We start from the raw sequence: 53,214 nt of genomic DNA on the forward strand, positions 1-53,214 counted from the left end.
TTTCACCATGAGCAACCTTTCTTCTTTAGCTTTTTCTAAGGCTATAAGCTGAGATTCTGTCAGAATATAACCTTCCTGGGCGACTTTAGCCTCTAATGCTTTTAAACGTAGTTGGAACGTTTGTAAGTTATGCCTGAGCCAAATACTACGAACTCCACCTGCTGATACAGAGAATCCCTTTTTCTTTAACTCATTGCTAACTCTTACTTGACCTAAAGCAGGGTTATCAATAGCTAAGGCTACTACCTGGTCTTCAATAGCTGTATCAATACGATTTTTAAGAATAGGTTTACGCCGAGATATTTCCTGTAAAGCTAACTCTCCACCTTGCTCATATAGCTCCTTAAAACGATAGAAACTATCCCGGCTATAGCCCATAATCTTACAGGCTTTTGAAACATTACCTAATTGTTGGGCTAATCCTAAAACTCCTAATTTGTTCTTAATGATTTTCTGCGATGTAGTCATAATTTAATCTTTTTATAATGTTACTGTTTTTATTAGTAACTGTCAGATTAAATCGTGACTATTTCAAATTAAGTCTCTCTTTTTAAGAATCGATTTGATTAGTAAAATATAAGTGAGTTATTCTTTTATTTTTAGGCTAAAAAGGATATCGAACAATAACATGGTCCAAATATTTCGTTTTTTTAATCTCGTACTTTTTAAGTTAGTGTTGAAAAACTATTTTTGATCATTTGCTGAATAAGTATGATATTTCATCCTTTCTTTTTTCAACCCATTGCTTTAATACCTCAATCCCCTTTACCATTTCTTGCAAATCTTGATGTGATGGAGTACGATATCCGAAGCCTTCAATGGAACAGATTGCTTCAAACTTACCCACAAAAATTGCTGTTTGTTTTATTGATTCAGGAAGTTCGGAATCAAAGTCTAATGCCTCTTTATACATGGCTAATGGCATGTGATGAGAAGCATTCCAATCATAACGAGCTAGAAGCGCAACAAAATATTTTTCGGTGCTCATTATAGCCAGATTATACAAAAAGTCATTATCAAAACGGGGCTTTGGGGTATTGATGCTTTTTGCCAACATTGAATAATAAGAGTTTGCATATTCTAAACTTGTACATAATACAGCGTACAAATCTTTTTCCGGAATTATTAAATCTGTACTCATTTATTTTCTTTAAATTGATTGATGATGATTCTATCTAGAGTAAATTTTTTCGCCAATAATACATTGACGGTTCTGTCTCCACAAATCCCATTTTCTTATATAAGCTCTGAGCGACTAAATTATCAGTTCGAACTTCCAACGTAATTCTACTGCATTTCTTGCCGTATGCTATTTCTATTATCTCTTTCATCAATAGACTCCCTATATCTTTACCTCTGTATGTGGGCAAAACTATCAGGTCATGGATATTAATCATAGGACTAACCGTAAATGTGGAAAAATTCTCAAATGCGACTAATAATCCACAAAATACATCTTCCCACATGGCTAATAATACAATTGAGGTTGGGTGTTGATTTAATCCATCAACTAACTTCAATTGTTTTAATTTACTCAGAGTTTCCCCTCCACCCATATTATCTGCTATATATGCGTTCATTAAGTCACCTAATGCATTCAGATGATCCGTATTTGTATAGTCACATCTAATTATATTTATGTTAACTGGCTTCATTCGTAAGATTTTTATAGTCCTGTATCTGAATGTTATACTTATTAATCCTTAGTCCCATTATGCGCTCTGTTACACCTAATTGACCAGAAGCTTTGACAATGCTTCCGTGTGCGGCTATTAATGTATCTATAATTAGTTGCTTTTCGACTCGCTCCAATATGCTGTTTAACGTTCCTTTATCTACAGTATCAGAGGAGACTCCGGTTTGTAATGTGGGTGGTAAATTATACGAGTGTATAACTCCGTCAGTAGTTAATATCATAGCCCGCTCTATAACATTTTCCAGTTCCCGGATATTACCCGGCCACGAGTACATCATTAACATATCCAATGCACCTCCGGTTATACGTTTTACATTTGTTTTATTGATCTTATTTAATTTTGCAATGAAATGATCGGTCAATATTGGTATGTCAGCTCGTCTTTCTCTCAATGAGGGTACATAGATCGGAAACACATTTATCCGGTAATAAAAATCTTCCCGAAAAGTATCCTGCTTGATCATTTCTTCCAGATTTCTATTTGTTGCTGTTATTATCCGGACATTTATATTTATTGTTTTAGTTCCTCCAACTCTTTCAATTTGCCGTTGCTGTATTACTCTTAATAACTTTACTTGTATTGAAAGCGGAACATCTCCTATTTCATCTAAAAATATCGTACCTCCGTCAGCCATTTCAAAGCGTCCCATATGTGACGCATTGGCCCCTGTGAAAGAACCTTTTTCGTGTCCGAATAATTCGCTTTCTATCAGGTTTTCCGGAAGGGCCGAACAATTTACTTTGATAAAAGGCTTCGAAGCTCTTTTACTGGCATTATGTATAGCTTCGGCTATTAGTTCTTTACCAACTCCACTCTCTCCTCTAATCATAACTGTACTATTGGTGGGAGCAACTCTATTTATAAGGTTATACAAATCATTCATCAAAGATGAATTACCAATAATATTATCGGGCTTTGGAGAGTTTTCTCTTCTGAGTTTTATATTTTCTTTTCGTAATTCTTCTAATTCTTCTATATGTTTACGTCTTATTGAAACATTTTTTCCTATTAACATACCCACAATATTCAGAAACTTTATTTCTGCTGAAAAATCTACAATACCTTGGTGAGACTTATGAATACTCAATGTTCCGGTTATTTCATTCTTCAGAATAATAGGAACACAAAGAAATGCCATCATTTGATTGTTATTTCTTTTTATTCCTGTTTTATTTAAAAATTTAGAGTTTTTAGAAATATCTTTTATAACAATAGGTGTTTCAGTCTGAACGACCTCTCCGATAATACCTTCTCCTATTTTGTATACACCTCTGCTTTTCTCCTCTTTAGTTAAGCCATGAGCTGCACTAATCATAATTTTATCATAATTTCGGTCCACAATTGTTATCATGCTGTATTGTGCACCTAAAAAGTCGCATAAATCATTTAGCACCAATTCCATATCTTTATATATATCCTGACTATGACCAATCGCGTTGCTTATATTAACCAAAAACGTTAAATCAGTTTCAGCATAGCAGCTACGTTTCATTTTATCGCAATACATATTTTTTCCATTTTAACATAGCACACACAAAAACAACTTTATGAAACAAAAATAATCATTTTCACATCAATAAGTTGTTAAATTTAATTATATATATCTTAATGGCATATATTTATTGGCTTTTAAATCATATTGACAAGCAAGAGCTATTCCAGGTCCCAATATGCTTCTATAATCTCTGTGCCATATATGCTCCGTTGATAAGTCTGTGCCATTTGATGAATTATTGCCATTAGTCTATCTATTTTAGCATTATCTATTACAACATGCTGCTTGTTTAAAAAATCTATGACAGCACCTTTACCTGAATGTTTTCCAAAAAGATTCCTCGAACTTTCTCTACCAATGAGTTTTCCATCGAATGCCTGAAAAGCATTTATATCAATCAAAGAGCTTTTAGCGTGAATACCTGATTCATGGCTGAAAACCATATTTCCGGAAATAGCCTTTCCTACAGATATTGGACGCTTTGCTGCTATTGACACATACTGACATAACGAGTATAATGTTGAAATTGAATATTTATTTTGTTTTTCTATTAATAACATAGTCATAATAACCTCTTCCAGAGCCGAGTTACCAGCCCTTTCACCCAATCCATTGACCGTTACACTCAATGTTGACGCGCCGGACTGCCATGCAGTAATAGCATTCGCTGTTGCCATACCTAAATCATTATGCCCATGGAAGTCTATATCCAGATGAGGATATCGGTTCAATATTTTTTTTATCAAATCTATAATTCCCAAAGGAGTGAAAATTCCCACTGTATCGGCAAGCCGTATCCGACTGACACTTAATTCTTCGGCTATACCTATAAACTCAAACAATCTTTCTATTCCACATCGGCTTGCATCCTGAGCTCCTACGCTCACATAGTCGAAATAAGATTTTGCTATTTCAACCATCTCTGGAAGGCTGTCTCTCATCATTGCCCATTCTTTATTCATACTTGCTAACTGAATGTCTGATAATGGGAATGCGATATGGATACCTTGAGCTCCTGTCTTGGCTGCAATCAATATATCTTGCTTTACGGCACGGCTCCAGACCGAAATACGAGCACTTAAATTCATTGCTGAAATTTTGCGGATTATGCGGCATTCATCCTCACCCATAGCAGGTGTACCGGCTTCTATTTCATCAACACCAACCCCATCCAGCATTTGAGCTATATGGATCTTTTCTTGTTCTGAAAATACAACACCTGGGGCTTGTTCTCCATCTCGAAGTGTAGAATCTATAATATGAATATTTTTCATCGCTTCCATAGAGTGTATTTTATCTAATCTTAAAAATTAATCTGTAATCAAATATTCACTCACTGCTTTGCCTTCCTCTAATGCATCTAATATTTCATCCAATTTATCCTCTGTCACACCTCCATACCAAAAATTATTGGGCTGAATCACCACTACCGGCCCCTGACTACAAACACTCAGACAAGCTGTGGTGGTAACAACTGCATTAATAGCCCTATCTGAGCACTCTTCGGAGATATATTGGACAAAAGATGTTGCACCTTGCTTATTGCAGAATCCTTGTGCATCACCGGCAACTCTATAAGAATTACATACCATTATCATGTAATCAGGCTTTTTCATATATTTTTCTATTTTAGTTTTTTGTTATAATTGATGTTTTGTTTAATAAAGGTTATCCGCAGCCGCTACCAGTGCCCCGGCATGTTTCTCCACATTTTGTATATTCGCTTCTACATAGCGTCTTTATTGGTAGATTTAGGTAAATAGCATCTAAACCTGCATCTATCAAACCATTCATTTGGATTACTTTCACTCCGTTTTCCTGCATTACTCTCATTGGTGTTTCACCTATCCCGGCAACGAGTATTGCCTGGCAATCTATCAATGTCTTTTCTGCCAGTTCTTTCCAGCGGTTCATTCCGGTTCCTTCAGGTGGAGTATTTCGAGTTTCTACGAAATGATATCCGTTTTTAGATTGTTCGAATATGTATACCTTACGGGCTTCCCCCAAATGCATATTTACTAATAATCCTTCATTACTGGCAACGGCTACTCGCTCACGACCCTTTCCCTTATTGACGACCAAGGACGAAAACTGACCTATCATATTCATTGCCTCAGCATTATCGTGTCCCAACAATCCGGCTGCATCTGCTCTGCAACGGGCACAATGTGCCATTGGCTTAATATATTTAGAAATTCGAGCTTTTATATCCTTCATCATCTCTTTCGAGGGTTCCTTTAAAATTTCGAATTCAGTATTTTCTGTTGGATACATTGGTATGCAATTCATGGTATCGGCACCTAATTCAGCAACCTTTTTAGCCAAGTCCTCTATTTCGTGATCATTAATACCCGGGCATATAACAGTATTTATCTTTACTGTTATATTTTTTTCTTTCAACTTTTGTATACAATAAAGTTGTTGTTCCAACAATACTTTAGCTCCTTCTTCACCTCTGTATACCCTTCTTTTGTAGCGTACCCAACGATATATTTTAGCCAGTGTTTCAGGGTTCAGCGAGTTTACGGTTATCGTTACATGAGACACTCCTATTTCGGCTATTTCATCTATGTATGGAGCCAAGTCTAATCCATTGGATGATAGACAAAATATAAGATCCGGAAACTCTTTTTGAGCCAACCTCATTGTTTGCAAAGTTTCTTCGGCATTAGCGAATGGATCACCAGGCCCTGCAATACCTACGACACTTATGTTCGGTATTTTTTCGGACAATGCTTTCATATAATGAACCGACTGTAATGGAGACAGGATGGTACTTGTCACTCCTGGACGGCTCTCGTTACAACAATCGTACTTTCGATTGCAATAATTACACTGTATATTACACTTAGGAGCTACCGGCAAGTGTACTCTTGCATATTTATGTTTTGCTTCAGCATTAAAACATGGATGTTGGGATAAATCTTTCATAATATTTTCTCCTTTTTAGTTATTTATTACATATACTTATACCCAACGGGCGATTTTCGTTGTTTATCTTCCAATAATGTATTCACAATTTGCTCGAACAAAGCTGTTGTACCTTCGTATCCTAAAGTTTTAGTATGTTGAGCACCAATGCGGTCATGGATTGGAAAACCTACTCTAACAATAGGGATATCCATTTTGCGGGCAATATAGTATCCTTTACTGTTTCCTAACATTAAATCAGGATGTAGATCTTTCATTACCTCTTCCATTCTTTCGAAGCTTATACCCTGAGCTACAATAATATCTTCATTGTACAGGTCCCCTAGTGTTTGTTTGAGTGTTTCACGCAGTTTTCCACTTTCTCCACCTGTAGCACACAATACCGGTTTTATCCCGATTTCTGAGGCAAAGGCGGCAAGAGCTACAACCAGATCTTCTTCGCCATAAATGACCGCTTTTTTGCCTGAAACATATTTATGTCCATCGATATATAAATCGACCAAACGTCCTCGTTGTTTTTGATACTTCTCAGGAATAGGGTTGCCGGATATAGTGGCTAAGAGATTGAAAAACTTATCAGACTCAATTATTCCTATTGGTAAACCCGTTTTACGGCAAACGACATCGAATTCTGTCTGTAAATAATCTCCTGCCGATTGAGCTATTGCATTATTTTTTATTTTACCATTCTTGCCTCCGGAATTCAGGATGTAGCCCAATTCAATAGAAACCGAGGCAAGGGCACTGTTTCTCAAAGCAGCTATCGGGGTTCCTCCTTGTGCTATACGGTGATATATATCCCATGAAGTACTATCCAGTGTGTCGGAATAATCAGGAAATAGCATCGTATCAAGGTGGAAATCCTGCACTATTTCTTTCAGATGCCGTATATCTTCCGGTGAAATGAAATTGCTGAACAAATTGATGTGAGATCCTACGGTTCCCCGTCCATCAGCCAGAGCTTTTACAGTTGCATATACAGCTTCGTGAAATCCTTCATAATGTGTTCCCTGATAACTGGGGGTAGAGGCAAAAATCATTTCCGGAAGATTTTCTGTATTGTGATGAATACTTTTATATTCATTTATCAAACGCTGAACATCTTCTCCTATCGTTTCACTTAAACAAGTACTAGCAATGGCTATTACTTCCGGATGATATTGACTGATGATATTATCAATGCCTGTATTAAAGTTCTTATTTCCTCCAAAAATGGTTGTTTCCTCGCTAAAATTGGAAGATGCAATATCCATCGGTTCACGAAAATGGCTTATCAAATAGCGTCTTATATAAGTCGCACAACCTTGCGAACCGTGAAGCATAGGCAATACTCCCTCAATTCCTTTAAAAGCAACACATGCCCCCAGTGGGGTACATTGTTTGCAGGCATTACAGGAGGAAGAAAAGTTATCGCCGGAAGGCATATCTTTCGTTCTATTTGATTCTGCAAGATTCATATTCTTATATTTTGAGTTGATCAATAATTTGAGCTGTAATTTTTTAGAATGATCGTTTTACAAACTGCCATACAGGACTGCTTACTGTTTCATATACCTCTTTGGCAAAGTTGAGCATACCTTCATATCCTGCTAAGGCTAATTTTCGTTCATGGTTATGATCGCAAAAGCCTATGCCCAATTTATATGCTATTGGCCGCTCCTTCACACCTCCGATAAATAGGTCAGCACCTGTTTGTTTCACAAACTCGGATAACTCTACGGGATTAGAGTCATCAACCAATATACAGCCATCATCGCAGATAGCTTCTAATAACTTGTAATCCTCTGTATTTCCGGTTTGTGTACCGGCTATTACAGTTTTCACACCTATAAGACGCAATGCCTTAACTAAAGATATAGCTTTGAATGCACCTCCCACGTAGATGGCCGCTTTCTTGCCTTGTAAAGCTACACGATAGGGTTCCAGTGCAGGAAGAAGTTTAGATAATTCTTCTTTTACCAAATCTCGAGCTTTATCCATTGTTTCTTCGCTTTTAAAGAATTTGGCAACCTCATAAAGTGCGTCAGACATATCTTCAATACCGAAATAAGAAACCTTCATAAATGGAATCCCATATTCTTCCTTCATCGTCTTCGCTAAATGCATCATTGACCCGGAGCATTGAACCACATTTAAGGATGCCCTGTGAGCATTCTGAATATCTTTCACCCTGCCATCACCTGTTATAGAGGCTAGTATCTGAATATCCATTCTTTTATAATACTCTGTTAGCATCCAAAGCTCTCCGGCCAGATTAAAATCTCCAAGTATATTTATACTCATCGTCGATATTTCTTTCGAATTGTCAGTTCCGATAAGGCTAGCCATAGCATCACAGGCTATTTTGTAACCATCCTTTTTTGACCCTTGAAAACCTTCAGCCATCACAGCTATTACTGGGATATTTTTTTCTTTGGCTACCCGCTTGCACACAGATTGTACGTCGTCACCTATAACCCCGACAATACATGTCGAATATACAAATGCGGCTTTAGGGTGGTGCTTATCGATAAGCTCATGAAGGGCTTGATATAATTGCTTTTCTCCGCCAAAGATTACATGCTTTTCACGTAAATCTGTAGAAAAACTGCTGCGATGGAGTTCTGGTCCTGAAGACATAGCGCCTCTTATGTCCCATGTGTATGATGCACAACCGATAGGGCCATGTACCAAATGCAGGGCATCGGCTATTGGATATAACACGACACGAGAACCACAAAAGACGCAGGCTCTTTGGCTGACAGATCCGGCCAAGCTGGGCTTACCGCCAATCAAACTCTGTGAATTTCCACCTTTGGTAAAAATCTGTTTTTCTCTATCTTTTAAAAAGCCTGCCATTTCTTGTTATCTCTATTTGTTACATTTGGAATTCCACCTTTTCTTCGGAACAAGTTCTATCCTGATAGTCCAAGAATTTCTCAAGAATATTTATTGCAATATTAGTAGCCCCAATATACCCTGTGTGAGGAAAGAAGTTGTGACCAGGACGGTCTACGACTGGAAAACCCATACGTATGAATGGAATATTCTCATCACGAGCAATGTATTTTCCATATGAGTTGCCTATAAGCAGATCCACCGGTTCTTGTTTGATCCATTGATGTAATTGGAACATATCAGCTCGTTCACCACTTTTGAATTTGGCTTCCGGTATATCTTTCAATATATTCGTCATTTCTTCATCGAAGTGCTTGCCGGGAGTTCCTGTAACAATATAGACAGGCTTCATATCCAATGTTACCAAAAACTCAGTAAGAGGAATCAATGTGTCAGGGTCACCAAAAAGAGCAACCCGCTTACCCCAGAAATATTTAGAATTATCTGCGATGAGATCGACTAGCCGTCCTCGCTCCTCTGTCAAAGAATCGGGCACAGGAAGATTTGCATGACGACTAAGGGAAGTGATGAATCGGTCAGTGGCCTTCAATCCAATAGGAATTTCCAATACATCAAATTTGACCTTACATTTGTTCTCCAATTTAATACAGGCATCTTCTGTCGAATAAGCTCCCAGACCAATAGAAAATTTACTATCACCGGTCGCTATCATATCCGATTGAGTCGTACCTCCGCTAGGATACATCTCATATTTTCCTGTTAGAGGCGCATCCAAAACACCTGACATATCCGGAAACATTATTGTACGGGCTTCCATAACTGCTGCTATCCGTTTTATTTCGCGCATATCAGAAGGTTCCATCCATCCGGCAATAAGATTTACTACATTTTTCTTCTTGGGGGTGGCGGTTGAATAGAATTTGACAAATGCAGCCAATTGATTGGAATATCCTGTAACATGTGTTCCAACATAACTGGGAGTATTACAATAAATAACTTTTTTCCCATCTGGTATTTTCCCGTCCTCATTCGCTTTCGATATAATCTGAGTCATATCATCTCCAATAGTTTCAGATAAACAGGTTGTATGTACAGCAATAACATCGGGTTCATATACTGTAAATATTGTTTCGATTGCAGCCACAAGATTGGATGATCCCCCAAATACCGAAGAACCTTCTGAAAAAGAACTTGTAGCAGCCATAATCGGCTCTTTGAAATGTCGGGTCAAAGCACTTCTGTGATAAGAGCAACATCCTTGCGAACCATGGCTATGAGGCAGGCATCCATGTAATCCTAATGCAGCATACATCGCACCAACCGGCTGGCATGTTTTTGCCGGATTAATGGTCAAGGCCTTCCGATCTATTTCTTTTGCTGTAGTATGACGTAGTAACATAATTTTTATTTTTTAGTTGTTCATAATAGTTTAGCAAGCATACTGAGCTTCAACATATGCATCGCTCTCCCAAGGTGCTTTTATTTCCTTCCAGATATTTGCACCTACCATCATTTCGATGTCTTTATAAAAGTTAATAGCACCTTTAAATCCGGCATATGGTCCACCTACATCATAATTGTGAAGTTGCTTCAAAGGAATACCCATTTTCTGAACACAGAATTTTTCTTTTATACCAGCACAGAATACATCCGGATGATACATTTCAATCAGTTTCTCCATCTCATAATGGCTAAGGTCATCTATAACAAGAGTCCCTTTTTCCATCTGATCCATGATCCCTTTGTACTCAGTGAATTCAAGTTCTTTGTTTAATTCTTGTAATTCGCTTTCTGTCTTGCGCGGATTGTAACGTGTAGCATCTTTAGTTACGGTTATCTCTTCGATATTGCGACTATCAGCATCGATCTGTATCGTTGGTATTACACGGCGTCCTTCATAATCATCACGGTGTCCGAATTCATATCCGGCTGCAATTGTAGTCATTCCCAGTTCTTCAAACAAGTCTTGATAGTGGTGTGCTCGTGATCCTCCGACAAAAAGCATTGAAAGCTTGCCTTTGGTTTTCGAATATATCTTCTCCCTTACAGCTTCTACTTCAGCCATTTCTTCAGCTACAACCTCTTCGACCTTATCTATTAATTCCTGATCACCAAAATATTGTGCAATTTTGCGTAACATTTTAGCTGTTGATCGTGCTCCTATCGGCTGAACTTTGATCCAAGGAATACCGAATGCTGTTTCCATCATTTCTGCAACATAGTTGATAGAACGATGACACATAACCATATTCAGGTCGGCTGTATGTGCATTTTCGAAACTCTCGATAGTCGAGTTTCCACTAAATGTAGATACAAGATTGATTCCGCATTTTTCGAATACTCTTTCCAATTCGAAAGCATCGCCACCGATGTTATATTCACCCAACAAATTGACGCGATATTTAAGACTTCCTCTTACTTCGTCATCACGACCTATCAGGTTTTTAAATAATCCATTGTTTGCAATGTGGTGACCGGCAGACTGAGATACACCACGATAACCCTCACAAGAGAATCCGAATATATTGATGTCGCCACCTATTTCCTCCATCATATGTCGTGCTACCCGATGTACATCATCACCAATCAGTCCTACGGGACATGTTGAGAATATAGCAATCGCTTTCGGATGAAATAATTCGTAAGCTTCACGAATAGCCTGCTTTAACTTATCTTCTCCTCCGAATACAATATTTTTATCTTGCATATCGGTTGAAAAACAATAGGGTATAAAGTTTGCTTCTTCATCCGTTGTCGGTTTTGTCTGATTACGTCTTGTTAGCCATGAGTAAAATCCACATCCGATAGGGCCGTGTGTAATATTTACGATATCACGGGTTGGTCCCAATACTACGCCCTTACATCCGGCATATGTACATCCCCGTTGAGTTATGATACCGGGTATAGTACGTACGTTTGCTTGGATTTCGGGTGTTTGTTCAATATCACTGAGTATAATTGACTTGGCTCTTTTTTTACCGACCTTTTTGGGATATTTGGTTATCACCTCATCTTTAAAAATTTGTAAATCGGCAATTATACCATCTTTGATTTTATCTTTATCGTCTACCATAATTTCTTTTGATTATAGATCTTTCCTTCGATCCTATTTATTGTTTAATCCAATGTTGCATCACCAGCTTCACCTGTATGTACACTGTATGAACCCAATGCATTTAAAACAAAGACTTTTCCATCGCCCGATTTTCCTGTTTGGTTTGCTTTCAGAATGGTTTCTATAGCCAACTCTTTTTTTTCATCGGTAACTACAAGTGTTATCATTCGTTTTGACTTCAAACGAGGTACTTCAGGGATAAATTCCAAGGCATCTTTCAGATCTTCCGGTGCGGCTTCGTTGTGCTGAGATATTGCTTTTATCTTTTCCAAATCGCCATGTCCTTGCCCTCTTCCTAAAACATGCATTGCAGTAAAGGACGGAAGCCCCGCAGCGGCTAAAGCCTCTTTAGTCTCACTCATTTTTGCGATTCTTATAATTGCTAAGATTAATTTCATGCTTTTAACGATTTAATTTTATTCTTTCTTACGGCTTGATATGGTGTAAGTTTCCTCTATTGGAGTAATGAATATTTTTCCGTCACCGGCCTGTCCTTTTTCTCCGGAACGGGCAGATGCTATAATCGTTTCTACGACAAATTCTTTGTCCTTTTCGTTGATTGCAATTATTAGTAAATCTTTGGGTAATTCATCGTATGTTACGTTGCCGACTTTTAGTCCGCGTTGTTTCCCGCGACCGAAAACCGACAACTTCGTAACAGCCGGAAAGCCGGCATTAAATAAATCTTTCATAACCACTGGCGATTTCTCCGGACGTACTATGGCTCTTATTAATAACATAAAAATCCTCCTGATATTTAATGATTGTAAATTGAATAATTTTAAGAAAATAGGACTATATTGAATGTCTGATTAGTTCATAATACCAAATCCGACAAGCAATTCTTCCAGTTCTTCCATCTCAAGAGGTTTGGGTATTACATGCATCTTGTTTCCGTCTATTTTTCTGGCAAGGGTACGGTATTCATCTGCCTGAGGATGCTCCGGTGCATGATCTATAACTGTTTTACGATTAATTTCGGCATGTTGAACCATATTGTCCCGAGGAACAAAATGAATCATTTGTGTTCCAAGTTTTTTAGCAAACTCTTCAATCATATTTACTTCATTGTCTACTTTACGCGAATTACAAATAAGGCCTCCTAGGCGTACATCGCCTACTTTACCGAATTTTGATATAGATTTGCATATATTATTAGCAGCATACATCGCCATCATTTCACCAGAACAAACAATGTACACTTCCTGTGCTTTTCCATCGCGGATAGGCATCGCAAAACCTCCGCATACAACGTCTCCCAATACATCATAAAATACATAATCCAGATGTTTATCGTCATCGTAAGCACCAAGTTGCTCTAACAAGTTTATGGATGTTATGATACCTCGACCTGCGCAACCTACACCCGGTTCAGGCCCCCCAGACTCTACACAACTTGTTTCTTTAAAACCTTCTTTTAACACATCGTCAAGTTCGACATCTTCGCCTTCATCCCTTAATGTATCCAAAACTGTTTTTTGAGCTAGTCCATGAAGCAGCAGACGAGTAGAATCTGCTTTGGGATCGCAGCCAACAACCATTACCTTTTTTCCCATTTCGGCTAAACCGGCTACAGTATTTTGTGTGGTTGTTGATTTGCCAATTCCACCTTTACCATAAATCGCAATCTTTCTCATAACTTTGAATATTATTATATTTATAATAGAAATTTTAGTTTCACGAAAACATATATTCAAAGCATGTGCCATAACATGTTAAACCGTTATACCTTGAATAATATAACGGTTTAATATCCTGATCGATAGATTGATAATCTTTGATCGTTTTGAAATAAAAAATAGCTGATTTTATAAAATGTTCTAAAATGTAAGATTTAAAAGTGAATCCTACAAAAATGTAGGATTCAGTAGCTCGCTGATTCTCTCTGTTCCTATGCAAAGGACATGTGTCGCTAGTCTTTTGACTTCTTCTTTATCATGACTTACAATAAGTGTTGTTGAAGCAAATAATTCATGAGCTTTTAGTATTTCAGATTGAAGAGATAATCTCATCGATTCATCTAAAGAAGACAACGGTTCATCAAGAAGGAGTACATCTGGTTTTCTTGCAATGGAGCGAGCCAAAGCTACTCGTTGTTTTTGTCCTCCTGATAATTTTGATGGCTTGCGCTTGCGCAGCATATCTAGTCCAAAAGTTTCTATTAATTGGTCTGTATACTGTTTATTTTGTCCTTTATCTTGTCCAAAACGTATATTTTCTTCCACCGTCATATTAGGAAAAAGGGCATAATCTTGAAACATAAAGCCAATATTCCTTTTTTGTGGAGAGAGATTGATCTTCTTTGCCGAGTCGAATACTACGTTATCTCCTATAGCGATAACGCCTTTATCAGGCTTTTGCAACCCGGCAATCATTCGTAATAAAGTTGTCTTTCCTGCACCTGAATGACCAAAAACAGCAACAAGATGTTTATCTTCTATATTAATATCTATATTTAATGAGCGCTCACCTTCGGATGTCAACATTTTCCGTTCTACATTTATATAAATCATACCTTTCGCTTATATATGGAGGTTTATTCACCTCCGGTTTTCATCCTGAATCCTTTATTAATACTATAAATGATTGTCAACAACACAAAAGAAGTAACAAACAAGATAAGAGAATACTTATTAGCTACACTATAATTCAAAGTTTGTACCTCATCATAGATCGCGATTGATGCTATTCTTGTTTGTCCCGGAATATTACCCCCAACCATAAGTACAATCCCAAACTCACCTATGCAATGGGCAAATGTGAGAGAAATACCTGTTATTATAGAAGGTTTTATATTAGGCAATAAAACACGGAAGAATGTTCTTATTTTTGATTTACCTAAGATATACGATGCTTCTCTAAAACTTGCGGGCAAACTCGTAAGCCCGCTTTGAAGAGGCTGTATCATAAAAGGTAATCCGGCTATTACGCTTGCAATCAATATTCCCTCAAAAGAAAAAGCTAATCGGACATCGAAGTATTGCTCAATGAATCGCCCGAATCCATTTTGCGGGCTAAACGCTACTAGCAGATAATATCCTAATACTGTCGGAGGTAATACCATTGGCATGCAAATCAAAGCTTCAAAGATCACTTTTATCCGATATTGGGTATAAGCCAATATATATGCAACAGGTAATCCCAAAAGGAAAAGTATACCTGTTGTTGCTGTCGCTAATTTAGCCGTCAGTAAGAGGGTATCTATAAAATCTGTTTCCATATCTCTATATAATAAGTTCCCTATTGTTCTTAGTGTAACAATAGGAAATTGATCTGTTACTATTTCTTTAATAAGCCGTATCCATAGCTACTCCAAAGCTTATCGCACTTTCGACTCATCGCATAGTTTATAAACTTCGCTGCTTCCGGATTTTTCTCCGAACCTTTTACTAATACATAAGCTTGTTCAATAGGAGGGCAATCCTTTTCGGAGAATACATAATATTTACCTTTGCTTCTCATTTCTGGAGCCATAGCCAATGATAGCGCAACAAAACCCAGTTCGGCATTTCCGGAGAAAGCAAATTGTGCTGCCTGACCAATATTGTCGCCCCACACAATCTGACTGCTTATCTTATCGTATAGTTTCTTTGATTTGAGCAAGTTAGCAGCGGCTTCTCCATATGGCGCACCCTTGGGATTGGCTATTGCTATTTTCTTTACTGATGACTGAAGTACAGTATTAATCCCTTTAGATACGTCGAGAGTAAGACTCCAAAGAGCTAATTTTCCATATATGTATGTTTTCACTTCACCATTTGCAAAGCCACTCTCTTGCACTTTTTTAGGGAAATCAACATCCGCAGCCATAAAAAGATCAAATGCAGCTCCATTAACTATTTGTTGAGTTAACGTACCAGATGAGCCAAATGTGATATCTATTTTAGCTTTTGGATTTTCTTTTTCATATAGTTTTTTTATGTCTTCAAGTACATATCTGAGATTTGCTGCAGCAGCAACTTTAACATTCTGTGCATTTGTATATATAAAGACGGAAAGTAGCAATAGTGCTGTAAATAATAATCGCTTCATAGTTCTTGTTATTTAATTATTAGTATTTTATTTTTTAGATAAAAAGGTAGGCTTAAATGAAATCATCACATATGCCCAAGTTGGAAATTTAGTATCAATGTTCACTTGTTTTTTTACTGTATTGGTCTGATCCGTTTTGAAATAAGCACTCCAACCTCCTTGCAAAGTTATTTCGGGTGAAATGGTATAGTTCGCCGTGATATCTACTTCAGAACCAATATTCTTTTTATCTGTTGAACTTAATTCTTTAGTCAGAGAGAATGTGTGAAATGTTGCATCAATATTAAATTTTGAATTGGGCTTAAATGTAATGCCTGCATATAAATCAGATAACCCCTGTGTTGGTAAAGTAGCCCAATATTCCATTGATCCGTTAAATGAGTGGTTTACACCATATAACTTGTTGAAAGTACGGTCTTTTCCTGATTCCATATCTGATTTCGATCCCGAAAAATAGTCTCCTCCTAGTGTTATGCTCCACTTATTTGTTATCGAATATTGATTTTTTAGAGCCAATAGATAGCCTCTTAAACTTTTATCTTTAGGGTTGTGTCCAAATTGATAATAGGCTGTTGCATAGAATGAATATGGTATTGTCTTATCTTTAAAACCTAAGTTTCCGCCTACTGTATTTCGATAACTCAACTTGTTTATCAAATCATTTGTTGTTCCTCGTTGAAAACCATCGTTAACCCATAAAGCTGTGGCATCGAATTTTCCAAAAGATTTAGCCAGCCATATATAAGTCAGCATTTTATATGATTTACTTACGTCGTAAGCAGATTCATAAAGGACATCACTGCCATTGTTCCATTCACTTCCAAGATGTGCCTTAATACCTGTTTTAGTTTCATACTTCAGCAACAACAGATCGTGCGAATTGCCTGTATTGCTCCAATTTGCAGCAGAGAAAAGGCGTTTATCGTCATATTCGAGAGACTGACGTCCTAAGGTCGCCGAAAGTTCAGGAGTAAACATATATGCTCCCCATGCTTCGTACAATCCAAGAGAATTATTCGTACTATTAATACCTGTCTGACCATAGGTTCTTGAATCTTGCAATGTTATCTTAGCTTTGATTTTATCATCGCTGTAAATAACATTTAGTCTCGTTCGAAGAGAACCTATAGTTGCACTATGCAATGTATCTGCTAATGGGCTCTGAAATCCATTTCGATACTCTGCTCGTGTCCGTATTTCTCCGTCAATCTTTACTGATTGTGAATAAACGGGTCCTTGAAGAAAAATTAAGAATAAACCAAAACAAATTACTGAATAAAACTTTTTTTTGTCCATAACCTAAATAAATTAAGATGAAATAGATCGATATAAATTGAAAAGAATAACGATTCGTAAAAAAAATCAAATAAAGCATGCCAGTATATCATCTTCCATTTCAGAGATATACCTGTTCTGTTCCGAAACCATTCTCTCGAAACTTTCTATTAATTTGAATCCGAAATTTGTAATTAATGCACCACCTCCATTTGTTCCACCGCGTTGACGTGTGACAACAGGTAATGGCGAGATACTATTAAGTTCTTTGATTATAACCCATGCTTGCTGATAAGACATTTTCATATCTTTGGAAGCTCCCAAAATAGATCCACGACTATTAATCCGCTTCAATAGCTCAATACGTTTCGCATTGAGAAAACAACTTCCATTTTTTTCTATTTCTAGCTTAGATATAATTCGAAAGGGTTGATGCATGTTCTATTTCTTTTCAGTATTATATCAGAAATCATGCCATTGGATGTAAGTTTTAGATATACAGCGATATATGATTATATGTATAATGAATCGCTCTCGTAAATCTACATATATGTAGTCTAATGAGATCGTTTTCACCAAAATGTAGATGGATTAAATCTTACGAATAAGGATATTCAGACATTTGATAAACTTAGAGAAGCTACTTTGGTGAGTTCAATGAAAAAGCATTCGATATAAAATAACAAAGACAACGGGTTTACTGTTATGCTATTATAATCAATTAAAACTGTAAAATATGAAACTAAGTGCTCGCAATGATTTAAAGGGAACTATTACAGACATCAAGAGAGGAGCTGTAATGGCTAAGGTAACTATTGATTTGGGGAATGGACAAACTATAGTATCAGTTATAACGGTAGATAGTGTGGATGAACTGGAGTTAAAAGTCGGAGATGTTGCTCATGCCATAATAAAGTCAACAGAAGTGCTTATCGGGAAATAAACATTTTTGTAAATAAAATGTCTATTTATAAAATGTGAGGGAGAAGGTTTGTTCTCCCTTATCTTGCTTCATATCGAATTTCCCCTTATTAAGGAGAGTCATTCCATTTAGTTGAGATGAAATCATTAACTTCTCGAGTATTATCAAACTATTATGTACATCACAATCTAGATTAAAGAAGCATTCTAAGAGGTTTTGATTATTGTCACAAACTTTGATTAGAAAAACACCGTGTTCTGCAAAAAACAAATCTTCATAGGCATACATAACGTCTAAGCCGATGGCATCTTTAATTATAAAACGAATTTTTTCTATATTGGGTATGATAATGTTTTTGTTTTCTATTGTATCCATAATAAGTCATTTTTCGGGATATAAATTATATAGCCATTCTATTTGCTTAATTTTTAAAGCTTCATTCTCCGTTTGGCATTTAAATAATGATGCACTAATTGCTTCACGAAACTCTTCTTCTGTAAATGCAATCTCATAACATGCTAGTATAGTTATCAAATCAGTCTTTGATTTGCAATTATAACAAGATTTTCTAAAATCATTACTTAATTGAATATACTTTATAAAAGCAAAAGCATTACTAAGAGCCATTTGTTCTTTTGTTTTAGTAATAACAAATATTGAGCCAACATTTATATATATGATAATGAGTGCTGATGTTATTTATTGAAGATTAAAACATACAAGAATGTGGGAAATTCTTCAGTAGGGTGGATATTAAAAATGAATTTACAGATTATGAAAGAAACAATTCTTGATTTGTAAAATCACCCATTTTTTGGTACCGCTAGAAAATCATTTGATTAAAACCGTATAGAGATAATACAAATCATTTTTATAAATATAATTGAAGTTTAATCTTATTTTATATATTTGCAAATATTGAGTCGCTCTTTAGTATAGTTAGAAAATTAAGCATATCTAAGAACCAAGCTGGTTTCTAAATCGTTACCTATTAAAAAACGAACAGTTCGTAATATGCTGGGTAGTAGTCGATAAGATGTTTTATTGTGTCTTGCAAGATGGAAGCTCAACTGCTTATCAATTCCACATAAAGAGCCAATTTCCTTCAAATATGCATTTACCTTTTGATTACTTGGAACCGGAAGTACACGATCATCAGATAATGCTCCTTCATATTTATTCAGGATTTTTTGAGGAATATCAAGCAAAGGAATAGTAAAAGACACCCCTGTCTTTTCTCTTTTACCTATTAACCAGAGTTTGTCATCAAATGATATACGAATATTTTCTTTTCTCAGATTTTTTACATCGATATAAGCCAATCCGCAAAAACAGGAAAAAATAAAAATATCCCGAATCTGATCCAAGCGCTTTATCGTTATCTTCTTGTTAATGATAGATTCTATTTCATTCTGTGTTAAATAGCCTCGATCGACTTTCTTAATCCTGATCTTATAATTTATAAACGGATCACTCTTTAACCATCCGTTATTCTTGGCTAGAATAACAATCCGTTTAAAAAACTGCATAAATTTGGCTGTTGTATTCGGATTACATCCGGCTGTGGTCAAGAGGTAAACCTCAAAATCAGTTATAAAAATAAAGTCGATTTCTTTTAATGCAATATCTGACCGATTGTATTTTTCTTTAATAAAAGAGGTTAGATGTTTTCTTGTAACTTCATACTTTTGATAAGTAGCCTTGCTTTTATTTATTCCAATCAGTTTCTCTACATCTTCATTATGCTTTCTGAAAAGATCAAGCAGCATCTGTTGCTGGATCTCAACACCAAAAAAGATATTTTTAATACGTTCAGGGGTAACAGAAACTTCTCTTTCGAGTAATTCTCTATAAATCTTAGTCATCGTTGCTTTGATACTATCAAGCACTGAGTTTGTGTTAATGACTTCCTGGGTTTTCCCGACAAGCTTACTTGCCGTTACATTCCATAATTTAGGATCAACATCAACCTTTGTTCCAAACTGGATCGATTTTCCATTCACGGTAATTCGTCCCATAACCGGCATCTTACCGTTTGCCTTTAATCCATTCTTTTTTCCATAAAAAAGGATACTGAATGTGGTCTTTTTCATAACTCAAAATTTAATTTCAAAAATACATTCAACAATCAAATAATGAGATAAATACAGAGTTCCAAAAATGGACTTCAAACTGCCTAAGTAAGACAAATCGTAACCTATTTTGATTTTCTGACAATAGGTTACGAATAGGTTACGCAGCTATGTCAAAAAATGGCTTTTTTATGGCTTCTATATGAAATGGGGATAAACGAAAAAGTCCCACAAATCACTGATTTGTAGGACTTTTCTTGTTTTTGGCTTCTTTTGTCTTAGCCTTTCCGCGGAGAGAGAGGGATTCGAACCCCCGGAACCTCGCAGTTCAACGGTTTTCAAGACCGCCGCAATCGACCACTCTGCCATCTCTCCAGTGTTCATCTTAACACTGTGCTTTTCCTCAAAAGCGATGCAAAGATATGTACTTTTTTCTAATTCCAAAATAAATATCAGCCTTTTTTGCGATAAATCTGCTTCATTAGAAGAAATGCTTGTTGAGGAAATCCATAAATTTCGCCTTATATGATTCTGACACAGGAATATATTCCTTTCCGAATACAATACAGTTTCTTTCTATCGTTTTTATCTTATCCAGATTAACGATGAAAGAGCGATGTACACGCATAAATTGCTTTTCGGGGAGTTTCTCCTCCAGTGACTGCATACTCATCAGCGAACTTACAGACTCCTTCTGATTTTCCAGATGAAACTTTACATAATCCTTTTGATTTTCGATATAGAGAATATTGTCAAACTCTATTTTCTCCATCCTGTAGCCCGATTTCACGAATATACTCGTCGCAGGGGATGTAGAACTATCATTTGACGAGGCGGCTGTCAGCTTAAACCATTCAAGAGCTTTATTCGCTGCTTGCAAAAACTCTGTATAATTAATTGGTTTCAATAGATAGTCCAGAGCATTTAACCGAAAACCATCCACAGCATAGTGGTCATACGCTGTCGTAAATATAATCTTTGTAGAGGGAGGGATGGTCTTGGAAAATTCCAGGCCTGTTATCTGAGGCATATTTATATCCAGAAACAATACATCTGTTTTTCCGTTGCTTATTGTGTCCATAGCAGACAAAGCATTATTAAAAGTCCCAGTCAATTCTAAAAAGGGAGTTTTAGCAACATATGTCTTCAACAAATCTATCGCTAAAGGCTCATCATCTATTATTACACATTTCAGCTTCATAATATATTATTTTCTTTCCCAAAATCGATTCTTAATAATGTAAAGAAACTGTTTGTCCGTTTCTCTGCGATAAATTCATGCCTGTTAGGATATAGAAGGTCAAGTCTTTTAGACAGGTTGGTTAAACCAATGCCGGAATTATGCTCTTCCATGTTCATATTTTCTTCTCTTTCCAGAAGGCTGTTCTCTACTGTACAAAGTACTCCTTTACCCGGATCTACCAAAATACTAACATCAATAAAACTTTCTTCACCATTATTTATCCCATGTTTAAAAGCATTCTCTATCAGGGTGATAAACATTAATGACGCAATCATATCATGGCTGCTTTTGCCGTCTATCAGCACATTTAGTTTCACGTTAGCGCTAAGACGGAGTTTCATTAAATCAATATAGTTCTGAGTAAACGTCAATTCCTTATCCAAAGGAACAAATTTCTCATCATTATCGTACATCACATAGCGTAAAAGATTACTGAGCCTATGGACGGCGTCCTGCGCCCTGTTCTGATCGATAGCAATCAGTGAATATATATTATTCAGTGTATTAAAAAGAAAGTGAGGATTAAGCTGACTTCTCAAATTACGCAAATCGGCCTCTAGCTGAACACTTTTCGCCTTCTCAAAATTAATTGAATCCCTATACCAGCGAATAGTTGTTTTTATTGCCACAGCGAGTCCTATCACAAAAATAATAGATACATAATCGAATATGAAACGCATCAGAAGTGGTGGTCCACCATGCTTGCCTTCCGGAAACCGGCCCATATGAGGCGGTTTCTTCCGCATACCTTGTTCTATACTCTGTACCACCTCCGGATCAGGACGCATACATTCTGATACAAAAGTCTGAAGGATTACCAGAACAGCTATAAGCGCTATATTTGTAACAACATAAAGAGCAAACTTCCTGTTGAATAAATATTTTTCTATCAAATAGGAATAATTTGCATAAAACAATATGGCAAATATTCCCATGCGAATAATATAATTATAATAAGGTTTATAATCAAATGTTCCTTCACGCGAGATCAAGTATATCGGAACCAATAATGCAATTGTCCATATAATGATGTGTGGAAATATTTTTATAAAGTTTTTCATGCTCATATCATTTTAAAATACAGTAAGTTAAGTTTAAATGACTTAAGTATACATTTACGTTTGTTAACTATATTTCGTTAAAAGGTAACAAACGTAACGTTTTTTTAGTTATCAGTGAACAGTCATCAGTTAACAACTTATATCTCGTATCTCATATAACTTTCAACCTACTGCTTGTTAAAAAGGTAACAAAGGTAACACATTATTCACATTTTATTACTGTTACTTTTTCCGAAAACCAATAACGAAGTCAAATATCTCTGTACTTATAGCACAACCGTATAGATAAACAATTCTAGAGATAATTCAACCTTATTCATATCTCAGCGCTTCGATCGGATCAAGGTATGATGCTTTTTTTGCAGGATACCAGCCGAAGAAAATTCCTGTTGCAGTACATACAATAAAAGACAATACAATAGTATATACCTGGATGCTGATGGGCCACGCCAGCAGATAATTTACCATAAAAGCGCTGCTGACACCGAGTATCACACCTATAACCCCTCCTGTTACGCTCAGCAGGATAGCTTCGATCAGGAACTGCATCAATATATCCACACCTTTGGCTCCGATAGACATACGCAGCCCGATTTCACGGGTACGTTCAGTTACAGATACATACATGATATTCATAATGCCTATACCACCGACCAACAGCGATATACCGGCAATACATGCCAAAAGGATTGTCATCATATCCGTTGTGGAACTCATCATGGAAATCAGCTCTTTCTGTGAACGTACATTGAAATCATCCTCATCATTCGCCCCTATTTTGTGACGCTGCCGCAAGATGTTTTCTATACTTGTTATAGCATCTTCGGTAGCATCCTCTGTTACGGCAGAGGCCGATATAGACTGAATGTAAGTAATGGCCAGAATACGCTTCTGAACTGTAGTATAAGGAGCGATTATCAAATCGTCCTGATCCATCCCCATTGTATTGTCACCTTTCGAGGTAAGTACACCTATTACTTTAAACGGTATTTTGTTGAAACGGATAGTCTGGCCAACCGGGTCTTCACCGTTTGTAAACAAATTGTCTACAACTGTTTGCCCTATTACACAAACTTTTGCAGAAGTCTTAACATCTCCTTCACTAAACATTTCGCCCTGAGCAATAGTATATTTGCGGATATCGAGGTAGGAGGGATTCACACCATAAATGGAAGTAGGAGAGTTGTTTGCGCCATAAATCACCTGTCCTGATGATTGCACTTCGGGTGATGCTGCCGAGATATATTCAGCCTGCTCCACAATAGCCTCATAATCTTCGAGTTTCAGTGTCTGCATACTCGATGCACTTTGACGTACTCCGCCAAACTGACCTGTTCCGGGACGGATATTTATCATATTCGAACCCATCGTGGATATCTGGTCCTGTATACTCTTTTTCGAGCCTTGTCCTATTGCAAGCATGGTAATAACGGCCGCTACACCGATTATAATACCAAGCATGGTAAGGAAGCCTCTGAACTTGTTACCGCTCAGTGCCCGGAGAGCTATTTTGAATAGATTTACTAGATTCACGTTCCTAATTTATTAATTCGAGAATTCGGATATTAGCAAATAAAAACACATTTACTAATCTGCTAATTTTCACATTTACTAATTATCTTCTTTCGGCAGTTTTGCTAAAAATTCTCTTGCCGACTGTATATTATCATTATACTTATCTTCCTTGATACTACCGTCGCGAATAACAATATTGCGACTGCTGAATGCCGAAATTTCAGGATTGTGGGTTACAAATATAATTGTACGCCCTTCCTCATCATGCATACGTTGCAATACGGAAAGAATTTCGAAAGATGTACGGGTATCGAGGTTTCCGGTAGCTTCATCAGCCAGTATTATCACGGGTTCATTCACCAGTGCCCGGGCAATAGCCACACGTTGCATCTGACCTCCCGACATCTGATTGGACTTATGGTTCAGCCTGTCACCCAATCCGACTTCTTCCAAAGCCTTTATAGCACGCTGGTGGCGTTCTTTGGCCGAAACATCGGGGTTGTACATAAGAGGTAATTCCACATTTTCCACAGCTGTAGTCTTCGCCAGCAGATTATAAGACTGGAATATAAATCCGATCTTACGGTTGCGTAGAGTAGCCCTGTCATTCTTGCCCATTTTGCGGACAGAAATCCCATCCAGATAATATTCTCCCTCTGTAGGCGTATCCAGACACCCCAATATATTCAATAAAGTAGATTTTCCGGAACCGCTGGTACCCATGATGGTCACAAATTCGCCCTCCTGTATGCTGAAGCTGATACCCCGTAGGGCATGAACCGTTTCATCGCCTACAATATAGTCGCGTTTCAGATTTTCTACTCTTATAATTTCCTTATTCTGATTCATTACATTATCTCCTCCTGTTACCGCCCGGACGCTGAGGCATAAACGGGCTCGATTCGCCATTTGCTTTTTCAGGCTCGGACATACTGCTATTTGTCTCTTGCGAAATACCTGTGACAACTACTTCTCCCTGATTAAGTCCTTCCTTTACAGATACATGTACGCCATCGGTGGTTCCTACTGTAACCTGTTTAGGTGAAAGTGTATTTCCCGATTTTACCCAAACTACTTTCTTGGTTTTATCCTTCGGATCGAACTGCAGAGGCTGTCCCAACGTCAGATCTTTGAAATTCTTCATTATATCGGGATCAGGATTGAAGCGTAAGGCCTTGGATGGTACTACCAGCACATCCTGTTCTTCCTGTGTATAGATATTGACACTGGCAGTAAGTCCCGGTTTCAGTTTCAATTCGGGATTCGGAGCGTCTATAACGACTTCATATGTAACAACATTCGATGTTGTTGTAGCTTCGAGCCTTACCTGTACCACTTTTCCTTCAAATTCATCATCAGGGAAAGCATCCACTGTAAATGTTACACGTTGTCCTTCTTTCACTCCGCCTATATCAGCCTCGTCCACATTGGCGATCACACGCATCTTTGTCAGGTCGTTAGCTATAGTAAACAGGGTAGGGGTGCTGAATGAAGCGGCTACGGTTTGCCCCTCTTCTACCGCCCGGGATATAACTACTCCGTCGATAGTAGATGTGATGGTTGCATATCCCAGATTGGTTTGTGCTTTCAGTACAGCAGCCTTCGATGAAGTTACTGCCAACTGTGCCGTCTGGTAGGTAGATTCAGCGTTTTCCCAGTCTACTTTACTGATTGCCTGCTTTTCCCACAGGCCTTTCTGACGGTCGTAATTTTGTTTTTGTAATATAAGCTCAACCTGTCTTGTCTGTAGATTCGCATTTGCATTTTCCAGTTCCGATACCAGCAGTCTCTTATCCAGTTCGGCCAGTACTTGTCCGGCTTTTACTTCTGAATTAAAGTCCACATATATTTTAGATATAACACCCGATACCTGTGTACCTACTTCTACTAATGTTATTGGCTCTATAGTACCTGTTGCTGTAACGGCAATAGAGATATTTCCTTTTTCTGCTTTCGCCGTATCCAGTATAACGGCGGAACCTTTTGCTGACGGCAGTAGTAAGAATATCCCTGCAGCTACAATTGCTATTATGGCTGCAGTAATCAGGTATTTTTTTAGTTTCTTATTCATATTTAATTACGAGTTACGACTTACAAGTGATTTATTATCTGTTAAGTGCTGATTATTAATTATAATGCGATCTCCTGCCCCTGATAAAAATTAAGTAATTTGAGACTTACCAACGCTGTATATTTAGCTTGCAGCAAATCCTGCAAAGCATTGGCATAATTATTCTTTTCGGTCGTCAGTTCAACTGTATTACGCATTCCCAGCGCATATTGTTCCTGCACCAGTTCATAGCTCAATTTGGCCGAATTAAGTTTGTCTTTTGCCGCATTGTATTTACTTTGTCCCGATACCGCGTCCTGATACAGGTTTTCTATTGTAGAGAGCAATGTCTTTTGTGTATCGATCAAATCCAATTCAGCCATTTGAATATTCAGATCGGCTTTCTTTACATTCGACCGGTTCTGTTTATTATCAAATATAGGGATGCTGACCGTCAGCCCTACACTCTGATTGAAATTACGCCCTATCTGTGTCGCAAATGAGGGATTGCTGTTGAATATATTTCCTGTACCGATACTTCCCGATACGGATACTGTCGGTAAATAGCCCGCTTTGGCTGACGATTTATTGAGTTCTGCAAGTTTAATATTCGTCTTGCTGCTGGTAATTTCCGGCATAATATTCAACGCTCTCTGATATACTTCATACTTCGAAGGGATAAAAGATAATATATCCTGATCGTCAATCCGTGGAAAATCGATATCCATTCCTTCGTCATAATCAAGTTCCAGCAGCTGTTTTAGTTGTAGCTTATAAATCTCAAATGAATTCTGGGCCTGTACCAGATTATATTTATCGGCACTATATTGTGCTTCCACCTGCGCATACTCGCTCCGTGTTATACTACCGGCATCCAAAAATATTTTAGTCTGTTCCAATTGAGCTGAATCCGATGCGACTATATTTTCATTATTCTTTATCGATTCCCTGCTATAAAGTATTTGCAGGTAGGCTTGGGTTATAGCTATTTCAATATTGTTCTGGGTATTCTGGGTATTCAGGTTCTGCATTTCTTTCTGCAATTGAGCCTGCTTTATATCATTCCTGTTTTTTCCTCCATTGTACACAGTCCAGTTCGCATTCAGGGTATATTGCCCGTTGAATAAACCTTCGTACCGGTAATCCCCGTTCCCATCAGGCGATTGTGAATTTGTATACCGTTGCGAAACACTTCCGCTGAGGGAAGGGAACAACGCGGCTTTTGATTGCGAAATATCCACATCATAAGTTTCTGCTGTAATGTCCGATTTTTTCACCTGAATGTTTTCCTGGCGTGCATAATCGATACAATCCCGCAAAGTCCATTTCTTTTGAGAAAAAGCAATGGCTGGTATAAGAACACCAACCATTACCAAACCAAACAATCTTCTAATATTATACGTGTTCATAAAATATCTGATTCATGAAATTATCAAAACATATCGTCATCCGCCATATCCGGACGGCCTCCGTTATCATCGGGTCTTTGTGCAGGTGGTTGTTGCCTGTTACCCCTATTGGGTATGCCTTGCCCTCTGAACTCTATATTCTTCTTATTCGCCGAGAATATATTATATTGCTCATCGGATAGGATAGAACGATACTTCTTGTCATATTTTTCTTCTTTCTTTTTTATCTTTTCATCTATTTTAGCCATCTTCCCGAAAAGTTTCTGCCTATCTTTTTCCGCCATTCCGGGGTTCTCGGAATCTATTTTCAATTCCTGCTTTTCCTGCATCAACTTTGAAATATCCTTACGTTCATTGGTTATTTCTTTTCCCAGTTTTTCTCGTTGTTCCAACGTTAAATCAGGTATTTCGGGTATGCCCATTATCATAAAACTATCCTGGTTTTGCCCCTGCTTGTTCATCATAGGCGGACGGCCTCCACCCGGACCACCCTGAGGTCTGCCTCCGCCTCCTCCACCCATTGGGGGCTGGGCTGCCAGACCGGAGCAGATAAGGATAAATGTTATTGCCAAAATCGACTTTTTCATATTTCATATTTTTATTTCTATCTCAAAATTATGAGGAGGAAGGATGGTAAACAACGCTAATCGACAGACAGGCGTTTTTAATCGAAGTATAGGCGTTTTGACATGACAAAAAGAAAGCTATCCCTGTTAATGCTGTTACAAAACGCTTAACAGGAAAGAGATAATTTCTTTGTTCAACCTTATTTTTTATGTAGCGTTTCTGTAACAAAAATACAGGTGCTTTGTATCGTAAAATTCAAAGAAAATATGTACAAGGAAATTAGGAATATGTTTAAACAACGTAACTACTTATTAAAAACTTTTTTTGCGGTATTTATATTACTATCAGCAAACACCCTGTCGGCACAGACAATAATAAAAGGGTCGGTAAAAGATGCCAAAACACTGGAAACACTGCCCGGAGTTGCCATATCGGTGAAAAATACCACAATAGGTGTCATAACAAATGAAAACGGTGACTACGAACTAAATGTTGCCCCCGGAAAATATACCATCGTTACATCTTATTTATCCTATCAGCCGATGGAGATTACAGGTGTGGAAGTCAAAAAAGGAGAACCCACCATCGTGGATATTCCCATGAAAGAATCGGAACATGCGTTGGGCGAAGTATATGTAGTAGCGATAGGCCGTATAAACTCGGAAGTATCCCTGCTGAGTTCGATAAAGAAATCCAATGCCGTTATAAGCGGAGTATCCTCACAACAAATATCGAAAAGCCAGGACAGGGATGCATCGGAAGTAATAAGACGGGTACCCGGAATTTCTATCATAGACGATAAGTTTGTAGTAGCCAGAGGATTATCGCAAAGATATAATAATGTGTGGGTAAACAACAGTACTATCCCCAGTTCGGAAGCAGATACCCGTGCTTTCTCATTCGATATCATCCCCAGTTCACAGATAGAAAATATCATGATCGTAAAATCACCGCAACCGGAACTGCCGGCCGATTTCTCGGGAGGTTTTATCAAGGTGGAGACAAAAGGTATTCCGAGCGAAAATTCAATTCAGTTAAATTATGGTCTCGGTATCAATACCCAGACTCAGTTTAAGGATTTCAAATACAGCAAGAGTAGTGGAACCGATTTTCTTGGTTTCGACGATGGAATGAGAAGTTTGTCCAGTGCCTTTAATTCAGGAAGAATCGACAATACCAATGCAGAACAGGTGAGTAACCTGACAAAGAACGGTTTCAATAACGACTGGTCTGTAAATACAAAAAATCCATTACCCGACCAACGTTTAGGTTTCGTTATAAACCGTAAATATACCGGACAGGACAATAGTATGTGGGGACTTATCGCTGCATTGAACTATAGCAATACAAGCAAGACATATACCGATATGGAAAACTCCAGATACGGTGTATATGATTCCGATAATGATAAACCATATTTTACATTCAAGTACAAAGATAATCAGTATAATAATGATGCAAGGGTAGGGGCTTTGGCCAATCTTATATATATGCCGAACGACAAGCATCGTTTCGAATTCAGAAATATAGTAAACCAGATAGGGAAGAACAGATATACCGACCGTGAAGGATATCAGAACACAAGTGGGTTTTACGGACAACGCAAGGCCGAATATATCTACAGTAGCCGCCTGGCTTATTCAGGACAATTAGCCGGAAAACATACCCTAACCGATAAAGACAATCTGGACTGGGTCACAGGTTTTTCCTACAGTAACAAGAACCAGCCGGACAGACGTATTATCAACTGGGAAGAAAACGGATATTCCGGAGATGCCCATTACAAAGAATACCAAATAGACCAGAACGATATAACACGCGACTATAATAAGCTAAACGAATACAGCTATACTTTATCGACAAATTATACACATGATTTTTCGTTCGACAATGGCTTCAAACCTTCTGTAAAAGCCGGAGTATACGGTGAATACAGGGACAGAAATTACAATACACGGTTTTTTAAATACCGCTGGATACCTGAAAACCTGCCCGATGATTTCGGTTACAGAGATGCTATCTCAGGGATACTGATTCCGGAAAATTATGGTGCAGATAAATTATACGCTTATGACGATACCGACAGGCTTAACGATTATTCGGGTACGAATACACAGGCAGCAGGATATGTAGGTTTCAACATTCCGTTCAGCAAGTTCAATATTTATACGGGTGCCCGGCTGGAACACAATAAGATGTCGCTGAAAAGCTATACAACCATCTCCGGGGACAAATCAAAGACAACTGATTATTCATACACAGATATATTCCCTTCATTGAATGCGTCATACAATCTTACAGACGACCATCTGGTACGCGTGGCTTACGGACGCTCTACCAACAGGCAGGAATTCAGGGAAATATCATCATCTTCATATTATGATTTCGACCTGTTCAGCTTCGTATCGGGTAATCCGGACCTGAAACCTGCTTATATCGACAATTTCGATATCAGATACGAGTTTTATCCTTCATCTTCGGAAATATTCTCCGTAGCCCTGTTCTACAAACGTTTTAAAGACCCTATCGAATGGACTTACCTTGACGGAGGAGGAACCTATATCTATACATTCAAAAATGCGGATAAAGCAGATAATTACGGTATAGAAGTAGATATCAAAAAGAAACTGGATTTTATGGGACTGAAAGATTTCGCCCTGACATTCAATGGTTCATTGATTAAAAGTAAAGTGAAATTTAAAGAAAACTCGGGCGCCAATTACGACCGTCCGATGCAGGGACAATCTCCATATCTGATAAATGCAGGTATATTCTATCAGAATGAAGCCCTCGGACTGAACGCGACAGTACTTTATAATATTATAGGTAAACGTATTGTGGGAATCGGCCGTATATCCACCTCTTCGGGCACTTCGATCAACAATGATATACCTGACATGTACGAAATGCCCCGCAATGTACTCGATCTGACCGTGACTAAAAAACTGGGTAAACATTTCGAGCTAAATGCCGGTATAAAAGATGTCCTGGCCGCGAAAGCAAAGTATGCACAATTTCCCAAATTTGTAGACAAGGATGGTAATACTCAAGAGAGAGAGCAAATAACAAAGGAATATAAAACCGGACAAAATATTTCATTAACAGCCAGATACTCATTCTAATTACATATATAGGTATCAAATAGTAAAACATTTTTTTAATAATATTGATTATGAAAACTTTAAGTTTATTTAAAAGCGCATTTTTTATTGCATGTATAGCTTTGTTTACGGCATGTTCGGATAGCAATGACGATACAGATGGTGGAAACGGAGGCGGAGAAGAAACCGAACAGATCCTATTTAATAACGGAACAGAAATCGGTAATGGTGAGCAAAATTTCTTGGTAAAAGAAAGCCATACAATCAGAAAAGGAACCTATGTACTCAAAGGCTGGGTATATATTGAGGATGGAGCCACTCTTACAATAGAGCCGGGAACTGTCATAAAAGGGGATAAAGACACCAAAGCCGCCCTGATAGCTAAAAGAGGAGGAAAACTGATAGCTAAAGGAACTGCTGCCGAACCTATCATATTTACATCCAATCAGGCAAAAGGAAGCCGTAAACCTGGCGACTGGGGAGGTATTATCCTGTGCGGTAAAGCTAAGAATAACATTGATATTGTAGACGGAATGCAGATAGAAGGCGGTGTAGACGCCAAGCATGGGGGAAACAACGATGAAGATAATTCGGGTGTAATTAGTTATGTGAGAATAGAGTATGCCGGTTATCCGTTTGCTACCGATCAGGAAATAAACGGTCTGACAATGGGATCGGTAGGTCGCGGTACACAGATAGACCACGTACAGGTATCTTATAGCAACGACGATTCCTTTGAGTGGTTTGGCGGAACTGTAAACGCAAAATACCTTGTGGCATATCACGGATGGGATGACGATTTCGATACAGACAATGGATATTCAGGTAAATTACAATTCCTTTTGTCGGTAAAAAATCCGAAAATAGCAGACCAGTCCTTATCAAATGGCTTTGAATCTGATAACAATGCAAATGGTACAACTGACGAACCATATACTAAAGCCGTATTCAGCAATGTTACTCTGATAGGCCCAATGGGACAGGCTACAGATTTTGCCAATACCACACAGTATGTTACAGGCGATGGACTGAATCCTAACAATGGATCAAGACTTGGTATATTCCAGGCAGCAATACAAATTCGCCGCAACTCACGTCTGAATCTTTTCAATTCCGTTGCTACAGGATATCCGGTAGGTCTGTTATTAGACAACCAAAAAGGTACTACTCAAAAATGGGCTACAGACGGTATACTTAAATTACAAAACAATGTATTTGCCGGAATGGGAATCACTGGTTCCGATATCAACAAACAGGCTAATGGATGGACAGACCAGTTATCGACAGATGGAACAAATGTAACTGACGCTACAAAGGCTTCATTCTCCAGTACATTCTTTAAGAAAGAAGGTAATAACAACACGGTTCTGGATAATATATCAGACCTCAAATTAAAACAACCTAATAGTAAAGAAGCTAATCCTAATTATGGACCTGTTTCAGGAAGCCCTGTTCTTGGCTTAGGCGCATTTACAGATGCCGCGCTAAACGATGCATTCTTCACCAAAGTGAACTATTCGGGAGCTTTTGCCAGCGACTCTGATAATGACAACTGGCTAAAAGGATGGACAAATTTTGACCCTCAAAACACTACTTATTGATATTATTTCAAATTTTCATAAAAGGGACGGTTTATTTAAATCGTCTCTTTTTGTCTAAAATATTGAGAAAGGCAGACTCCATTCCTGATAAAAGAAAGAGAGAAGCTGAGTGTATTTTACATTCGGCTTCTTTTTTTGCATTATATTTGTGACTTATATATTTACTATAACAAGCAAAAGTCTACAAAAAATTATATTACTAAAAATAGACTTGCTACTTGTAACCAATAACTGTAACTGCTTTCTATGAAACGAATACCAGATATCAAAGATTTCCGTATCAAAGATACTTCATTCGCCAACCTGATGAATAAACGAATCTACAATGTTTTGCTGATAGCGACCAAATATGATTCATTTATTCTGGAAGACGACGGACGTATCGACGAACAGATTTTCAATGAATATACATCGCTTAACCTGAACTATCCACCCCGTTTTACACAGGTAGTTACTGAAGAAGAAGCTCTGACCGAACTTAGTGAGAATCACTATGAACTCATAATTCAGATGCCGAATATGGACGAAACCGATATGTTTGCCACGGCAAAACATATAAAGGAACATTTTAATGATATACCGTTTGTTGTCCTTACCCCATTTTCGAGAGAAGTAACCAAGAGGCTGTCGCAGGAAGACCTGTCCGGCGTAGATTATGTGTTTAGCTGGCTCGGCAATCCCGATCTACTACTGGCCATCATAAAACTGATAGAAGACGCGATGAATGCCGAACATGATACGGAAAGTGTAGGTGTACAGATTATCCTTCTTATCGAAGATTCGGTGCGGTTTTACTCATCGGCACTGCCAACCCTGTTCAAGATAGTTATGGAAGAGTCGAAAGAATTTTCGAAAGAAGCCCTGAACGAACACCAGCAGATGTTGCGTATGCGTGGCCGCCCTAAAATCATGCTTGCCCGTACCTACGAAGAAGCTGTAGGGATATATACCGAATATAAAGATAATATACTTGGTATAGTGACCGATATGAGCTATATGCATGGGGGCACCAAGGACAAACTGGCTGGCTATAACTTTGCCAAATGGGTAAAGGAAAAGGATCGTTTCAAGCCGATTGTCTTTACTTCGTCCGAAATAACGAACAAAGTATATGCAGACGAATTGGAATGCAGTTTTATCGATAAGAATTCGAAAAGCTTTCCCCGCGATTTAAGAAAACAGGTTGTAAATAATTTTGGTTTCGGCGACTTCGTTATTATCAATCCCGATACTCAGGAAGAGATATTCCGTATCCGCAACTTAAAAGATTTACAGAAAAATATATTTAATATACCAACCGATTCTCTGGTATATCATATGTCCCATAACCATTTCTCACGTTTTTTCTATTCCCGTGCACTGTTTCCGCTGGCAGAAGGGTTGAAGAAAATAGATATTTCGGACTTCGATAATGTGGAAGACGCCCGTCAGATCATTTATGATATGATAATAAAATACCGGCGTATCAAGAATTCGGGAATTGTAGCCGTTTTCGATAAAGACCGGTTCGACGAATTTTCCAATTTTGTGCGAATGGGAGATGGGTCTATAGGTGGAAAGGGGCGTAGTATTGCCTTTATGGATAACATTGTTAAAGAACATGCCGAACTGAACAATGACGAGAATATTGTAGTAAGGATTCCACGTACAGTAGTTTTGTCCACCGATCTCTTTGATGAATTCATGGAAATAAACGACTTGTACCCCATTGCTTTATCCGACAGACCCGATGAGGAAATCCTCCGCTATTTCCTCAAAGCCGGATTACCCGACCGCCTGATTGAAGACTTTATGGCATTTCTGGATGTAGTAAAAGCGCCCGTAGCTGTACGCTCCTCAAGTTTATTGGAAGATTCCCATTACCAACCATTTGCCGGCGTCTATTCCACATATATGATACCATTGCTACCCGATAAGTATGAAATGCTGGGGCTTTTAGGGAAAGCGATTAAAGCCGTCTATGCATCTGTATTTTACAGAGACAGCAAGACATATATGGTAGCCACACAAAACCTGATTGACCAGGAAAAAATGGCTATTGTATTACAGGAAGCCGTAGGAAGCCGTTATGGAGACCATTTCTATCCTACATTGTCGGGAGTTGCCCGTTCACTCAATTTCTATCCTGTAGGTAATGAAAAACCTGAAGAAGGTATTGCAAATATTGTATTGGGACTGGGAAAATATATTGTCGAGGGTGGAGCCAGCCTGCGCTTTTCGCCCGCTCATCCACATAATATAGTCCAACTAAGTTCCGTTGATTTTGCATTAAGAGATACACAGCGCTTCTTTTATGCGTTGGATATGAAAGACACAGATAAGGAATTTTCTACAAATGACGGATTCAACCTATTGAAACTGAATCTGAAAGATGCAGAAAAAGACGGCTCTATCAAATATATATCATCTACTTACGATCCGGTAGACCAGGTGATTTATGACGGGTACTATGAAGGAGGGCGTAAAATCTTATCGTTTGTAAATATATTGCAACACAATGTTTTTCCTTTGGCTGAGATACTGAAACAAACGCTGAAAATAGGCCAGGAAGAAATGGGACGGGCAGTGGAAATAGAATTTGCCGCCGACCTGAAAGACAAAGGAGAAGGTACTTTCTATCTGTTGCAGATACGCCCTATTGTACAAAACCGCGAGTTGCAAAGTGAAGACCTGTCGCAGATAAAGCCGGAACAGGAGATATTACATTCCACAAGTGCGCTCGGCCACGGGGTAACCAGTGATGTGTACGATATAGTTTATGTAAAAACCAAAAGCTTCAGCGCTGCAAATAATCAATCGATTGTCGCAGAAATAGACAGTATAAATAGAGAATTTCTGGATAACGATAAGAATTATGTACTTGTTGGTCCGGGAAGGTGGGGTAGTAGCGATCCCTGGCTGGGAATCCCGGTACGCTGGCCACAAATAAGCAATGCGAGGGTGCTTGTAGAAATTGCGCTGGATAACTATAAGATAGAACCAAGTCAGGGTACTCACTTTTTTCAGAACCTGACCTCTTTCGGAGTCGGCTATTTCTCTATCAATCCGTTTTTACAAAACGACGGACTATTTGACGAAGAATACCTGAACAGTCAGCCGGCTGTCTATGAAACAGAATATCTGCGCCATGTCCGTTTTCCTAGTCCGGTTATAATAAAAATAAACGGTAAGAAAAAGATCGGTGTGGTATTGAAACCCGAATAATAAAGTAATTATTTCCTCATGAAAAAAGCAGTATTTATACAACTATTGTTTATCATAGTCCTGATGGTTAATGCTCAGCATACCGGAAAGGCTACATTCTATGGAACTAAATTCAATAACAGGAAAACTGCCAGCGGAGAGATATACAGAAAAGACAGTATGGTATGCGCCCATAAGACATATCCATTTGGGACACTATTAAAAGTAAAGAACCTGCATAACGATAAGGAAGTTGTTGTACGGGTAATAGACAGAGGGCCTTTCAGAAAAAAATTCATTATAGATCTGTCTTATGCCGCAGCTAAAAAAATAGATATGTTAAGCCGTGGTGTTGCCGATGTAATGGTATCGGAACATAAATATAATTTGCCGGCACCTTTTACAATTTATATGTTTGATACGTTAAAGCTTCCAAAATAAGCAGGGAAACCGAATTATTTTTATTAAATTTGAAATTGTCAGATAAATCGTAGTGAGCATCAGAATCAAATCGGCATTTACCTATAATCCTAAATAATAAGTAAATACAGGATTTTATAATAATCGAAATTCTTTTGCGTTCTATACTATAACCGGAGAGAGCCTTGGTTTCGGGATAAAAAAATTTATAAAAACTTGTCTGTTGAATAAATTGTTATATCTTTGCATTCGCTAACCAAAAATGGTTCCTTGGCCGAGTGGTTAGGCACCGGTCTGCAAAACCGTTGACGGCGGTTCGAATCCGCCAGGAACCTCCAAAAGAGCAAACTTTTAGGCTTTATTTTATGATAATAATCACTTTGGGTTATTATCTTCTAAAAAAGAATAAAATCCATAATAATTATTTTATAAATAGTATTTGAACTACCAAAAGGTTATTCCTTAATTATTTTTTGAAAATACATACAAAATCAGTATAATTTAATATAGATATACATGCGTATATATAACATTCTTGAGCTTAACGAAAAGCTCACAATAGAACTAAGAACTATCGCTAAAGAACTTGGAATCAGACGGCCCGACGCTTATAAAAAAGATGAACTTATCTATAAGATATTAGATGAACAGGCCATTATGGAAGCTAAAAATAAAAATTCGGAAAGCTACCAAAGTGAAGATAGGATAGAACAACAGCAGAAAAAATCGCAAGCTGCTGCTAAAGGAAAACAAAAAGCCCAGAATCAAACAAAAAAACAGGACCAAACTCCTAAACCTCAAACCACACCTCCTGCTCCTGCAAAAGAAACAAAAGTAGCAGCCGTACAGCCAAAGAAAGAGGACACTCCAAAACCAACCCCTCAGAAAGAGGTAAAAAAGGAAGCTAAACCGGAACCGGTTAAAGCCCCTGTAGAAGAGAAGAAAGAAGCTACTGCACCCGTTGTAGCTGCTGAAAAAGCTCCGCAGAAGGAAATTATTGTTAAAAAAAATAACGGAGAGCCGAAGGAAAATAAACCTGAGGCCGAAGCCAAGCCACAACAACCGGCAGCAAAACCAACACAGTTGGTTTTCCGTTCAAACAAGGTGAGAGAAGAAGAGCCGCAGGAACCTATTCCGGGATTGCCTTTGCTTAGCCCACTGGAAGTAGATTCGGAAGTTACCCCTGTAGAAATTGTAGTACCTGAAGTCCCTGCAAAACCTGCAGCCAAGCAATCGCAACAAAATCAACAGCATAACAATAATAATCAGAAACAAAATAACCAACAACAGGATAATAAACAATTCGATTTCGAAGGTATATTGAATGCTACCGGCGTACTCGAAATTATGCAGGAAGGTTACGGATTTTTACGTTCGTCCGACTATAATTATATGTCATCTCCTGACGATGTTTATATTTCTCAATCGCAGATCCGTCTGTTTGGCCTTAAAACAGGCGATATTGTAGAAGGTCCCATTCGTCCTCCAAAAGAATCGGAAAAATTTTTCCCTTTAGTAAAAGTAGACAGAATCAACGGACGCACACCGGACGAAGTTCGCGACCGTGTTCCGTTCGACCATCTGAAGCCACTTTTTCCGGATGAGAAATTTAAGCTCACAAAGGGCCGCAATGATAACTTATCGTGCCGTGTAGTGGATCTATTCTCTCCGATAGGAAAAGGACAGCGCGGACTTATCGTTGCACAGCCGAAAACGGGTAAAACCACATTACTGAAAGATATTGCAAACGCTATTGCCGACAATCATCCCGAAGTATATATGATTGTACTTCTTATCGATGAACGTCCTGAAGAGGTAACAGACATGGAACGCAGTGTAAATGCAGAGGTGATTGCTTCTACATTTGATGAGCCGGCCGACCGCCACGTAAAAATAGCAGAAATAGTACTCAATAAAGCTAAACGGATGGTAGAATGCGGACATGACGTAGTTATCCTCCTCGATTCCATTACCCGTCTGGCACGTGCTTACAATACAGTGCAACCGGCATCGGGTAAAGTACTGACTGGGGGTGTAGATGCAAACGCCCTGCACAAACCGAAACGTTTCTTCGGAGCTGCCCGTAATATAGAAAACGGAGGTTCGCTTACCATTATAGCTACTGCGCTTACAGAAACAGGTTCTAAGATGGATGATGTTATCTTCGAAGAATTTAAAGGTACTGGTAATATGGAACTTCAACTCGACCGTAAACTATCCAACAAACGTATCTTCCCTGCTGTGGATATCATTGCATCCAGTACACGTCGCGACGACCTGCTGCTTAGCAACGATACACTCAGCCGTATGTGGGTTCTGCGCAACTTCTTATCGGATATGAATTCGGTGGAGGCAATGCAGTTCCTCGAAAACAGATTGAGAAAGACAATAAATAACGAAGAATTTCTCATTTCGATGAACGACTGATAGAAGATATTTATAATATTAAATACTTAAAGCAAGGGAAAAAGGTTTAACTTTACCCTTGCTTTTTTATTTCAAAAAAACGGATAGTGCTTTTGTTTGCATATTATAAACAAGTTATTATTGCCAGACGTTTACATAAAGAGCATATTAAAAGTAGCTTTAAAACAGATTGGATATTCATTATTTTTGCTACTTCCTTATATTCATCACTTTAACTAAATAGTTTTATGGGACATAATCATAACCACGATGATCACAATCATGGGCATTCACACGGAGGTCATAGCCATAGTCACAACGCAAACAAAAAAGCATTGACTATCAGTTTTTTTCTGATATCCGGATTTATGTTTATCGAATTTATCGGGGGATATCTGACAAATAGTCTGGCATTAATTTCCGATGCAGGGCATATGTTAAGCGATGCCGTAGCATTAGGTTTAAGTCTAAGCGCACTAATCTTCGGAGCGAGAGCAGCTACTCCGTCCAAAACATATGGTTATAAACGTTTCGAAATTCTGGCTGCATTATTGAATGGAATTGTATTGGTACTATTGGCTGTTTTTATCTGTAAAGAAGCCATCGAACGCCTGTCTTCTCCGCCTCAGGTAATAGGCAAGGGGATGATGATAATATCTACTATAGGATTGATCATTAATATTATTGTTGCGTGGATATTGCATTCACAGGGTTCTACCGAAGAAAATCTGAATGTCCGCAGTGCATTTCTTCATGTTATCGGAGATTTGCTAGGATCAGTAGGCGCTATTATTGCGGCTGTGCTTATTATGCTGTTCGGTTGGTATATAGCCGACCCGATAGCCAGTATGATTGTTTCCTTATTAGTACTTTACAGTGGCTGGAATGTGCTCAAAGAATCCGTAAACATACTGATGGAAGCCAAGCCTTCCCGTATCGATTCGGAAGAGGTAGTAAATGTACTCAGATCGGTAAATGGGGTAGAGGGTGTCCATGATCTACATATATGGATGATAACATCCGACTTCTCCGTGATGACCGTACACCTCAAAGTAAATCCCGAAGCGGATCGCGACCTTATCTTGGAAAAAGCAAAACAATCGATCGGCAAGCAATTCGGCATCAGACATGTTACTATACAAACCGAAGGCCGTGAGTTGTGCCTGTGCGACGAATCATGTAATTGATGGTTATTCCTTCACCAATACTATCATTTCCGAGAATTTCTTAATCATATTAGCAAAAGACATTTTCAGGCTATTGTAATCTTTTGCCTGATATACACTTTGTTTCAGATTATAACCGGCAGATACCATTATTTTGCTACTATCTCGCTCTATTGCATAATTTATAGCGATTAAATTATCATCCACGCTGAGTGATTCAGGTATATATTCGACCTTATACCCTTCAGGAATCTCGATTGTAGACCGGTATATGTCTCCCCTGATATATACCATATCCACAAGATTGGAACGGCTTGTCTGTTTAAATGGATTTTCACTTATCGACAGATTACAAAAAGGATTCAGAAACAATTTATTATTATTGTTCTCTAAAGGTGCATCAAATGAGAACGAGAAAACAAAAGGCTTACTTAACCTATCTACTGGAACAACCTCTATCTTATCATCTTTTACTTCTATATTATTATCATTTTTAAGATATGCAGACAGATTATTATCCTTCCCTAAATGGATGGTACGGTATTTATACGCATTAAGCCCTGTTCCTATATATTTGGCATCAACAGCCATCTTTCCTTCTTCCGGTAATATCTTTAATGTAAAATCCTTTTGACCTATAGAAAGCGCCTTTTGCCGGATAACAGCCCATTCTTCCGACTTGGGTTTTATAATCAGCCCCTCTATATTCAGACACCGTTCCGGCAAGTCGCTAAAGTATAACAAAGGTTCGGTGGCATCTATGAAATATATCTTGTCTTCGACTTTGACCATGGCGATGACATAATTGAAAAATTGCTGAAAAGGATGTCCTTTACTTATCGCTCCGTTTTTACGTGTACTTAAAACAACCGGATATACATCTACTCCGGCTGCTTGTAACAAGCCGACAAGGAAAAGATTAATATTGCCTACATTACCTTTCTGCTGTTTAAGAAAATCAGATAAGCCTACTTGCGCATACTTTCCATTGTTGCCATCCCAATTATACTTCGATTTAACGTATTGAGTAATTATATCTATCTTATCAATAACCGGTTTGTCAGTTAAATCAAGAGTTGCTATTACTTTTTTTCCTTCTTTCTCGCTGTTCCTTATATACTTACCAAAGTCACTATTTTTAAGAAAATCATCACACATAGCCGGCCATGTAGTCATAATTTCGCGTTTACCACCGGTAGGATAATAGATCTTTGATAACTGAAAGTTAAGGCTAATCATGTAGTCCTGTGCAGATGTAATAAATTCTTCATCCCTAAATGCAGGAATGTCTTTCATCCCAAAAGTATATTCCACCTCTTTATATACCAATCGTCCGAAACGGATTTCATCATTCAGGGTTTTGGAAGTCATTTCATCCAGTTTATTCGCCCCTTTCAAAATATAAGTGTATTCGTAATATGGCATAGCCCTGTACTTCAACTGGCTCTGTATGACCGGAATACTACCTTGAAAATCCCATTTCCTCATATTGAAAAAATATGGGGTTGATACCTTATAACTAAACTCTATAACCGAACCTTCCCGCACATCGGCCAGTGCTATCTTCTTTACTTGTAGATTTTCATTTATTTTCTCTTCAAATATATTTTTATTTATAAGCTCTGTTTTCTTTAGTTGCCCATCTTCGAAATTATAAGTAGTGGCCTGTATGTCTTCAATATTTTCCCAATCCATTCCTTCCATATAATATGGTATTTCGAAATTTGCATATTTGACACCGGCCTGTTTGAGAATCTTTATCTTAATACGCTTCTCCATACGAAGCAAAAAACCACGGGTATTATCTCCCTGAAAATAATATTTTCCAAGATCGTAAATCACCAGCGCCTCGGCATCCTTATCCTTTTCATATTCAGTCATCGACATTTCATACTGAGTCACCTTACCGGCTTCCTGTGTATAATCAGCCTGAGAAAACAGGCTCATTGTTATATGAAACAATAGGAAAGAAATAGCAATCGTTTTTTTCATAATATCTCGAGGTAATAGTTTTTACTTTCATTATTTCGGATGAACATTATAAAATCATAGAAGTCTTTATATCTATCGAGAGAATATCTTCCCGGATTAATTAATATAGTCTTATATACAATCAATTTATTCTCATCCGCTTCAAATTTCAGGGAATACTCTCCAAATTCTGATTTTAATTCCACTGAATCCGGCATTTTCGATATTGTCTTATCCAATTCGTAATGAATCGTATCTTTATAATACTGAGGATAATCCAATTGTACATCCTGAGTTCGCTTTTCCGGCGACTCAAATGAAGATATGGGTATAGGAAAAGATGATAATATTATATTGTTTCCGTATTCTTTGTATAAATTATGGATCTTACAATTTGCCAGCAGGCTTATTTGCGCTCTGTCAGCTTCCTCCTCCTTGTCAAATTTGAAATCTAATAATTCATACGATCCAGATAGAATGTTGTTGCGGATATATTTGTCCACTGTATTTTTATTTACTTCAGATGCAAGGCTGTTAAACAGTTCATACCTGTCTCCCCGTTCTGTGGCGGACAGACTTACTTCCGAAGTATTTGTATTCACCAACAAACTTCGCGAACACAATACATCGTTTTGCTCCAGTGAAGGTATTGTTACGAAATGAGTGTTATGCTCATCCACCAGCAAAGCTTTACGTCCCTGAGTAAAGGTTCCCATATAGCCGAAAGGTGTATTCTTAGACGTACATTCCAGATACACTGTGTCTTTCCCGAAAGGAACAGTTAGTATCGCATGATTAAATACCTGTGCCGGAAACCCGGTATCTACGTCTATCACTCTGTCATCAGCATAGATAAGTGTATAATAAGATTTTATACCTGAATACTTTAGTATTGCCTGCATATAATTTGTCAAAGCCTTACAGTCTCCATACCTGTTAGCACATACATAGCTCGCCGGATACGTCTGTAATCCTCCAAGATTTATACTTACATTTATATACCGAGTATAGTCCTGCATATATTTGTACAGCACTTTTACTTTTTCCATATCATTGTCTATGCCGGACAACATTTGACCTATCTTCTGTTGCTCAGCAAGAGGCAGGACATCTTTATCCTTATTCAGGCGAAATATCCAGTTACCATAAGTAACCCAGCTATCAAAACTTCCCGATTCACCAAATTTAAAATTGAGAGGCACAGTGTATATAGAAGGAGCTTTCGACGTATTGGGCGAACTGTATAATTCTGTATTTTGAGTCGGAACGTAGCTGTAAGTCCAGTTATACCTTATAATATCACGCAAAGTATCTATTTGCGGCTCATGCACATTTTTTTCCTTAAAACGTATAGGTTGATCGAACGGTGTTTCAACGATTAGATTACCCTCCCGCAAAGGTCTCCGGCTATTCACGTAATTCAGGGTTGCAGAACTGAGAAACCTTGAATGGCTTATTTTGAAAGAATAAACTATACGATATGGGTAGATATGGTGCTTTAAAGTAAATGATTTTACAAAATCATCCTCATATAAAGATATATCAGAAATAGAACTCCTGTCTTTCACCTCATTACCTTTCAGTTTCCTTACTATATTGCCGTTCATATCTTCAATCCAGGCATCACCTATCGACACTTTATCCCCTTTAGAATATGGAATAAGTATTTCAGCATCATGATCTCCCATTCGTTCATTTATTTGCAATACAACAGAATCGATACGTTGAAGCTTATCTCCATTGATCTTATTTACGGATGTGTACTTAATAGTTTCGCTCCTGAATGCCTGAGCAGATACCAAGATAGGAAGAAAAAATGCTATGATAACAAGTACGTTTTTCACAGGTACCCGAGTATTAGGATTTGTTTGCAAATATATGAAAATATGTAAATATTCATGCGATTTTACACTATTTTTTCCGAACAGATATATTCCTGAAAAATTATATCAAAAACGGCCTGTAATAACAATAGTTTTTATAACTTTGTTCCCCTAAAAAAGTCGGATAATTAACACATCATGTCTTCAGAGAAAAAAATTAAAACAGCGTTAGTTTCAGTTTATCATAAAGATGGATTGGATGAGATCTTAAAGAAATTAGATAGTTTAGGTGTTCGTTTCATTTCTACAGGCGGAACGAAGAGTTTCATTGAATCGTTAGGCTTACCATGCGATGCGGTGGAAGATGCAACAGGTTATCCTTCTATTTTGGGTGGACGAGTAAAAACATTACATCCGAAGATATTTGGTGGTATCCTCTGTCGCAGGGAACTACCCGAAGATATGAAACAAGTGAAAGCATACGATATACAAGAAATTGATCTGGTTATCGTAGACTTATATCCTTTTGAAGATACAGTCGCTTCAGGCGCCAGTGAACAAGATATTATAGAAAAAATAGATATAGGTGGAATTTCCCTCATTCGTGCTGCAGCAAAAAATTTCAAAGACGTAATTATAGTTGCTTCAAAACAGCAATATCAACCATTGATGAACCTGCTTGAAGAAAAGGCCGGAAAATCGGACATTACAGACCGTAAATTCTTTGCCAAAGAAGCCTTTTCGGTATCTTCTTCTTATGATACTGCCATATTCAATTATATGGACAATAATGAAGGAACAGCATTCCGTTATGCAGAAGACAACGCCATGCATCTTCGTTATGGAGAAAATCCACATCAGAAGGGTACATTCTATGGTGACTTCAATGCTATATTTGATCAATTACACGGCCGGGAAATATCATATAACAATTTGCTGGACATAGAATCTGCTATAAGCCTTATCAGCGAATTCGATGAAACAACTGTCGCCATACTTAAGCATAACAATGCCTGTGGTATAGCCTCACGTCCTACCGTAGTAGAAGCATGGAAAGATGCTTTAGCCGGAGATCCGGTTTCGGCTTTTGGCGGTATCATCGTCAGCAACCGTAAAATAGATAAAGCAGCAGCAGAGGAAATCAACAATATATTCTTCGAAATAGTAATTGCACCTGAATATGATAAGGATGCACTTGAAATTTTGGAACAAAAGAAAAATCGCATTATCTTAGTGCAGAAACAAGGATTGACCGGAAATAAACAGTTCCGTTCGCTCTTGAATGGTGTTTTAGTACAAGATAAAGATTTAAGTATACAAACAGCAGACGATTTAAAATTGGTAACAAACAGACCTCTGCAAGGTACAGAACTTGAAGACCTGTTATTTGCCAATAAATTAGTGAAGCATACTAAATCGAATGCCATCATTTTGGTTAAAAACAAACAATTGTGTGCCGGAGGTACCGGACAGACTTCGCGTGTCGATGCATTGAAACAAGCGATAGAGAAAGCTAATTCTTTTGCCTTTAATCTCGATGGTTCTGTTATGGCTTCCGATGCATTCTTTCCGTTTCCCGACTGTGTGGAAATAGCAGGCAATGTAGGAATCACAGCTGTAGTACAACCGGGTGGATCGGTGAAAGATAATTTATCGGTTGAATATTGTAATGAACACAATATTTCGATGGTAATGACTGGTATCCGTCACTTTAAACATTAATAATTAACTGGTTAGTAAGCAAATATAAACAAGCTCAAATATGGGATTATTCTCTTTCACACAAGAAATAGCGATGGATCTTGGCACCGCCAATACTATCATAATACATAATGGCAGAATTGTTGTAGACCAGCCCTCAGTAATAGCACTGGAACGCAAAACAGGGAAAGTTATTGCTGTTGGGGAACAGGCCAGGCAGATGCACGGTAAAACCCATGAAGACATCCGTACTGTAAGACCATTGAAAGATGGTGTTATTGCAGACTTTACGGCTGCCGAACAGATGATTCGCGGATTGATAAAGATGTTCAACAATAAGAGCCGTCTCTTCTCTCCGTCGTTACGCATTGTTATTTGTATCCCTTCAGGAAGTACCGAAGTAGAAACCCGCGCTATCCGCGACTCTGCAGAACATGCCGGAGGACGCGATGTGTATATGATATACGAACCGATGGCTGCGGCTTTGGGTATCGGTATCGATGTAGAAGCACCGGAAGGAAATATGATCGTAGATATAGGCGGTGGTACAACAGAAATCGCTGTTATTTCCTTAGGCGGTATCGTATCTAACAAATCGATAAAAATTGCAGGGGACGACCTTACTGAAGATATTCAGGAATATATGGGACGCCAGCATAATATCAAAGTAGGGGAGCGTACGGCAGAAAATATAAAGATAGCTGTTGGCGCTGCTTTGACCGAACTGCCGGATGAAGAAGTTCCGGAAGATTTCATCGTACACGGCCCTAACAGGATGACATCATTGCCGATGGATATTCCTGTATCATATCAGGAAATGGCTCATTGTCTCGATAAATCTTTATCCAAAATGGATTCAGCTATTCTGAGTGCTTTGGAACAAACACCTCCCGAATTATATGCTGATATTGTTCGCAATGGTATTTATCTGACAGGAGGAGGCGCTTTACTAAGAGGTCTCAGCAAGCGTTTCTCAGACAGAATAGGCATACAGTTCTACGTTGCCGAAGATCCGCTTCACGCAGTGGCTAAAGGAACAGGAATTGCCTTGAAGAATATTGAGAAATTCAATTTCTTGATGCGGTAAGGTATTCGGGATTATTTCTTTACCTGACTGATTTATAATAGATAAGAACAGATTATGCGCAACCTGATAAACTTTTTATTAAAGAATAGTTCTTGGTTTGTTTTCATTATACTTGAAATAATCTGTTTCTATTTCGTTTTTAGCGGGAATTCATACCAGAAAAGCGTATACTTAAACTCTTCCAATGAAATAACGGGAAGAGTTTATGCTATATCGGGAAGTATCTCTTCCTATTTTGGGTTGAGGACAGAAAACCAGCAGCTTTTACAAAGAAGTGCTGAATTACAAGCTGAAATAAACGAACTGAAAGATTATATATTTGCGATAGAAGCCGATTCGTTGAAAACAGAGGCTTTCCTTCGCGATTCGTTAGGACGAAGAGTTGAGCCTCATTTTGTAATTGCCCGGGTAGAAAAGAACAGTATCTCTCTTGTCGATAACTATATGATTATCAACAAAGGCAAGAATAATGGTGTACGGGCCGATATGGGTGTTGTTTCTCAACAGGGGATAGTCGGTGTTGTTATCGATGCTAGTGCAAATTATGGTATAGTGCAGCCTGTATTGAATCCACATAGTCGATTCAGTTGTAAGATACTCAATTCGAATGCTGCAGGTATACTTATCTGGGAAGGGGGGGACCCCCGTTATGCTATGCTTACCGAATATCCTAAATATGAGGATGTGCAGATAGGTGATACGATTGTAACAACCGGCTTCTCAGACTTCTTTCCCGAAGGGATAATGGTGGGTACAATAGAAGAATACAAGAGTGAGACAGATGATAATTTCAACAGTTTGAAAGTGAAGTTATCTACAGATTTTGGTTCTCTCAAAAATGTACTTCTCATTAACAATACCAATGAGGAAATAAAAGAACTGGAGAATAAGATTAAAACTAAGAATGTTAAAAAGTAGCGTCTTAAAATATGCCTTGATGTTTGTACTGCTTGTATTATTACAGGTATTGGTACTTAACAGGATTTCTTTTCTAAGTTATGCTGTACCTTTCGCATATATCTACTTTATACTGAAGTTACCGGTCGGATTCAATAGAAATCTATCCACTTTATTGGGATTTATACTTGGCTTCATTATTGATCTCTTTTGTAATACACCGGGTATAAATGCAGCAGCCACTACTCTTATTGGTTTTCTTTGTCGCCCTGCACAAGGATTATTCTTTATGGTAGATGATTATGATGAACAGACGCCCGGATTGAGACTATTAGGGACTGCATATATGAAATTTGCATTCTTTTTGACTCTTATACACCATGTAGCATTAATCTCAATAGAGTCATTCTCATACTTCAATATAAAACTTGTCTTAATAAGGATACTACTATCGACAGTACTCACAACTATCCTTATTTTTGCATTTGAAGGATTTTCGTTAAAGCAAAAGAGTTCATGGCAAAAATCAACTTAGACCTCACTAAACGAAAATATGTTTTGGGCGGGATAGCCTGTAGCATAGTACTTATATATATAGTTCAATTGTTCAACCTGCAGATAGTCAAGAGTGAATACAAAAGTTCTGCCGATGGAAATGCATTCTTCAACAGAACATTATATCCTTCGCGCGGAAAAATATCGGACAGGAACGATAAACTCCTCGTCTTTAATCAGCCTACATACGACCTTGTATACATTCCCCGCGAAGTACAACCTTTCGATACACTAGATTTATGTAAAGCTCTTGATATTACCCGCGAACAGTTCGATAAGCGTTTGGCCGATGTAAAAGACCGCAGGCAGAATCCGGGTTATTCGACCTATACCCAGCAAACTTTTATGACCCAGCTTACCACACAGGAAAGCGGGATCCTTCAGGAGAAATTATATAAGTTCCCCGGATTTTTCATACAAAAGAGAACTCTGAGGCAATATAACTATCATAACGCAGGCTTGTTGTTAGGGTATGTAGCCGAAGTTAGCAAGACGCAGATGGAAAACGATGATTACTATGTCAGGGGTGATTATGGCGGAAAGTCGGGGCTAGAGTCATCTTACGAAAAGTATCTGAGAGGAGAGAAGGGTGTGGAAATACTACTTCGTGATGCTCACGGGCGCATACAAGGTAAATATGAAAATGGTAAGAATGATATAGCACCAATTTCAGGGAAAGATTTAACCTTATCCATTGATATTGAATTACAGGCATATGGAGAATATCTGATGCAGAATAAGGTTGGAAGTATTGTTATGATAGAACCTGCAACCGGCGAAGTCCTATGTTTGGTGACATCTCCTACTTATGATCCGTCCATGTTGCTTGGCGGACGCGATTTTAAAAAGAATTATCTCGAACTGGAGAATAATCCTTTGAAACCTCTTCTGAACAGACCTATACAAGGTATGTATCCTCCCGGTTCCACATTCAAGACTACACAGGGATTAGTATTTCTGCAAGAAGATATTATCACAGAGAATACCATGTATTCCTGTGCCGGTGGATATCCTCCATTAGGAGGCAGGCCTAAATGCCACCCGCATGGTTCTCCTTTAGCTTTGATTCCGGCTATTGCAACATCCTGTAATTCATACTTTTGTTATGGATTATCTGCAATGCTTGGTAATAGGAAGAAATATAAAAGCACACCGGAGGCATTTGAAGTATGGAAAGACCATATGGTAGATATGGGATTCGGCTATCCGCTGGGAGTAGACCTACCTTCCGAAAAGAGAGGCTTCATTCCTAACAGCAACTTCTACAACAGAGCATATAAGAATAGCTGGAATGCTTCTACTATCATATCTATAGCAATCGGGCAAGGAGAAGTCACAGCAACTCCGTTGCAGGTTGCTAATTTGGCCGCAACGATTGCAAACAGAGGCCATTATATCGTACCTCATGTAGTGAAGAATATACAAAACACTCCACTCGATAGCCTTTATACTCACAAACGGGAAACCGGTATAAAGAAAGAACATTACCAATCTATAGTAGAAGGTATGGCACGTGCTGTGACCGGAGGTACATGCCGCGGAGCAAACCTTCTGCCGGATATTGAAGTATGCGGTAAAACAGGTACAGCTGAAAACCCTCATGGTAAAGACCACTCTATATTCATGGGGTTTGCACCTAAGGATAACCCTAAAGTGGCCATATTTGTGATTGTTGAAAATGCAGGATTTGGAGCCACATTCGGAGTTCCTGTAGGAAGACTGATGATGCAAAAATATCTGAAAGGAGAAGTACCTGCCAGTGATAAGTATATCGAAGACCGGATTGTGAATACAACAATACTTCCTCAGACATTCTTCAACTGGAACCGTACCAACAAACGAACAATGGAGTTTTCTCAGCCTACACCAGCAAGCAATGATGTAGAGAGGGATGAAGTGAAACCATTTACTCCGGAGAGCGATAATTGATAACTATAGACCGACCATACACTTAAGATGTATCAGAGAGAAGATGAAAATATAAAGAAGAGCCTCGATTGGTTTACCATAGCCTTGTATATCATATTGATACTGGGCGGATGGTTCAGCATATATGGTGCCAGCTATCAGTATGAAAATGCGACCAGTATGTTCGACTTATCCGGGAGGGCAGGTATGCAGCTGATATGGATGGGGACATCCATTGTTCTGGGCTTCATCATCTTAAAGTTGGATAGTAACCTCTATGATATACTCGCTTATTATATATATGCTGCTTTCATACTCCTTTTACTCGCAACGGTCTTTCTGGCAACGGATATCAGAGGGTCACGATCGTGGCTTAAGATAACCAATTCGATACAGATCCAACCCGCCGAGTTCGCCAAGTTCGCTGTAGCACTGGCTTTAGCCCGATTTCTCAATTCCTATAATTTCAAGTTGCTTACACCCAAGAATCTGGCTATAATAGCTACTATGATTCTAGTACCTATGGCCCTGATTATGTTACAAAAGGAGACTGGTTCGGCACTCGTATATACAGTATTCATACTAATGCTGTACAGAGAGGGACTACCCGGAATTATCCTTTTCCTAGGTGTTTCGGCTGTGGTACTCTTTGTTGTAGGACTTAAATATTCCGAAACTGATATGGGAATTATCTCTACAGGCGAGTTTATAGCTATTATATTAGTCATTATCATCAGTGCCGTATTGGTTATGAGTTATCGCAAAGATGGCATAACCGCCCGTAATATATTCCTTGGAGCAACAGCCGTATTCGGCATTTCATACTTGCTTTCATTAATTAATGTTCCCATCGACTTTGGTATAGTTGCTCTGGCTGCCCTGGCCATTCTGATTGGCTATCTGCTATATCTGGCTAAGAAGTACTGGTCGAAAGTCTATCTGCTGACAGCCGTATTTGCCTTTGGCAGCTTATTATTTGTAAGCTCGGTCGACTATCTTTTTACCGATATTATGCAGCCCCACCAGCAGATGCGTATCAAAGTTACGTTAGGTATGGAAGAAGACCTGATGGGTGCAGGGTATAATGTCAATCAGTCAAAGATCGCAATCGGTTCCGGTGGAGTGCTGGGTAAAGGATATCTGAATGGTACTCAAACCAAACTGAAATATGTTCCGGAACAAGATACCGACTTCATATTCTGTACAGTTGGTGAAGAACAAGGTTTTGTCGGTTCTGTGCTCGTCTTGCTTTTATTCTTGGCCCTGATTACCAGATTGATATATCTCGCTGAAAGACAAAAAAATACATTTGGCCGTGTCTATGGCTATTGCGTAGCCTGCATTTTCCTGTTCCATCTGGCAATCAATATCGGAATGGTTATCGGACTAACTCCCGTGATTGGTATTCCACTACCATTTTTCAGCTATGGGGGATCTTCCCTTTGGGGATTTACCATTCTTCTGTTTATTTTCCTGCGTATTGATATGGCAAGAAAAAGACGATAGATAAAGTACTATATACCGGACAGATAATCTGACAGTTGTTCATAATTAGCTAACTTATCTACAATTCCATCTTTTTTTACTATCCGGATAGAAACAGCAGATTCCACTATTACTGAGAACAGGGTATCCTTCTCTTCTTCAACCACTCCAAAACCGTGTCTTTCCAGCATATTTTTAGTCCAGTGATATAGATATCCTTCTGCCTGTAAATGTACCTTTTTGCGACTTTCTCTGTTTGGCAGAAAATTTCCCGAATTCTTATCAAAAAGAATGTTATCTCCCTTAAAGAAATTATCCATTGTACCGGATAACACGACATCTTCTGTTACTCCGCCTGTCAGGCCCTTTTGCCGGGATAATAGCCATAAACGGTCGGCGAGGAGCAAGGCCAGATCTATGTCGTGTGTGGAGAGCAATATTGTTTTACCCTGATTCATAGTCAGGTTGTGAAGGAGATTCATTACTTCTATACGACTCTCGATATCCAGAAACGCGGTAGGTTCATCTAATAAGACAACCGGACATTGTTGCGCCAATGCTTTGGCTATCATAGCCTTTTGCCGTTCACCATCCGATAGTTCGGCTACATATACATCTGCTTTATGTACAATGCAGACATCCTCCATAGCTTTTTGCACTATCTCTTTATCTTCTTTTGTCAATTGACCGAAAAATCCGGTGTAAGGATATCTTCCCAATTCGACTAATTCCCTGACCAACAACCCTCCAGCTGAAGTCTTGTCCGTTAACACCAAGCCTAATGACTGGGATAACTCCTTTTCAGAATAAGCATTTATATCTTTATTTTCCAAAAGTATATTCCCCTGCAAACTGGGTTGCGAAGCACTGATTGTACGCAACAGAGTGGATTTACCTGCGCCATTAGCACCGATAAGGCAAACAAGTTCTCCCTGATACAAATCGAAAGACAAATCTTCATACAAAGCAGTCTTATCCCTATGCTTCGTTTTTGCATATCCTATACTTATGTTTCGTGCAGATATTATCGCTTTTCTATTCATATTTAATCTTATGCTTCCAGTAAAATAAAATTACATATTTTAACCGTATATAGTTAAAAAGTAACAGAAGTAACGGAAATTAATTAATAATTGAGAATGAAGAATCACTAGTGTTGCGTTAAAATTAATTGAATAACAATAAGTTATCAATTTGCTCTTTGACATTTTTGTAATCAGATTTATTAATCAGTTGATTTATAGGAGTTTTATCCAGCAGGGACTTGCCGAAAATTTGTAATAATTCGTAGATTGTACGTTCTGTTTTGAGTTTTTTTGCAACTATCGCTATAAGGCAATAAGCAATAACAGCACAATTTACCTGTATTTTTACGGCATTTTCGGTCGTTCCCCAAAACTGTTTGATTTTCAGATGCTGTTTTATCCATTTGAAAAACAATTCAATAGACCAACGTTTGCGATATAATTCCGTAATCGTTTTAGCATCGGAAACCAAGTCATTTGTCAGAAAAACAAACTCTCTGTTTTGCACGGTATCGTAATAACGAATCTTGCGGATTTTTTCGGGGTAGCGTTTCGGTGAATTTCCGGTTGTAAAAACACCGATTTGGTCGGACTTTATACCTGTATACGGTTCTTTTTTAAGGCTGTATATTCGCCTGAATTTGATTTTTTCGCGTGCCCGGA

At 38.2% G+C, this 53,214-nt stretch carries 46 protein-coding genes and 2 tRNA genes; 14 read left to right on the forward strand and 34 right to left on the reverse strand.

The features are described 5' to 3' along the window. The 19 genes from HMPREF9455_RS03090 to HMPREF9455_RS03180 all read right to left on the reverse strand — a co-directional run. A partial coding sequence (locus HMPREF9455_RS03090; RefSeq protein ID WP_006798133.1) for a helix-turn-helix domain-containing protein occupies nucleotides 1-468 on the reverse strand: 468 nt, incomplete at its 3' end. Nucleotides 469-694: 226 nt separating this feature from the next. After that, on the reverse strand, nucleotides 695-1,141 hold the full coding sequence (locus tag HMPREF9455_RS03095) for a hypothetical protein (protein ID WP_006798134.1): 447 nt from the start codon (nucleotides 1,139-1,141) through the stop codon (nucleotides 695-697). A gap of 34 nt (nucleotides 1,142-1,175) precedes the next feature. Beyond that, nucleotides 1,176-1,655 (reverse strand): GNAT family N-acetyltransferase, encoded by a 480-nt coding sequence (locus HMPREF9455_RS03100; RefSeq protein ID WP_006798135.1) that lies wholly within the window; start codon nucleotides 1,653-1,655, stop codon nucleotides 1,176-1,178. Next, nucleotides 1,642-3,204 (reverse strand): sigma-54 interaction domain-containing protein, encoded by a 1,563-nt coding sequence (locus tag HMPREF9455_RS03105; RefSeq protein WP_006798136.1) that lies wholly within the window; start codon nucleotides 3,202-3,204, stop codon nucleotides 1,642-1,644. The genes HMPREF9455_RS03100 and HMPREF9455_RS03105 overlap by 14 nt, the downstream gene beginning before the upstream one ends. 146 nt (nucleotides 3,205-3,350) lie before the next feature. After that, complete coding sequence (locus HMPREF9455_RS03110) at nucleotides 3,351-4,475, reverse strand: homocitrate synthase/isopropylmalate synthase family protein (protein WP_006798137.1); 1,125 nt, start codon at nucleotides 4,473-4,475, stop codon at nucleotides 3,351-3,353. Nucleotides 4,476-4,502: 27 nt separating this feature from the next. Further along, complete coding sequence (locus tag HMPREF9455_RS03115; protein WP_006798138.1) at nucleotides 4,503-4,808, reverse strand: (2Fe-2S) ferredoxin domain-containing protein; 306 nt, start codon at nucleotides 4,806-4,808, stop codon at nucleotides 4,503-4,505. A 52-nt stretch (nucleotides 4,809-4,860) separates the two neighbouring features. Continuing rightward, a complete protein-coding gene (nifB, locus tag HMPREF9455_RS03120) occupies nucleotides 4,861-6,123 on the reverse strand; it encodes a nitrogenase cofactor biosynthesis protein NifB (RefSeq protein ID WP_006798139.1) in 1,263 nt (420 codons plus the stop codon). 26 nt (nucleotides 6,124-6,149) lie between these two features. Then, on the reverse strand, nucleotides 6,150-7,580 hold the full coding sequence (locus HMPREF9455_RS03125; RefSeq protein WP_006798140.1) for a nitrogenase component 1: 1,431 nt from the start codon (nucleotides 7,578-7,580) through the stop codon (nucleotides 6,150-6,152). A gap of 43 nt (nucleotides 7,581-7,623) precedes the next feature. Then, nucleotides 7,624-8,961, reverse strand: coding sequence for a nitrogenase iron-molybdenum cofactor biosynthesis protein NifE (nifE, locus tag HMPREF9455_RS03130; protein ID WP_006798141.1), 1,338 nt, complete (start codon nucleotides 8,959-8,961; stop codon nucleotides 7,624-7,626). 19 nt (nucleotides 8,962-8,980) lie between these two features. Then, nucleotides 8,981-10,360, reverse strand: coding sequence for a nitrogenase component 1 (locus tag HMPREF9455_RS03135; protein WP_006798142.1), 1,380 nt, complete (start codon nucleotides 10,358-10,360; stop codon nucleotides 8,981-8,983). Between the two features lie 30 nt (nucleotides 10,361-10,390). Next, the gene (nifD, locus tag HMPREF9455_RS03140; protein WP_006798143.1) at nucleotides 10,391-12,034 is read right to left on the reverse strand and encodes a nitrogenase molybdenum-iron protein alpha chain; all 1,644 of its coding nucleotides are present in this window, start codon (nucleotides 12,032-12,034) and stop codon (nucleotides 10,391-10,393) included. Between the two features lie 44 nt (nucleotides 12,035-12,078). Continuing rightward, nucleotides 12,079-12,474 carry a P-II family nitrogen regulator gene (locus HMPREF9455_RS03145; protein ID WP_006798144.1) on the reverse strand — a complete coding sequence of 132 codons (396 nt, stop codon included), beginning with the start codon at nucleotides 12,472-12,474 and terminating at the stop codon, nucleotides 12,079-12,081. A gap of 18 nt (nucleotides 12,475-12,492) precedes the next feature. Then, nucleotides 12,493-12,816, reverse strand: coding sequence for a P-II family nitrogen regulator (locus HMPREF9455_RS03150; protein WP_006798145.1), 324 nt, complete (start codon nucleotides 12,814-12,816; stop codon nucleotides 12,493-12,495). A gap of 72 nt (nucleotides 12,817-12,888) precedes the next feature. Next, nucleotides 12,889-13,713: a nitrogenase iron protein gene (gene nifH, locus HMPREF9455_RS03155; RefSeq protein WP_044215445.1), complete on the reverse strand. Its 825-nt coding sequence runs from the start codon at nucleotides 13,711-13,713 to the stop codon at nucleotides 12,889-12,891. Nucleotides 13,714-13,923: 210 nt separating this feature from the next. Further along, complete coding sequence (locus HMPREF9455_RS03160; protein WP_044215364.1) at nucleotides 13,924-14,589, reverse strand: sulfate/molybdate ABC transporter ATP-binding protein; 666 nt, start codon at nucleotides 14,587-14,589, stop codon at nucleotides 13,924-13,926. 23 nt (nucleotides 14,590-14,612) lie between these two features. Beyond that, nucleotides 14,613-15,296, reverse strand: a complete 684-nt coding sequence (gene modB / locus HMPREF9455_RS03165; protein WP_006798148.1) for a molybdate ABC transporter permease subunit — start codon at nucleotides 15,294-15,296, stop codon at nucleotides 14,613-14,615. Nucleotides 15,297-15,355: 59 nt separating this feature from the next. Continuing rightward, the gene (modA, locus tag HMPREF9455_RS03170; protein ID WP_006798149.1) at nucleotides 15,356-16,108 is read right to left on the reverse strand and encodes a molybdate ABC transporter substrate-binding protein; all 753 of its coding nucleotides are present in this window, start codon (nucleotides 16,106-16,108) and stop codon (nucleotides 15,356-15,358) included. A gap of 27 nt (nucleotides 16,109-16,135) precedes the next feature. Further along, entirely contained in the window at nucleotides 16,136-17,404 is a 1,269-nt protein-coding gene (locus HMPREF9455_RS03175) for an alginate export family protein (RefSeq protein WP_006798150.1), read from the reverse strand. 66 nt (nucleotides 17,405-17,470) lie between these two features. Then, nucleotides 17,471-17,821: a winged helix-turn-helix domain-containing protein gene (locus HMPREF9455_RS03180; RefSeq protein ID WP_006798151.1), complete on the reverse strand. Its 351-nt coding sequence runs from the start codon at nucleotides 17,819-17,821 to the stop codon at nucleotides 17,471-17,473. A 298-nt stretch (nucleotides 17,822-18,119) separates the two neighbouring features. Here HMPREF9455_RS03180 and HMPREF9455_RS03185 point away from each other — a divergent pair, with 298 nt between their 5' ends. Next, on the forward strand, nucleotides 18,120-18,326 hold the full coding sequence (locus HMPREF9455_RS03185) for a TOBE domain-containing protein (protein WP_006798152.1): 207 nt from the start codon (nucleotides 18,120-18,122) through the stop codon (nucleotides 18,324-18,326). A 21-nt stretch (nucleotides 18,327-18,347) separates the two neighbouring features. On the opposite strand, the gene HMPREF9455_RS03190 is transcribed toward HMPREF9455_RS03185, so the two are convergent. From HMPREF9455_RS03190 to HMPREF9455_RS03240, 11 genes are all read right to left on the reverse strand, one after another. Further along, nucleotides 18,348-18,680 carry an LURP-one-related/scramblase family protein gene (locus HMPREF9455_RS03190; RefSeq protein WP_006798153.1) on the reverse strand — a complete coding sequence of 111 codons (333 nt, stop codon included), beginning with the start codon at nucleotides 18,678-18,680 and terminating at the stop codon, nucleotides 18,348-18,350. Nucleotides 18,681-18,686: 6 nt separating this feature from the next. Next, nucleotides 18,687-18,932 carry a hypothetical protein gene (locus tag HMPREF9455_RS03195; RefSeq protein ID WP_006798154.1) on the reverse strand — a complete coding sequence of 82 codons (246 nt, stop codon included), beginning with the start codon at nucleotides 18,930-18,932 and terminating at the stop codon, nucleotides 18,687-18,689. 320 nt (nucleotides 18,933-19,252) lie between these two features. Further along, nucleotides 19,253-20,398: a site-specific integrase gene (locus HMPREF9455_RS03200; RefSeq protein ID WP_006798155.1), complete on the reverse strand. Its 1,146-nt coding sequence runs from the start codon at nucleotides 20,396-20,398 to the stop codon at nucleotides 19,253-19,255. 269 nt (nucleotides 20,399-20,667) lie between these two features. Further along, nucleotides 20,668-20,752 (reverse strand) — tRNA-Ser (locus tag HMPREF9455_RS03205). A gap of 106 nt (nucleotides 20,753-20,858) precedes the next feature. Continuing rightward, nucleotides 20,859-21,578 (reverse strand): LytR/AlgR family response regulator transcription factor, encoded by a 720-nt coding sequence (locus HMPREF9455_RS03210; RefSeq protein ID WP_006798156.1) that lies wholly within the window; start codon nucleotides 21,576-21,578, stop codon nucleotides 20,859-20,861. Next, nucleotides 21,575-22,681 (reverse strand): sensor histidine kinase, encoded by a 1,107-nt coding sequence (locus HMPREF9455_RS03215; RefSeq protein WP_006798157.1) that lies wholly within the window; start codon nucleotides 22,679-22,681, stop codon nucleotides 21,575-21,577. The genes HMPREF9455_RS03210 and HMPREF9455_RS03215 overlap by 4 nt, the downstream gene beginning before the upstream one ends. A 312-nt stretch (nucleotides 22,682-22,993) precedes the next feature. Continuing rightward, on the reverse strand, nucleotides 22,994-24,214 hold the full coding sequence (locus tag HMPREF9455_RS03220) for an ABC transporter permease (protein WP_006798158.1): 1,221 nt from the start codon (nucleotides 24,212-24,214) through the stop codon (nucleotides 22,994-22,996). Nucleotides 24,215-24,292: 78 nt separating this feature from the next. Next, nucleotides 24,293-25,045, reverse strand: a complete 753-nt coding sequence (locus HMPREF9455_RS03225) for an ABC transporter ATP-binding protein (protein WP_044215365.1) — start codon at nucleotides 25,043-25,045, stop codon at nucleotides 24,293-24,295. 4 nt (nucleotides 25,046-25,049) lie between these two features. Beyond that, a complete protein-coding gene (locus HMPREF9455_RS03230; protein ID WP_006798160.1) occupies nucleotides 25,050-26,267 on the reverse strand; it encodes an efflux RND transporter periplasmic adaptor subunit in 1,218 nt (405 codons plus the stop codon). A 59-nt stretch (nucleotides 26,268-26,326) separates the two neighbouring features. Continuing rightward, nucleotides 26,327-27,655, reverse strand: a complete 1,329-nt coding sequence (locus HMPREF9455_RS03235) for a TolC family protein (protein WP_006798161.1) — start codon at nucleotides 27,653-27,655, stop codon at nucleotides 26,327-26,329. 23 nt (nucleotides 27,656-27,678) lie between these two features. Then, on the reverse strand, nucleotides 27,679-28,242 hold the full coding sequence (locus HMPREF9455_RS03240) for a hypothetical protein (protein WP_006798162.1): 564 nt from the start codon (nucleotides 28,240-28,242) through the stop codon (nucleotides 27,679-27,681). Nucleotides 28,243-28,488: 246 nt separating this feature from the next. Here HMPREF9455_RS03240 and HMPREF9455_RS03245 point away from each other — a divergent pair, with 246 nt between their 5' ends. The 7 genes from HMPREF9455_RS03245 to HMPREF9455_RS03275 all read left to right on the forward strand — a co-directional run bounded on the left by HMPREF9455_RS03245 (nucleotide 28,489) and on the right by HMPREF9455_RS03275 (nucleotide 40,120). Continuing rightward, nucleotides 28,489-31,344: a TonB-dependent receptor gene (locus tag HMPREF9455_RS03245; RefSeq protein ID WP_006798163.1), complete on the forward strand. Its 2,856-nt coding sequence runs from the start codon at nucleotides 28,489-28,491 to the stop codon at nucleotides 31,342-31,344. Nucleotides 31,345-31,394: 50 nt separating this feature from the next. Then, entirely contained in the window at nucleotides 31,395-32,924 is a 1,530-nt protein-coding gene (locus HMPREF9455_RS03250) for a hypothetical protein (RefSeq protein ID WP_006798164.1), read from the forward strand. 246 nt (nucleotides 32,925-33,170) lie between these two features. Then, nucleotides 33,171-36,128, forward strand: coding sequence for a PEP/pyruvate-binding domain-containing protein (locus HMPREF9455_RS03255; protein ID WP_006798166.1), 2,958 nt, complete (start codon nucleotides 33,171-33,173; stop codon nucleotides 36,126-36,128). Between the two features lie 18 nt (nucleotides 36,129-36,146). Continuing rightward, nucleotides 36,147-36,548 (forward strand): septal ring lytic transglycosylase RlpA family protein, encoded by a 402-nt coding sequence (locus HMPREF9455_RS03260; protein WP_006798168.1) that lies wholly within the window; start codon nucleotides 36,147-36,149, stop codon nucleotides 36,546-36,548. A 243-nt stretch (nucleotides 36,549-36,791) separates the two neighbouring features. Next, nucleotides 36,792-36,865, forward strand: a tRNA-Cys gene (locus HMPREF9455_RS03265). Nucleotides 36,866-37,043: 178 nt separating this feature from the next. Continuing rightward, complete coding sequence (rho, locus tag HMPREF9455_RS03270; protein WP_006798170.1) at nucleotides 37,044-38,954, forward strand: transcription termination factor Rho; 1,911 nt, start codon at nucleotides 37,044-37,046, stop codon at nucleotides 38,952-38,954. 227 nt (nucleotides 38,955-39,181) lie between these two features. Beyond that, nucleotides 39,182-40,120, forward strand: coding sequence for a cation diffusion facilitator family transporter (locus HMPREF9455_RS03275; RefSeq protein ID WP_006798172.1), 939 nt, complete (start codon nucleotides 39,182-39,184; stop codon nucleotides 40,118-40,120). A 3-nt stretch (nucleotides 40,121-40,123) separates the two neighbouring features. Here the strand turns inward: HMPREF9455_RS03275 and HMPREF9455_RS03280 are convergent, their stop codons facing one another. Then, nucleotides 40,124-42,091, reverse strand: coding sequence for a DUF3857 domain-containing protein (locus HMPREF9455_RS03280; protein WP_006798174.1), 1,968 nt, complete (start codon nucleotides 42,089-42,091; stop codon nucleotides 40,124-40,126). Then, nucleotides 42,088-43,914: a DUF3857 domain-containing protein gene (locus HMPREF9455_RS03285; RefSeq protein ID WP_006798175.1), complete on the reverse strand. Its 1,827-nt coding sequence runs from the start codon at nucleotides 43,912-43,914 to the stop codon at nucleotides 42,088-42,090. Before HMPREF9455_RS03285 ends, HMPREF9455_RS03280 begins: the two co-directional genes overlap by 4 nt. A gap of 177 nt (nucleotides 43,915-44,091) precedes the next feature. Between HMPREF9455_RS03285 and purH the strand changes: the two genes are divergently transcribed. Genes purH through rodA form a run of 6 tightly spaced genes read left to right on the forward strand, consistent with a single transcriptional unit; the run spans nucleotide 44,092 to nucleotide 51,547 of the window. Next, the gene (gene purH / locus HMPREF9455_RS03290) at nucleotides 44,092-45,615 is read left to right on the forward strand and encodes a bifunctional phosphoribosylaminoimidazolecarboxamide formyltransferase/IMP cyclohydrolase (RefSeq protein WP_006798176.1); all 1,524 of its coding nucleotides are present in this window, start codon (nucleotides 44,092-44,094) and stop codon (nucleotides 45,613-45,615) included. A 40-nt stretch (nucleotides 45,616-45,655) separates the two neighbouring features. Next, complete coding sequence (locus tag HMPREF9455_RS03295) at nucleotides 45,656-46,681, forward strand: rod shape-determining protein (protein WP_006798177.1); 1,026 nt, start codon at nucleotides 45,656-45,658, stop codon at nucleotides 46,679-46,681. 54 nt (nucleotides 46,682-46,735) lie between these two features. After that, nucleotides 46,736-47,599 (forward strand): rod shape-determining protein MreC, encoded by an 864-nt coding sequence (gene mreC / locus HMPREF9455_RS03300; protein ID WP_006798178.1) that lies wholly within the window; start codon nucleotides 46,736-46,738, stop codon nucleotides 47,597-47,599. Between the two features lie 19 nt (nucleotides 47,600-47,618). Further along, a complete protein-coding gene (mreD, locus tag HMPREF9455_RS03305; protein ID WP_148401827.1) occupies nucleotides 47,619-48,113 on the forward strand; it encodes a rod shape-determining protein MreD in 495 nt (164 codons plus the stop codon). Further along, nucleotides 48,095-50,062, forward strand: coding sequence for a penicillin-binding protein 2 (gene mrdA / locus HMPREF9455_RS03310; RefSeq protein WP_006798180.1), 1,968 nt, complete (start codon nucleotides 48,095-48,097; stop codon nucleotides 50,060-50,062). Before mreD ends, mrdA begins: the two co-directional genes overlap by 19 nt. 27 nt (nucleotides 50,063-50,089) lie before the next feature. Then, nucleotides 50,090-51,547, forward strand: coding sequence for a rod shape-determining protein RodA (gene rodA, locus HMPREF9455_RS03315; RefSeq protein WP_006798181.1), 1,458 nt, complete (start codon nucleotides 50,090-50,092; stop codon nucleotides 51,545-51,547). A gap of 8 nt (nucleotides 51,548-51,555) precedes the next feature. Here the strand turns inward: rodA and HMPREF9455_RS03320 are convergent, their stop codons facing one another. Next, the gene (locus tag HMPREF9455_RS03320) at nucleotides 51,556-52,569 is read right to left on the reverse strand and encodes an ABC transporter ATP-binding protein (RefSeq protein WP_006798182.1); all 1,014 of its coding nucleotides are present in this window, start codon (nucleotides 52,567-52,569) and stop codon (nucleotides 51,556-51,558) included. Nucleotides 52,570-52,693: 124 nt separating this feature from the next. Further along, on the reverse strand, nucleotides 52,694-53,214 hold a 521-nt coding region (locus tag HMPREF9455_RS21720), incomplete at its 5' end, for an IS4 family transposase (RefSeq protein ID WP_006798183.1).

The sequence above is a fragment of the Dysgonomonas gadei ATCC BAA-286 genome (genome assembly GCF_000213555.1).
GTDB lineage: Bacteria > Bacteroidota > Bacteroidia > Bacteroidales > Dysgonomonadaceae > Dysgonomonas > Dysgonomonas gadei.

What these genes read in the sequence shown, in the direction of transcription:
- HMPREF9455_RS03095 (WP_006798134.1), bottom strand. Translation starts at nt 1,141, where the DNA reads ATGAGTACAGATTTAATAATTCCGGAAAAAGATTTGTACGCTGTATTA.
- HMPREF9455_RS03100 (WP_006798135.1), bottom strand. Translation starts at nt 1,655, where the DNA reads ATGAAGCCAGTTAACATAAATATAATTAGATGTGACTATACAAATACG.
- HMPREF9455_RS03105 (WP_006798136.1), bottom strand. Translation starts at nt 3,204, where the DNA reads ATGTATTGCGATAAAATGAAACGTAGCTGCTATGCTGAAACTGATTTA.
- HMPREF9455_RS03110 (WP_006798137.1), bottom strand. Translation starts at nt 4,475, where the DNA reads ATGGAAGCGATGAAAAATATTCATATTATAGATTCTACACTTCGAGAT.
- HMPREF9455_RS03115 (WP_006798138.1), bottom strand. Translation starts at nt 4,808, where the DNA reads ATGAAAAAGCCTGATTACATGATAATGGTATGTAATTCTTATAGAGTT.
- nifB (WP_006798139.1), bottom strand. Translation starts at nt 6,123, where the DNA reads ATGAAAGATTTATCCCAACATCCATGTTTTAATGCTGAAGCAAAACAT.
- HMPREF9455_RS03125 (WP_006798140.1), bottom strand. Translation starts at nt 7,580, where the DNA reads ATGAATCTTGCAGAATCAAATAGAACGAAAGATATGCCTTCCGGCGAT.
- nifE (WP_006798141.1), bottom strand. Translation starts at nt 8,961, where the DNA reads ATGGCAGGCTTTTTAAAAGATAGAGAAAAACAGATTTTTACCAAAGGT.
- HMPREF9455_RS03135 (WP_006798142.1), bottom strand. Translation starts at nt 10,360, where the DNA reads ATGTTACTACGTCATACTACAGCAAAAGAAATAGATCGGAAGGCCTTG.
- nifD (WP_006798143.1), bottom strand. Translation starts at nt 12,034, where the DNA reads ATGGTAGACGATAAAGATAAAATCAAAGATGGTATAATTGCCGATTTA.
- HMPREF9455_RS03145 (WP_006798144.1), bottom strand. Translation starts at nt 12,474, where the DNA reads ATGAAATTAATCTTAGCAATTATAAGAATCGCAAAAATGAGTGAGACT.
- HMPREF9455_RS03150 (WP_006798145.1), bottom strand. Translation starts at nt 12,816, where the DNA reads ATGTTATTAATAAGAGCCATAGTACGTCCGGAGAAATCGCCAGTGGTT.
- nifH (WP_044215445.1), bottom strand. Translation starts at nt 13,713, where the DNA reads ATGAGAAAGATTGCGATTTATGGTAAAGGTGGAATTGGCAAATCAACA.
- HMPREF9455_RS03160 (WP_044215364.1), bottom strand. Translation starts at nt 14,589, where the DNA reads ATGATTTATATAAATGTAGAACGGAAAATGTTGACATCCGAAGGTGAG.
- modB (WP_006798148.1), bottom strand. Translation starts at nt 15,296, where the DNA reads ATGGAAACAGATTTTATAGATACCCTCTTACTGACGGCTAAATTAGCG.
- modA (WP_006798149.1), bottom strand. Translation starts at nt 16,108, where the DNA reads ATGAAGCGATTATTATTTACAGCACTATTGCTACTTTCCGTCTTTATA.
- HMPREF9455_RS03175 (WP_006798150.1), bottom strand. Translation starts at nt 17,404, where the DNA reads ATGGACAAAAAAAAGTTTTATTCAGTAATTTGTTTTGGTTTATTCTTA.
- HMPREF9455_RS03180 (WP_006798151.1), bottom strand. Translation starts at nt 17,821, where the DNA reads ATGCATCAACCCTTTCGAATTATATCTAAGCTAGAAATAGAAAAAAAT.
- HMPREF9455_RS03185 (WP_006798152.1), top strand. Translation starts at nt 18,120, where the DNA reads ATGAAACTAAGTGCTCGCAATGATTTAAAGGGAACTATTACAGACATC.
- HMPREF9455_RS03190 (WP_006798153.1), bottom strand. Translation starts at nt 18,680, where the DNA reads ATGGATACAATAGAAAACAAAAACATTATCATACCCAATATAGAAAAA.
- HMPREF9455_RS03195 (WP_006798154.1), bottom strand. Translation starts at nt 18,932, where the DNA reads ATGGCTCTTAGTAATGCTTTTGCTTTTATAAAGTATATTCAATTAAGT.
- HMPREF9455_RS03200 (WP_006798155.1), bottom strand. Translation starts at nt 20,398, where the DNA reads ATGAAAAAGACCACATTCAGTATCCTTTTTTATGGAAAAAAGAATGGA.
- HMPREF9455_RS03210 (WP_006798156.1), bottom strand. Translation starts at nt 21,578, where the DNA reads ATGAAGCTGAAATGTGTAATAATAGATGATGAGCCTTTAGCGATAGAT.
- HMPREF9455_RS03215 (WP_006798157.1), bottom strand. Translation starts at nt 22,681, where the DNA reads ATGAAAAACTTTATAAAAATATTTCCACACATCATTATATGGACAATT.
- HMPREF9455_RS03225 (WP_044215365.1), bottom strand. Translation starts at nt 25,045, where the DNA reads ATGAATCAGAATAAGGAAATTATAAGAGTAGAAAATCTGAAACGCGAC.
- HMPREF9455_RS03230 (WP_006798160.1), bottom strand. Translation starts at nt 26,267, where the DNA reads ATGAATAAGAAACTAAAAAAATACCTGATTACTGCAGCCATAATAGCA.
- HMPREF9455_RS03235 (WP_006798161.1), bottom strand. Translation starts at nt 27,655, where the DNA reads ATGAACACGTATAATATTAGAAGATTGTTTGGTTTGGTAATGGTTGGT.
- HMPREF9455_RS03240 (WP_006798162.1), bottom strand. Translation starts at nt 28,242, where the DNA reads ATGAAAAAGTCGATTTTGGCAATAACATTTATCCTTATCTGCTCCGGT.
- HMPREF9455_RS03245 (WP_006798163.1), top strand. Translation starts at nt 28,489, where the DNA reads ATGTACAAGGAAATTAGGAATATGTTTAAACAACGTAACTACTTATTA.
- HMPREF9455_RS03250 (WP_006798164.1), top strand. Translation starts at nt 31,395, where the DNA reads ATGAAAACTTTAAGTTTATTTAAAAGCGCATTTTTTATTGCATGTATA.
- HMPREF9455_RS03255 (WP_006798166.1), top strand. Translation starts at nt 33,171, where the DNA reads ATGAAACGAATACCAGATATCAAAGATTTCCGTATCAAAGATACTTCA.
- HMPREF9455_RS03260 (WP_006798168.1), top strand. Translation starts at nt 36,147, where the DNA reads ATGAAAAAAGCAGTATTTATACAACTATTGTTTATCATAGTCCTGATG.
- rho (WP_006798170.1), top strand. Translation starts at nt 37,044, where the DNA reads ATGCGTATATATAACATTCTTGAGCTTAACGAAAAGCTCACAATAGAA.
- HMPREF9455_RS03275 (WP_006798172.1), top strand. Translation starts at nt 39,182, where the DNA reads ATGGGACATAATCATAACCACGATGATCACAATCATGGGCATTCACAC.
- HMPREF9455_RS03280 (WP_006798174.1), bottom strand. Translation starts at nt 42,091, where the DNA reads ATGAAAAAAACGATTGCTATTTCTTTCCTATTGTTTCATATAACAATG.
- purH (WP_006798176.1), top strand. Translation starts at nt 44,092, where the DNA reads ATGTCTTCAGAGAAAAAAATTAAAACAGCGTTAGTTTCAGTTTATCAT.
- HMPREF9455_RS03295 (WP_006798177.1), top strand. Translation starts at nt 45,656, where the DNA reads ATGGGATTATTCTCTTTCACACAAGAAATAGCGATGGATCTTGGCACC.
- mreC (WP_006798178.1), top strand. Translation starts at nt 46,736, where the DNA reads ATGCGCAACCTGATAAACTTTTTATTAAAGAATAGTTCTTGGTTTGTT.
- mreD (WP_148401827.1), top strand. Translation starts at nt 47,619, where the DNA reads ATGTTTGTACTGCTTGTATTATTACAGGTATTGGTACTTAACAGGATT.
- mrdA (WP_006798180.1), top strand. Translation starts at nt 48,095, where the DNA reads ATGGCAAAAATCAACTTAGACCTCACTAAACGAAAATATGTTTTGGGC.
- rodA (WP_006798181.1), top strand. Translation starts at nt 50,090, where the DNA reads ATGTATCAGAGAGAAGATGAAAATATAAAGAAGAGCCTCGATTGGTTT.
- HMPREF9455_RS03320 (WP_006798182.1), bottom strand. Translation starts at nt 52,569, where the DNA reads ATGAATAGAAAAGCGATAATATCTGCACGAAACATAAGTATAGGATAT.